This is a genomic window from Blautia ammoniilytica, from assembly GCF_025566965.1.
In the GTDB taxonomy this organism is placed as follows: Bacteria; Bacillota; Clostridia; order Lachnospirales; family Lachnospiraceae; genus Blautia_A; species Blautia_A ammoniilytica.
Genome location: NZ_JAOQJL010000020.1, coordinates 1 through 57,671, shown reverse-complemented (window position 1 = coordinate 57,671; position 57,671 = coordinate 1). Strand labels below are relative to the sequence as shown.

The 57,671-nt window shown below is 43.9% G+C and carries 51 protein-coding genes and 1 rRNA gene (1 of these 52 running past the window's edge); 6 read left to right on the top strand and 46 right to left on the bottom strand.

What is annotated here, in order from left to right; translation table 11 throughout:
• Positions 1–1,028 carry the 5' portion of a sensor histidine kinase gene (locus tag OCV61_RS11065; RefSeq protein WP_158421867.1) on the bottom strand. Its footprint begins 469 nt before the window's first position, so only the first 1,028 of its 1,497 coding nucleotides appear in the window; it begins with the start codon at positions 1,026–1,028; its stop codon lies off the left edge, out of view.
• Between the two features lie 21 nt (positions 1,029–1,049).
• Positions 1,050–2,060: a substrate-binding domain-containing protein gene (locus OCV61_RS11060; protein ID WP_262582820.1), complete on the bottom strand. Its 1,011-nt coding sequence runs from the start codon at positions 2,058–2,060 to the stop codon at positions 1,050–1,052.
• A gap of 248 nt (positions 2,061–2,308) precedes the next feature.
• Here OCV61_RS11060 and OCV61_RS11055 point away from each other — a divergent pair, with 248 nt between their 5' ends.
• Genes OCV61_RS11055 through OCV61_RS11045 form a run of 3 tightly spaced genes read left to right on the top strand, consistent with a single transcriptional unit; the run spans position 2,309 to position 4,464 of the window.
• Positions 2,309–3,001, top strand: a complete 693-nt coding sequence (locus OCV61_RS11055) for a YesL family protein (protein WP_158421866.1) — start codon at positions 2,309–2,311, stop codon at positions 2,999–3,001.
• Positions 2,998–3,927, top strand: a complete 930-nt coding sequence (gene mnmL / locus OCV61_RS11050; protein WP_158421865.1) for a tRNA modification radical SAM protein MnmL/YtqA — start codon at positions 2,998–3,000, stop codon at positions 3,925–3,927. The genes OCV61_RS11055 and mnmL overlap by 4 nt, the downstream gene beginning before the upstream one ends.
• A 24-nt stretch (positions 3,928–3,951) precedes the next feature.
• The gene (locus tag OCV61_RS11045; protein WP_158421864.1) at positions 3,952–4,464 is read left to right on the top strand and encodes a DUF4364 family protein; all 513 of its coding nucleotides are present in this window, start codon (positions 3,952–3,954) and stop codon (positions 4,462–4,464) included.
• 52 nt (positions 4,465–4,516) lie between these two features.
• Here the strand turns inward: OCV61_RS11045 and OCV61_RS11040 are convergent, their stop codons facing one another.
• The 12 genes from OCV61_RS11040 to thiC form a co-directional block, all read right to left on the bottom strand.
• Positions 4,517–5,836: a replication-associated recombination protein A gene (locus OCV61_RS11040; protein ID WP_158421863.1), complete on the bottom strand. Its 1,320-nt coding sequence runs from the start codon at positions 5,834–5,836 to the stop codon at positions 4,517–4,519.
• A 110-nt stretch (positions 5,837–5,946) separates the two neighbouring features.
• Positions 5,947–6,651, bottom strand: coding sequence for a polysaccharide deacetylase family protein (locus OCV61_RS11035; RefSeq protein ID WP_262582817.1), 705 nt, complete (start codon positions 6,649–6,651; stop codon positions 5,947–5,949).
• A gap of 151 nt (positions 6,652–6,802) precedes the next feature.
• Positions 6,803–7,432, bottom strand: coding sequence for a cytidylate kinase-like family protein (locus OCV61_RS11030; RefSeq protein ID WP_158421862.1), 630 nt, complete (start codon positions 7,430–7,432; stop codon positions 6,803–6,805).
• A gap of 11 nt (positions 7,433–7,443) precedes the next feature.
• Entirely contained in the window at positions 7,444–8,154 is a 711-nt protein-coding gene (locus OCV61_RS11025; protein ID WP_158421861.1) for an ABC transporter ATP-binding protein, read from the bottom strand.
• Between the two features lie 13 nt (positions 8,155–8,167).
• The gene (locus OCV61_RS11020; RefSeq protein ID WP_158421860.1) at positions 8,168–8,926 is read right to left on the bottom strand and encodes an ABC transporter ATP-binding protein; all 759 of its coding nucleotides are present in this window, start codon (positions 8,924–8,926) and stop codon (positions 8,168–8,170) included.
• A 2-nt stretch (positions 8,927–8,928) separates the two neighbouring features.
• Positions 8,929–10,002: a branched-chain amino acid ABC transporter permease gene (locus tag OCV61_RS11015; RefSeq protein ID WP_262582827.1), complete on the bottom strand. Its 1,074-nt coding sequence runs from the start codon at positions 10,000–10,002 to the stop codon at positions 8,929–8,931.
• Positions 10,003–10,012: 10 nt separating this feature from the next.
• Positions 10,013–10,897 (bottom strand): branched-chain amino acid ABC transporter permease, encoded by an 885-nt coding sequence (locus OCV61_RS11010; protein ID WP_158421858.1) that lies wholly within the window; start codon positions 10,895–10,897, stop codon positions 10,013–10,015.
• Positions 10,898–11,149: 252 nt separating this feature from the next.
• Positions 11,150–12,313 carry an ABC transporter substrate-binding protein gene (locus OCV61_RS11005; protein ID WP_158421857.1) on the bottom strand — a complete coding sequence of 388 codons (1,164 nt, stop codon included), beginning with the start codon at positions 12,311–12,313 and terminating at the stop codon, positions 11,150–11,152.
• A gap of 246 nt (positions 12,314–12,559) precedes the next feature.
• Entirely contained in the window at positions 12,560–12,916 is a 357-nt protein-coding gene (rplT, locus tag OCV61_RS11000) for a 50S ribosomal protein L20 (protein WP_158421856.1), read from the bottom strand.
• Between the two features lie 39 nt (positions 12,917–12,955).
• On the bottom strand, positions 12,956–13,153 hold the full coding sequence (gene rpmI / locus OCV61_RS10995; RefSeq protein ID WP_158421855.1) for a 50S ribosomal protein L35: 198 nt from the start codon (positions 13,151–13,153) through the stop codon (positions 12,956–12,958).
• A 60-nt stretch (positions 13,154–13,213) separates the two neighbouring features.
• Positions 13,214–13,708 carry a translation initiation factor IF-3 gene (gene infC, locus OCV61_RS10990; RefSeq protein WP_158421854.1) on the bottom strand — a complete coding sequence of 165 codons (495 nt, stop codon included), beginning with the start codon at positions 13,706–13,708 and terminating at the stop codon, positions 13,214–13,216.
• Positions 13,709–13,997: 289 nt separating this feature from the next.
• Complete coding sequence (gene thiC / locus OCV61_RS10985) at positions 13,998–15,308, bottom strand: phosphomethylpyrimidine synthase ThiC (protein ID WP_158421881.1); 1,311 nt, start codon at positions 15,306–15,308, stop codon at positions 13,998–14,000.
• 285 nt (positions 15,309–15,593) lie between these two features.
• Here thiC and OCV61_RS10980 point away from each other — a divergent pair, with 285 nt between their 5' ends.
• Positions 15,594–15,914, top strand: coding sequence for a DUF1540 domain-containing protein (locus tag OCV61_RS10980; RefSeq protein ID WP_158421853.1), 321 nt, complete (start codon positions 15,594–15,596; stop codon positions 15,912–15,914).
• 76 nt (positions 15,915–15,990) lie between these two features.
• On the opposite strand, the gene ftsZ is transcribed toward OCV61_RS10980, so the two are convergent.
• The 26 genes from ftsZ to OCV61_RS10850 all read right to left on the bottom strand — a co-directional run bounded on the left by ftsZ (position 15,991) and on the right by OCV61_RS10850 (position 47,848).
• Positions 15,991–17,139, bottom strand: a complete 1,149-nt coding sequence (gene ftsZ, locus OCV61_RS10975) for a cell division protein FtsZ (RefSeq protein ID WP_158421880.1) — start codon at positions 17,137–17,139, stop codon at positions 15,991–15,993.
• A 140-nt stretch (positions 17,140–17,279) separates the two neighbouring features.
• Entirely contained in the window at positions 17,280–18,386 is a 1,107-nt protein-coding gene (locus OCV61_RS10970) for a cell division protein FtsQ/DivIB (protein ID WP_262582815.1), read from the bottom strand.
• 10 nt (positions 18,387–18,396) lie between these two features.
• A complete protein-coding gene (murA, locus tag OCV61_RS10965) occupies positions 18,397–19,692 on the bottom strand; it encodes a UDP-N-acetylglucosamine 1-carboxyvinyltransferase (protein ID WP_158421851.1) in 1,296 nt (431 codons plus the stop codon).
• Between the two features lie 14 nt (positions 19,693–19,706).
• Complete coding sequence (locus OCV61_RS10960) at positions 19,707–20,822, bottom strand: FtsW/RodA/SpoVE family cell cycle protein (RefSeq protein ID WP_158421850.1); 1,116 nt, start codon at positions 20,820–20,822, stop codon at positions 19,707–19,709.
• A gap of 25 nt (positions 20,823–20,847) precedes the next feature.
• The gene (murD, locus tag OCV61_RS10955; RefSeq protein WP_158421849.1) at positions 20,848–22,203 is read right to left on the bottom strand and encodes a UDP-N-acetylmuramoyl-L-alanine--D-glutamate ligase; all 1,356 of its coding nucleotides are present in this window, start codon (positions 22,201–22,203) and stop codon (positions 20,848–20,850) included.
• A gap of 13 nt (positions 22,204–22,216) precedes the next feature.
• Positions 22,217–23,173 (bottom strand): phospho-N-acetylmuramoyl-pentapeptide-transferase, encoded by a 957-nt coding sequence (gene mraY, locus OCV61_RS10950; protein WP_158421848.1) that lies wholly within the window; start codon positions 23,171–23,173, stop codon positions 22,217–22,219.
• A gap of 60 nt (positions 23,174–23,233) precedes the next feature.
• Entirely contained in the window at positions 23,234–24,976 is a 1,743-nt protein-coding gene (locus OCV61_RS10945; RefSeq protein ID WP_262582813.1) for a peptidoglycan D,D-transpeptidase FtsI family protein, read from the bottom strand.
• Between the two features lie 117 nt (positions 24,977–25,093).
• Positions 25,094–27,202: a peptidoglycan D,D-transpeptidase FtsI family protein gene (locus OCV61_RS10940; RefSeq protein WP_262582826.1), complete on the bottom strand. Its 2,109-nt coding sequence runs from the start codon at positions 27,200–27,202 to the stop codon at positions 25,094–25,096.
• Positions 27,203–27,424: 222 nt separating this feature from the next.
• Positions 27,425–27,976: an FtsB/FtsL family cell division protein gene (locus OCV61_RS10935; RefSeq protein WP_158421846.1), complete on the bottom strand. Its 552-nt coding sequence runs from the start codon at positions 27,974–27,976 to the stop codon at positions 27,425–27,427.
• A 28-nt stretch (positions 27,977–28,004) separates the two neighbouring features.
• Positions 28,005–28,943, bottom strand: a complete 939-nt coding sequence (gene rsmH, locus OCV61_RS10930) for a 16S rRNA (cytosine(1402)-N(4))-methyltransferase RsmH (RefSeq protein WP_158421845.1) — start codon at positions 28,941–28,943, stop codon at positions 28,005–28,007.
• Between the two features lie 35 nt (positions 28,944–28,978).
• Positions 28,979–29,410 carry a division/cell wall cluster transcriptional repressor MraZ gene (gene mraZ, locus OCV61_RS10925; protein ID WP_158421844.1) on the bottom strand — a complete coding sequence of 144 codons (432 nt, stop codon included), beginning with the start codon at positions 29,408–29,410 and terminating at the stop codon, positions 28,979–28,981.
• A gap of 302 nt (positions 29,411–29,712) precedes the next feature.
• A complete protein-coding gene (gene lgt / locus OCV61_RS10920; RefSeq protein WP_262582812.1) occupies positions 29,713–30,786 on the bottom strand; it encodes a prolipoprotein diacylglyceryl transferase in 1,074 nt (357 codons plus the stop codon).
• A 17-nt stretch (positions 30,787–30,803) separates the two neighbouring features.
• Positions 30,804–31,901: a redox-regulated ATPase YchF gene (gene ychF, locus OCV61_RS10915; protein ID WP_158421842.1), complete on the bottom strand. Its 1,098-nt coding sequence runs from the start codon at positions 31,899–31,901 to the stop codon at positions 30,804–30,806.
• A gap of 208 nt (positions 31,902–32,109) precedes the next feature.
• Positions 32,110–32,814, bottom strand: coding sequence for a thiamine diphosphokinase (locus OCV61_RS10910; RefSeq protein ID WP_158421841.1), 705 nt, complete (start codon positions 32,812–32,814; stop codon positions 32,110–32,112).
• A gap of 8 nt (positions 32,815–32,822) precedes the next feature.
• Positions 32,823–33,494, bottom strand: a complete 672-nt coding sequence (rpe, locus tag OCV61_RS10905; protein WP_158421840.1) for a ribulose-phosphate 3-epimerase — start codon at positions 33,492–33,494, stop codon at positions 32,823–32,825.
• A 76-nt stretch (positions 33,495–33,570) separates the two neighbouring features.
• Positions 33,571–34,449: a ribosome small subunit-dependent GTPase A gene (gene rsgA / locus OCV61_RS10900; protein WP_158421839.1), complete on the bottom strand. Its 879-nt coding sequence runs from the start codon at positions 34,447–34,449 to the stop codon at positions 33,571–33,573.
• A gap of 3 nt (positions 34,450–34,452) precedes the next feature.
• A complete protein-coding gene (gene pknB, locus OCV61_RS10895) occupies positions 34,453–36,678 on the bottom strand; it encodes a Stk1 family PASTA domain-containing Ser/Thr kinase (protein ID WP_158421838.1) in 2,226 nt (741 codons plus the stop codon).
• Positions 36,672–37,418, bottom strand: a complete 747-nt coding sequence (locus tag OCV61_RS10890; protein WP_158421837.1) for a Stp1/IreP family PP2C-type Ser/Thr phosphatase — start codon at positions 37,416–37,418, stop codon at positions 36,672–36,674. The genes pknB and OCV61_RS10890 overlap by 7 nt, the downstream gene beginning before the upstream one ends.
• A gap of 1 nt (position 37,419) precedes the next feature.
• Positions 37,420–38,460 carry a dual-specificity RNA methyltransferase RlmN gene (gene rlmN / locus OCV61_RS10885; RefSeq protein WP_158421836.1) on the bottom strand — a complete coding sequence of 347 codons (1,041 nt, stop codon included), beginning with the start codon at positions 38,458–38,460 and terminating at the stop codon, positions 37,420–37,422.
• Between the two features lie 12 nt (positions 38,461–38,472).
• Positions 38,473–39,822, bottom strand: coding sequence for a 16S rRNA (cytosine(967)-C(5))-methyltransferase RsmB (rsmB, locus tag OCV61_RS10880; protein ID WP_158421835.1), 1,350 nt, complete (start codon positions 39,820–39,822; stop codon positions 38,473–38,475).
• Entirely contained in the window at positions 39,815–40,519 is a 705-nt protein-coding gene (locus OCV61_RS10875; RefSeq protein ID WP_158421834.1) for a zinc metallopeptidase, read from the bottom strand. Before OCV61_RS10875 ends, rsmB begins: the two co-directional genes overlap by 8 nt.
• A gap of 34 nt (positions 40,520–40,553) precedes the next feature.
• Positions 40,554–41,486, bottom strand: coding sequence for a methionyl-tRNA formyltransferase (gene fmt / locus OCV61_RS10870; RefSeq protein WP_158421833.1), 933 nt, complete (start codon positions 41,484–41,486; stop codon positions 40,554–40,556).
• 1 nt (position 41,487) lies between these two features.
• Entirely contained in the window at positions 41,488–41,964 is a 477-nt protein-coding gene (def, locus tag OCV61_RS10865) for a peptide deformylase (protein WP_158421832.1), read from the bottom strand.
• Positions 41,965–42,011: 47 nt separating this feature from the next.
• Positions 42,012–44,231: a replication restart helicase PriA gene (priA, locus tag OCV61_RS10860; RefSeq protein WP_158421831.1), complete on the bottom strand. Its 2,220-nt coding sequence runs from the start codon at positions 44,229–44,231 to the stop codon at positions 42,012–42,014.
• Between the two features lie 3 nt (positions 44,232–44,234).
• On the bottom strand, positions 44,235–45,707 hold the full coding sequence (locus tag OCV61_RS10855; protein WP_158421830.1) for a UDP-N-acetylmuramoyl-L-alanyl-D-glutamate--2,6-diaminopimelate ligase: 1,473 nt from the start codon (positions 45,705–45,707) through the stop codon (positions 44,235–44,237).
• Between the two features lie 140 nt (positions 45,708–45,847).
• Positions 45,848–47,848: a DUF7507 domain-containing protein gene (locus OCV61_RS10850; protein ID WP_262582808.1), complete on the bottom strand. Its 2,001-nt coding sequence runs from the start codon at positions 47,846–47,848 to the stop codon at positions 45,848–45,850.
• 991 nt (positions 47,849–48,839) lie between these two features.
• Here OCV61_RS10850 and arcC point away from each other — a divergent pair.
• Positions 48,840–49,772 carry a carbamate kinase gene (arcC, locus tag OCV61_RS10845; protein ID WP_158421828.1) on the top strand — a complete coding sequence of 311 codons (933 nt, stop codon included), beginning with the start codon at positions 48,840–48,842 and terminating at the stop codon, positions 49,770–49,772.
• Positions 49,773–49,911: 139 nt separating this feature from the next.
• On the opposite strand, the gene OCV61_RS10840 is transcribed toward arcC, so the two are convergent.
• Genes OCV61_RS10840 through argC form a run of 4 tightly spaced genes read right to left on the bottom strand, consistent with a single transcriptional unit; the run spans position 49,912 to position 54,289 of the window.
• On the bottom strand, positions 49,912–51,102 hold the full coding sequence (locus OCV61_RS10840; RefSeq protein WP_158421827.1) for an aspartate aminotransferase family protein: 1,191 nt from the start codon (positions 51,100–51,102) through the stop codon (positions 49,912–49,914).
• Positions 51,089–51,985, bottom strand: coding sequence for an acetylglutamate kinase (argB, locus tag OCV61_RS10835; protein ID WP_158421826.1), 897 nt, complete (start codon positions 51,983–51,985; stop codon positions 51,089–51,091). The genes OCV61_RS10840 and argB overlap by 14 nt, the downstream gene beginning before the upstream one ends.
• 17 nt (positions 51,986–52,002) lie before the next feature.
• Entirely contained in the window at positions 52,003–53,226 is a 1,224-nt protein-coding gene (gene argJ, locus OCV61_RS10830) for a bifunctional glutamate N-acetyltransferase/amino-acid acetyltransferase ArgJ (protein WP_158421825.1), read from the bottom strand.
• Between the two features lie 22 nt (positions 53,227–53,248).
• The gene (gene argC, locus OCV61_RS10825) at positions 53,249–54,289 is read right to left on the bottom strand and encodes an N-acetyl-gamma-glutamyl-phosphate reductase (RefSeq protein WP_158421824.1); all 1,041 of its coding nucleotides are present in this window, start codon (positions 54,287–54,289) and stop codon (positions 53,249–53,251) included.
• Positions 54,290–54,646: 357 nt separating this feature from the next.
• On the opposite strand from argC, the gene OCV61_RS10820 reads away from it, so the two are divergent.
• Positions 54,647–55,879, top strand: a complete 1,233-nt coding sequence (locus OCV61_RS10820; protein ID WP_158421823.1) for an argininosuccinate synthase — start codon at positions 54,647–54,649, stop codon at positions 55,877–55,879.
• Between the two features lie 125 nt (positions 55,880–56,004).
• On the opposite strand, the gene OCV61_RS10815 is transcribed toward OCV61_RS10820, so the two are convergent.
• Both OCV61_RS10815 and OCV61_RS10810 read right to left on the bottom strand, forming a co-directional pair.
• Complete coding sequence (locus tag OCV61_RS10815; RefSeq protein ID WP_158421878.1) at positions 56,005–57,156, bottom strand: AI-2E family transporter; 1,152 nt, start codon at positions 57,154–57,156, stop codon at positions 56,005–56,007.
• A 393-nt stretch (positions 57,157–57,549) separates the two neighbouring features.
• Positions 57,550–57,671, bottom strand: a 23S ribosomal RNA gene (locus OCV61_RS10810); the annotation flags it as partial.

The window sequence follows — 57,671 nt, the reverse complement described above, 5'->3', positions numbered from 1 at the left end:
TCTTCACTGCCTTTTTTTACATTGTAGCGAAAAAAATCTGCCATCTTCTCCACAAAAATACTGGTTTTCTCTGCATCCTCCATCATAGCCAGCTGCGCCCCTGCATTCAGGGAGTTGAAAAGAAAATGAGGATTGATCTGTGACTGCAGATACTTTAACTGAGCTTCCTTCAGGTGATTCGTCATAAGAAGTTCCCGCTCCATCATTTTCTGTTCTTTTACCATATTTTCCTTGGTAAGATTCACATATTCTTCCAGACTTGATACCATAGAATTAAAAGTTCTTGTCAGTACGCCAACCTCATCTCCTGCATCTGTGGAAGGCATTTTTACATTAAAATTGGCCTGTCCTACCAGCTTTACCGTAGCTGCCAGTCTTGTAAGGGGAGCAGATACACTTTTTACCATCAGATACAGCATCAGCATGCAGATCCCCATAACCATAATAAGAAGCACAGAACTTACGATCTCCAGATACCAAATAGCGCTTTGGAGAGCCTGGTAGCTTGAAGAGTTATTCAGAAACTGCTGTCCATTCAGTTCTCCGATGTAAGTATTCAGATAATGATATACCTGCAGGGCTTCCCCATAAGAGTCCTTATACTTCTCCACATTCCGCCCACGCTTTGCCTGTACTGTCTCTGCCGTATAAGCCAGATAGGTTTCTGACATATTCCGTATATTACGTTCCAGAAGCTTTACCGGGTTCTCCATTACCTGTTCATTCAGCTTCTCCAGAAGCTTCCTATAATTCTCCTCATAACGGTAATAATCCTCCAATGTATCTGAAGACTTCACTGTAAGATAATCGTACATGCCGATCTGGACCTTTTCCAGGGACTGGGCAAGCTCTGTAATATCCACATTACTGGCATATACAGCATCCAGTGTCTGCATGGTACGGTTCATCTGCCAATATAGAAGTGTGTTTGTACCAAAAAGAATCACAGCCACAATTATTACCTGTATCAAAACCTTTACTGCAAGGGAAAGATCCTTCCATCTTAGTTTTTTTCTTGTTTTATTCATTAATATTCCCCTGTCCTTAAGCTAGTACATCGTTTCGACCTTTGTACTGGCAATCACATCCAGATCCACATTATAATAGGCATTTGTTCTGCCTTCTTCCCAATATTCTGTGAGAGCTTCAATACTGTATTTTCCGATCTGCTCCACATTCATGCTAATGGTCACAGGGATCAGTCCTTTCTTAACAGCCTCCATAATACTTCTGGAGGTATAATATCCAATGATCTTCACATCTCCTACCATGTTGTAATCGATCATGGCCTGATACGCACATTTGGTCGTCACCTCATCCAGACAAAGCAGGATCTGGGGCGGTCCTTCCGGTGCCTGGAAAATACTGCGAATTTCTTCTTCCGTATCAAACCTACTATAAGACAAAATATTGCGGGTCTGTATTTTGATCCGCTGGTCATTGCCTGCCTTCTTCTCAATGGCACTGTAGATCTGAGCATAAATCTGATTCTGCCCAAGCTCCTGTTCCCGGTTCAAAAGAAGCATCACCCTGGAAGTGGAAGAATCTATCAGCTTTGCCACCTGTTCTCCATATACCTGCCCCAGCTGATAATCATTGATCCCTACAAAGGACTGTCTGGTACTCTTTGTGGCATCATTGGCAATGATCACCACAGGGATTCCCTTTTCCACTGCCTCATCGATCTTTTCCTGCATACCCTTTTCTCCATTGTACTCCAGGATGATCCCGTCTACCTGTGCGGCAATACTCATATCCATATAGTCCATTTTGGTATAATCACCGCCGTTCTCAGCACTTTTCAGTTCCAGCACTGCGCTGTTAGCCAGTGCTTCTTTTCTTGCATTATTGTATACGTCCTGCCAGAAGGTTTCATTTCGACTGTCAACGATCATTTCATACTGATATTTATAAATCTGATTCAGTTCTTCTGACATGGCTCCTGCATTTTCCATGATTTTATTATAATAAGAAGAGATAAAAAAAATGAAAAGAATAGCAACCAGTACTGCAGCCACCATCAGCCACACCTGTCTGCCTATCCTGTGTCTGTTTTCCATACGCAAAACTCCCCTCATCCACACCTGGCAAACCTTTTTTCATATTATACCAAAATTCTCCCATTCATCAAAGACATTTTTGACCTAAAACACATCCAATCTTCCAATTGCTTTTTACCCACAGATTCGTTATACTATGATTACAATGCGGAGTACAAAACACGAAACTATCCGTGTAATCATAATTTTTGTGTTTTGACACTGTCAATCATACTATACCATATTGATATTTTAGGAGGTTTGTTTATATGGGACGTTTTTTTGATATGGATAATAGGTTTTTTACTTTTATGAGCAGAGTCAGCGACCTGATCATCCTGAACCTGCTATGCATACTCTGCTGTCTCCCTATTGTCACAGCAGGTGCATCCATTACCGCTATGTTCTACGTTACCCTGAAGATGGTACGCAATGAAGAAGCCTACATTGCCAAAAGTTTCTTCAAGTCATTCAAACAGAATTTAAAACAGTCTATTATCATCAACCTGATCATGCTGGTAACAGGCGCACTTCTGTATTTTGACCTGACCATTGCAAAAAGCATGAGCGGCCTTCCTGGTAAGGCACTTTCTGTAATCTTCATGATGATCCTGCTGCTTTACGTAATGGTATTTATTTATATTTACCCAGTACTTGCCAAGTTTTACAACACCACTAAGAATACCTTTATCAACGCATTCCTGATGGCGATCCGTCATCTTCCATATACTCTTTTGATGCTTCTAATCACAGCACTGCCGGTTGCCATCCTGTATATTCCTACATTTAAGGTTCAATCCCTGGTGCTTATGCTTTTTGTTCTTATTGGTTTTGCCACTATTGCTTATATCAATTCACACTTTTTTGTGAAGATTTTTGATAACTATATTCCAAAGGAAAACACACTGGCAGAGGAAGGCCAACAGGAACAGGGAAATGACTCCCAGGTATCCGGTTCATGACCAGTTGGAACGGCAAGCCTTATCATTCCCTTGACTATATGCTTCGGCAGATGTTCGGAGAAAAGATATACAAGGTTACACTGAACGGCGGCATGACCTGTCCCAACCGTGACGGTAAGCTTGGAGAAAGAGGCTGTATTTTCTGCAGTGCAGGAGGCAGTGGTGATTTTGCTGCCAGTGCTTCCCTTTCCATTACGGAGCAGATCCGGCAACAGATCCAGATGTTGTCTGCCAAACGCCCGATTCATAAATACATTGCCTATTTTCAGGCTTACACCAATACCTATGCTCCTGTAGAATATTTGGAGAGAATATTCACCGAAGCCATCCAAAACCCGGATATCTGTGCCATATCCATCGGCACCAGACCGGACTGTCTGGAAGAGCCTGTGATTCGGCTGCTTTCCAGGCTGAATCAGATCAAGCCTGTGTGGGTAGAACTTGGTCTTCAGACCATCCACGAGCACACTGCCAGATATATCCGCAGAGGTTATCCTCTTTCCTGTTTTGACCAGGCCATGCAAAGCCTTCATCAGGCAGGCCTGGATGTGATCGTACATACCATTCTGGGACTTCCGGGGGAGACCTCCAGGGATGTGCTTGACACCATGAAGTACCTGAACGCTTGTCAGATCCAGGGGATCAAGCTTCAGCTTCTCCATGTACTTTCCGGTACAGATTTGGCTGCTGATTACCAGGCTGGGAAGTTTTCCGTACTGGACCGTGAAGAATACATTGATCTGGTGATCCGCTGTCTGGAACATCTGGATCCTTCCATAGTGATTCACAGAGTAACAGGAGATGGTCCCAAGGATCTGCTGATTGCTCCTTTGTGGGCTTCCAGGAAAAGGGAAGTGCTGAATCTTCTCCATCACCAGATGAAAGAGCAGGGCAGCTATCAGGGCAAAGCCTTTACCCAAGTATAAATACAATTTTAGGAGGTTGATCGTATGGAAACACCATTTACAGTATATAAGCTTATTATTTTGTACATGCTGTCCCATTCAGACACGGAACTTACCAATTCTCAGCTTTCTGAATTTATCCTTGACCGGGATTATACCAATTATTTTCATCTTCAGCAGGCTATCTCCGAGCTTGTGGAGGCAGGACTGATCTACAAGCGGGTAAAGTCCAATTCCTCTTATTACCAGATCACCTCTGATGGTGCAAGCACCCTTTCTTTTTTTGAATCTGACCTTTCACCTGAGATTCGTAAAGATGTATCCGAATTTCTAAAAACAGCCGGTTATGAAGTACAGAATTCCATTGTTACCCCTGCTGATTATTATATCACATCCCAGGGAAACTACTCTGTACGCTGTCAGCTTCTTGAGAAAAACGTATCCCTGATCGACCTGAATATTTCCGTTCCCACACTGGAAGCTGCGGAAGCGGTATGTAAGGCCTGGCCTTTAAAATATCAGAAAATCTATGATAAATTAATGGAGGAGCTGTTATAAGCCCCTCCACTTTTATATCTGTTTCTCTATACTCCGGCAGAATATGGTCTTCTTAAGCCTGCTCCCGGATCTTCTCCATATGTTCTTTCAGTTTTTTCTCATATCCCATATCACTTAATTCATAAAAAGTTTCCCCAAGGATCTCAGAAGGCAGATACTGCTGCTCCACATAATGATTGGGAAAATCGTGTGCATACTTATAGCCGATGCCATGGCCAAGCTTCTCATGACCGCCATAATGGGCATCCTGCAAATGGGCAGGCACTGTTGTGCGCTTATGTTTTACAGAATCCATAGCTGCAAAAATTGCATTCACTGCTGAATTACTTTTGGGGGCGCATGCCATGTAAGCTGCTGCCTGGGCCAGAATGATCTGTGACTCCGGCATGCCTACACGCTCCACAGCCTGGGCTGCTGCCACAGCTACCTGAATCGCCTGGGGATCTGCATTTCCAATATCCTCCGAAGCCAGGATCATAATCCTTCTTGCAATAAATTTCACATCTTCTCCTGCATACAGCATTTTTGCAAGATAATAAACGGCAGCATCTGGATCTGATCCCCGCATACTTTTAATGAAAGCAGAAATAATATCATAATGATTATCCCCGTTCTTGTCATAACGTACCACTCGCTTCTGGATGCACTCAGAAGCCACTTCAAGAGTAATATGGATCTTCCCATCCTCTCCCCTTGGTGTAGTAAGGATCCCCAATTCAATGGCGTTCAATGCACTTCTTGCATCTCCCCCTGCCATATCAGCCAGGAAATCCAGGGCATCCTCATCGATCATAGCCTGGTAGCTGCCCATTCCTCTTTCTGTATCCTGGACAGCCCTCAGGATCAGTTCCTTGATCTCCGGTATTTCCAAGGCCTTCAGTTCAAATACAATAGATCTGGATAAAAGAGCACCGTTCACCTCAAAATAGGGATTCTCTGTAGTGGCACCGATTAGGATCACTGTTCCATCCTCCACAAAAGGAAGCAGATAGTCCTGCTGACTTTTGTTAAAACGATGAATCTCGTCAATGAACAGGATCGTTTTCTTACCGTACATACCAAGAGTATCCTGTGCCTGCTTGACAACCTCTTCCATATCTTTCTTCCCTGCCACTGTGGCATTGATCTGTGTAAAGTTGGCACTTGTAGTATTGGCAATCACCTTTGCTAACGTGGTTTTACCTGTTCCCGGCGGTCCGTAGAATATAACTGAAGTCAGCTTGTCAGCCTTGATTGCCCGGTAAAGCAGCTTGTCCTTACCCACAATATGCTGCTGCCCCACCACCTCATCCAGAGTCCTTGGGCGAAGCCTAGACGCAAGCGGGGACTCTCTTTCCATTGTTTTTGATTTTGCATATTCAAATAAATCCATATATCTGTAACTCCCATCTGAAGAACTATGTCCTTGTTGTTCACATTTCATCTGCCTCATGATTGGAATTATAACAGAAAAATTAGTAAAAGTACATATGTTCCCAGTTTTTACATGATCAGCAGCTGATCCACAGTCACAAATTCATAGCCTCGCTCCAGCAGTTCATCCATGATCTGCACGGCTGCATCCACAGAAGTCTGGTAGCCGTCATGCATCAGGATGATTGAGCCGTCTTTTACCTGAGATCGTACCAGTCTCATAATGCAATCCACATTTTTACTTTTCCAGTCCAATGTGTCCACATCCCAAAGAACCGGGAACATAGTCACCAAAAGGTCAAAATTTTTCGGCCAGGCTCCAAAGGGAGGACGTACATATTGGGGATACACCCCAGTGATCTTGTATATCTCATTACTGGTTCTTTCTACCTCAGTTCTAGCCTGGGCAACAGGGATTTTATCCAGTTCTACATGATTATAAGTATGGTTTCCCAACAGATGTCCTTCCTTTTGCATCTGTTGCACCAGCTTTTCATTTCCCGGGATGTTTTTACCCATAAGAAAAAAAGAGGCATGGATTCCTCTTTTTCCTAATTCATTTAATAGAGCCGGTGTATACTTTTTGTTTGGACCGTCGTCAAAAGTAAGGGCAACTTTGGGCTTCTCTATCTGTATCACTTGGATGATCTGCCTTTTTTCCCGATTGAAAGCTCCAGCCCCCACTCCTACTGCTGCCAGGAACAGACTCCATGTAAGTGCAGCTGCTATCGTTCTGATCTTTTTGATCCGGTTCTTCCCCATTTTGAAATCCACTCCGCCTTTTCCTATACTATATGCAGATTTCTTCTGAATAGACTATTGGAAACACCGGTATATCTTCTCACAGCTGATATAAAACAACAGCGGGAACCCTGAAGTCCCCGCTGCCTGCATACCTTATTATTGTAATTTTGTGCTCACAGATTTAGTTAAGCTTCTCCCGAAGAAGTGCCAGCCTGTGTTCGATTTCCTCTACGCACTTATCGTAGCCAAGCTTGCTGCTGTCAAGACACAGATCGTAATTAGTAGCATCTGTCCACTCTTTGCCTGTAAATCTGCGGCAATATTCAAACTTGCGTTTATCATCCTTCTGAAGGAATTTCTCAATCTCCCTTGGTGTTTTGCTCAGCTTCTCTGCTGCCTTCTCCATACGGAATTCCCAGGATGCATGAATAAACACACTTAAAACATTGGGATAATCCTTCAGCACATAATTGGAACAACGTCCAATGATCACACAGGACTCCGTCTCTGCCAGATGGCGGATCGTTTTGGCCTGATAATTAAAAAGATTCTCATCGGATGTAAATTCTTTGCTGTGTGGTGGGATCAGATCTCCTGTATAAATGCTTTCTTTTTTGAAAAGAGGCGGCTTGGCACTACTGTACTCATCCACTCTTCCAAAAAGTGTTTCATGGATCCCACTGTCATCAGAAGCCATACGGATAATGTCCTTATCATAATAGGAAATCCCCAGCTTCTTGGAAAGCATCTCGCCTACTGTACGGCCGCCACTGCCATACTGTCTTGCAATGGTAATCACATAATTACTCATGTCGTCCCTCCTTATTCTCCCAGATATGCCTTCTGCACAGCCTTATCATTAAGCAGATCACTGGCTTTGCCGCTCATGCTGATTCTTCCAGTCTCCAGCACGTATGCACGGTCTGCAATGGTAAGGGCCTTTTTAGCATTCTGTTCTACAAGAAGAACGGTTGTACCGCTCTCACTTACTACACGTATAATATCGAAGATCTCATTAACAAAAATAGGTGAAAGACCCATAGATGGTTCATCCATGACGATCAGCTTTGGTTTGCTCATCAGTGCACGACCCATGGCAAGCATCTGCTGCTCACCACCTGATAAGGTACCTGCTCTTTGCCCTTTACGCTCTTCCAGTCTGGGGAAGCGCTTATAAATACCGGCAAGGCTTTCCTGGATCTCAGCCTTATCCTTTCTTGTGTAAGCTCCCATGATCAGATTCTCATAAACACTCAGATCAGAAAACACCCTTCGCCCTTCCGGTACATGGGCAATTCCAAGTTCCACGATCTTATGGGCTGGAATCTTTGTAATATCCTTGCCCTCAAAAGTGATGGATCCTTCTTTTGCGCTAAGAAGACCTGTCAATGTCTGAAGGGTGGTGGTTTTTCCTGCGCCATTGGCGCCGATCAGTGCAATAACCTCTCCCTGGTTTACTTCAAAGGAAATCCCCTTCAATGCATGGATCACACCATAATATACGTGCAAATCTTTTACTTCTAACATTGCCATTTTCGTTTCCTCCTTACTCTCCCAGATATGCTGTGATAACGGCCGGGTCTTTCAGCACCTGTGCTGTCTTGCCCTGGCAAAGGACCTGACCAAAGTTCAGAACAGTCAGTTCCTCACAGATACCGCCTACCAGCTTCATATCATGCTCGATCAGCAGGATCGTCATATTGAAATGGTCACGTACAAAACGGATCATATCCATCAGTTCCTGAGTCTCATTAGGGTTCATACCTGCTGCAGGCTCATCCAGCAGCAGCAGCTTAGGTTCTGTAGCAAGTGCTCTGGCAATCTCCAGCTTACGCTGTTCACCGTAAGGCAGGTTGCCTGCAAGATAATCTGCAAAAGCATCAAGGCCAAATACTTTCAGAAGCTCCATAGCTTTTTCATTCATCTGCTTCTCAACTTTAAAATATTTTGGAAGTCTGAATACACCTGTAAAGGTAGAATACTTATAATTGTTGTGCAGACCTGCTTTTACATTGTCCAGCACTGTCATATCCTTAAACAGACGGATATTCTGGAAAGTTCTTGCAACACCTGCTTTATTGATCTCTATAGGATTTTTACCTGTAATATCAACACCGTCCAGCTTGATGATCCCTTCAGTAGGCTTATATACACCGGTAAGAAGATTGAATACAGTTGTTTTTCCTGCTCCGTTAGGTCCGATCAGACCGTATAATTCCCCCTGGTTGATCTGAATATTAAAATTATCAACTGCATGAAGGCCGCCAAACTGAATGGACAGGTTTTTTACCTCTAAAATAGCCATGATCAAGCCGCCTCCTTTTCTTTTCCATGTTTTTTAAATTTATCAGCTACTCTGCTTCTGAAATCCCTTGCAGCAGGAGCCCAGTTAAACAGCATCATAACGATCATAATAATTGCATAGATCAGCATACGGTATGTGGAGAATCCACGAAGCAGCTCCGGAAGGGCATACAGGATAATAGTAGCAATGATGGAACCACGAAGATTACCAATACCGCCAAGGATCACGTAAACCAGGAATGTAATAGACAGGTTATAGTCAAAAACGGAAACCTTCAGCATGGAAAGGTTATGTGCATAAAGCACACCTGCCACACCTGCAATCGCTGCTGAAATGGTAAAAGCAAGCAATTTGTTCTTGGTTACATTGATGCCAATGGACTCTGCAGCAATACGATTATCCCTGGTAGCCGTAATGGCACGTCCGCTTCTGGAATTTACCAGGTTCTGTACAACAAACAGAGACACCAGTACCAGGATCACACCGATCAGGAAAAAGTAATCTTTAATGTCTTTATAAAGTGTAGCTGTCTTGGAAATACCAAGCGCCCCCTTAATGATCTGCTTTCCGCCCGGCTCCAGCTGAAGCGCACCGGAGCTTGTAGCAACATGAAGGCCTTTGCTGTCCACACCCACATACAAAATATTGATCAGATTCTTAATGATCTCGCCAAAAGCAAGTGTTACGATAGCAAGATAGTCCCCCCGAAGACGAAGTACCGGAATACCGATCAGGAAGCCAAGGAGTGCAGCTACTGCTGCCCCGATGAGAATCGCAATGATCAGTCTTGGTACAGAAGGGATCACATCGCTTGCAACATGAGAAAATACTGCACTTGCATATGCGCCCACGCACATAAAGCCTGCATGTCCAAGGCTCAATTCACCAGAATAACCTACAACCAGGTTCAGGGAAATGGCTGCAATTACATATACACAGATTGGAACAAGAAGACCTGTCAGAAGCCTGGACAGATTTCCTGTGGAAGAAAGCGTCTGTGCAACAGCAAAGATCACAAGCACCATGCCATATGTAATAAAATTGTTTTTTGATGTTTTGTTCATACCTTTCTTCATCTTGTCCACCTCACACTTTCTCCTGGATATTCTTACCGAATAATCCTGCCGGTTTTACAAGGAGTACAATAATCAGGACTCCAAACACAATAGCGTCTGCAACCTGAGAAGAAATATATGCTTTACTGAAGATCTCAATCACACCAAGGAGAAGTCCGCCGATCATCGCACCTGGAATGGATCCTATGCCTCCAAATACAGCAGCTACAAAAGCCTTGATACCAGGCATAGCACCTGTGTAAGGAGAAAGAGTTGGGTATGCAGAGCACATGAAAAGACCTGCAATCGCAGCCAGCCCAGAACCAATAGCAAAAGTAAGGGAGATGGTTGCATTTACATTAACACCCATCAGCTGTGCAGCATCCCGATCCTCGGAAACTGCCTGCATGGCACGTCCAGGCTTCGTCTTCTTAACAAAAAGCTGTAATCCAACCATGATCACAATGCATGCAACAATGGTCAGGATCGTCATCCCCTTGATCACCAGTTCTCCACCAAACAAAGACAGAGACGGAAGATCGATCACTGTAACAAAGCTCTTCGCATCAGCACCAAAAACCAAAAGGGCCAGGTTCTGCAGAAGATAGCTGACACCAATGGCAGTGATCAGAACTGCCAGATTAGATGATGCTTTACGGAGAGGACGATATGCAACTGCCTCGATCACAACACCCATCAATGTACAGATCACAACAGATAAAAGAATTGCCACTGCAGGTGACAGTCCGGCTTTTGTGATAGCGGTAAGGATCACAAAAGCACCAACCATGATTACATCGCCATGGGCAAAATTCAGCATCTTTGCAATTCCATACACCATAGTATAACCAAGTGCGATCATTGCGTAGATACTTCCAAGGTTTATCCCGTCTTTTAAATATACCAAAAAACTCATAACCCACCTCGTAATATGAATGATTTGTATTTTATGAGCGTGCTTGAAAATTCATTCCCGAATGTAAATAGTCTAAAGTCTTAGTCTTTTCGGAAGTAAATTTTCAGACACGCTCCAGGTCACTTTAAAGAAAATCACCAGGATCTTCTTAAATACAAGAGGGAGACGGCAATCATCTTAACCGTCTCCCCGTTTGCTTAACGGCCATTCCCTGTATATCCAGGAAAATGTCCCTGTATTTTGTTCAAAGGATTATTCATCCATGGATGCGTAAACACCATCTTTGATCACATATGCTTTTGGTGCTTTATCGCATTCGCCATCCTCTGTCCATTTTGCTTCTCCTGTAAGACCATCAATTGTGATGTTCAGCATGGACTCAGACATTGCTGCACTGATATCCTCATTGGACATATCCGGTGTGATACCTGCATCATCTGCTGCTGCCTTCATAGCATAGATCACATCATATGCATCAGCTGCGAACTGGTTCGGAACCTCACCGTTATTAGCATCACCATATGCTTTTACAAAGTTCTTGGTAGCCTCATCCTCACCTGTAGCAGCGAAAGGTGTCAGAAGCATAACGCCCTCTGCAAGGGATGTATCAAAGTTCTCAACATTCAGGATACCGTCCATACCGTCAACTCCGAAGAATTTGATATCAAGACCGATATCGCTTGCCTGCTGAAGGATCAGTGCATTGTCAGAGTAATAATTAGGAAGGAACAGAAGCTCTGCACCGCTCTTCTTAATGCTCTGAAGCTGTGCTGAGAAGTCCTGATTACTATCTGTGGTGTATTTCTGATCATCTACAAGCTCAAGACCGTATTCATCACAAGCTTCAACAAATGCATCGTGAACACCTACATTGTAATCTGCTGCTGAATCATACAGTGTAGCTACCTTTGTAGCAAGACCTTTCTCAGAAATGTACTCTGCTGATTTGGTACCCTGCATAGGATCGGTAAAGCACATACGGAATTCATTGTCGCCTCCCTCAATACTCTCTACTGCTGTAGCAGAAGGTGTAAACAGGAATGTGCTGTCAGCTGCTTCACTGGCAACAGCGATACAAGCACCGGATGTAACTGTTCCGCAAAGCATCTGCATACCCTTGTCAAGAAGATCATCATATGCATGGATGGCTTTATCAGGATCACCCTGATCATCACCTGCGTCCAGGATCTCTACCTTATATCCATTGAATCCACCATTCTCATTAATCTCATCCGCTGCGATCTTAGCTGCGTTGTAAACACCGTTACCATACTGTGCGTAATCACCGGTCATAGGTCCGATCACACCAATCTTAAAAGTCTCCTCGTCATCTGCAAATACAGATACAGGTGCAATGGATGTAACTGCCATCGCTGCGGCTGCTGTGATACTGAGTACTTTTTTCAGATTTCTCATAATAAAATCTCCTCCTTAGATTTTAAGGAAGAAGCCAGCGGGAAAACCGGATCATGTATATCTCATATATAGTCAAAAAGCCCACTGGTCCATCCAGCCGGCTTTGGCTCCCTAATGACTTTTCCTCTTTACTACTTCAATGCAGTAATTATAGCATCACATTATTTTGATTGCAAGTGATATTTTGTACAAAAATCAAAAGAATCCAGGGAAATTATTTTCCCTGGATTCCAGAATTGATAATACTTATGCAATTGCAGCTTTTGCAACTTCAGCTAATGCTTTGAAGCCTTCAGCATCATTAACAGCCAGATCTGCAAGCATCTTTCTGTTGATGTCAACATTAGCAACCTTCAGGCCATGCATCATCTTGCTGTAGGATAATCCGTTCATTCTTGCTGCAGCGTTGATACGAGCGATCCACAGACTTCTGAACTGACGTTTTTTCTGTTTTCTTCCTGCATAAGAGCTTGTAAGTGCTCTCATTACAGACTGTTTTGCAATTCTATACTGTTTGGAACGGGCTCCTCTGTAGCCTTTTGCCAGTTTTAATACACGGTTATGTTTCTTCTTTGCGTTTAATCCGCCTTTAATTCTTGCCATCTCTTATTTTCCTCCTGTTCGTCGTCTTCTATCTGTATCTTATAAATATGGTAATGCTTTCTTCATGCTCTTAACATTTGTAGAATCAACAACAGTAGATTTTCTCAGATTTCTTTTTCTCTTCTGAGATTTTTTGGTTAAGATATGACTCTTGTAAGCTTTATTTCTCATTAATTTTCCTGTACCTGTCTTTTTGAAGCGCTTTGCTGCTGCTCTACATGTTTTAATTTTTGGCATTATAGTTTCCTCCTTAATTTTCGTATTATGAACTGCCCTGCGGCATAAATGCTGCTGAATTTATTTTTTCTGAGCTAAGAACATGGTCATGCTTCTGCCTTCCACCTTAGGTGCTTTCTCCACATTAGCCACTTCTTTCAACATATCTGCGAAATCATCAAGCACATGCTTGCTGGCTGACATATGAGCCATCTCTCTTCCGCGAAATCTGAGAGTTACCTTCACCCTATCGCCCTTTGAAAGAAACTTCTTTGCTGCATTGACTTTTGTCATAAGGTCGTTTGTATCGATATTCGGTGAAAGCCGCACTTCTTTAACATCAATCGTTTTCTGTTTTTTCTTGGCTTCTTTTTCTTTTCTAGCAAGTTCGTAACGGTATTTACCGTAATCAATGATCTTGCATACCGGCGGTTTAGCCTGGGGGGCAATCTTTACCAGATCAAGCCCTGCCTCCTGAGCCTTGAACATTGCTTCCTTTGCGGACATAATACCGAGCTGTGCTCCGTCCGGGCCAATCAAGCGTACTTCTCTGTCCCTGATTTGTTCGTTAATCATTAAACTGCTAATTGTAGTGCACCTCCATACCTGATAGATAAATACTAAATCACCCGCCAGCTTCCCAATTTCTCTCCGGGAAACCTTCTGCCTTAAACATGAAAAAAGTGCGGACAGAATCCACACTTCACCTATTACACAAATCACATCTTTAAATATAAGCTGTGCAATATTAACCCAAGTCGCCTGACTGCGCTAAGGTGAGAGTGTAACTCTGCTTTGTTTTCTCACGTACCTAGATAAGATACCATGGTTTTCCTTAGAAGTCAAGGACTTTTTAATAATTATTTTATAATATATCAATATACTCCCCTGCCAGGGCCTTATTCATGCTGCGGACTGCACAGAATTTACCGCACATACTGCAGGTATCACTGTGGTCATCTTCCGGCTTACGACTGTCACGGATCTGCCTTGCAGTCTCAGGATCAAGGGCACATGCATACTGAGCTTCCCAATCAAGTTTCTGCCGTGCATCTGCCATACGGTCATCAATATCTCTTGCTCCCGGAATACCCTTGGCAATATCAGCTGCATGGGCTGCAATCTTGGAAGCAATGATCCCCTGCTTAACATCATCCACGTTAGGAAGAGCCAGATGCTCTGCAGGCGTTACGTAGCAAAGGAAAGCAGCTCCGCTCATAGCTGCCACTGCTCCGCCGATGGCTGCAGTAATATGGTCATATCCAGGTGCAATATCTGTTACAAGAGGCCCAAGTACATAGAAAGGTGCTCCCATACAAATGGTCTGCTGCACTTTCATATTGGCTGCTACCTGATCCAACGGCACATGTCCCGGTCCCTCTACCATAACCTGTACATTATGCGCCCATGCGCGTTTGGTCAATTCCCCAAGACGGACAAGTTCCTCAATCTGACATACGTCGGTTGCATCTGCCAGACATCCTGGACGACAAGCATCCCCAAGGGAAATGGTAACATCATATTCCTCACAGATATCAAGAATTTCATCAAAATACTCATAAAATGGATTCTCTTCTCCTGTCATGCTCATCCATGCAAAAACCAGGCTTCCGCCACGGCTTACAATATTCATTTTTCTTTTGTGATTCCGTATCTGATCAATGGTTTTCCTGGTGATCCCACAGTGCAGCGTTACAAAATCTACACCGTCCTGGGCATGAAGCCTTACAACGTCAATAAAATCCTTGGCTGTCAAAGTCGCCAGATCCCTTTGGTAATGGATCACGCTGTCATATACAGGAACCGTTCCGATCATAACAGGACATTCCTGGGTCAGCTTCTGACGGAAGGGCTGAGTATTACCATGGCTTGACAGATCCATAATCGCCTCTGCGCCCAACTTCACAGCACTCATGACCTTTTCCATCTCAATATCATAGTCTTTACAGTCGCGGGACACTCCCAGATTAACATTGATCTTTGTGCGAAGCATGCTGCCCACGCCTTCCGGATCAAGACATTTGTGATTCTTATTTGCACAGATTGCAACCTTGCCTTCCCCAACCAGCTTTCTTAATGCATCTGTTGTCATATGTTCTTTTTTTGCCACAATCTCCATTTCCTTTGTGACAATGCCTTTTCTTGCCGCATCCATCTGTGTGGTATAATTTCTCAATCTTTTTTCCTCCATAAAAAAAGCCTCTGCCATACTAAAAGCAGAGACTACTCATCCTCTTCCCTACGTTGGCATTATCCAAATCAGGTTACGGGTCAAAACGGAATCACGTTTCCTCTCAGCCGGTTTTCGCCAGCTCCCCTTTTTCATGCTCATATTATAGCGCAGCAAAGATAGCTTTGCAATATTTTTACTATAATTTTCCATACATATTACATAGCAAAACGCAGATACTATCCTTGTATATACAAAGATGCCCTGCATCTAATAAAAGGAGGAATGATCATGACGATTTTAAAATGTTCAGCTGCTAACTGTGTTTATAATGACGCCCGTCAGTGTTCCAGAGGTGAGATCAATGTTATGGGTGAAAGTGCCCACATTGCAGATGAAACCTGCTGTGGAAGCTTTCAGGAAAAATCTGATGCAGCAACAAATGGTATGGAGTGCCGCTGCGGCTGCGAAAAGATCCAGATTGAATGTAAAGCCCACAACTGTGCATACAATGACAATTGCAAATGTACAGCAGCAGCTGTTGATGTAGATGGTTCCAGGGCACAGTGCTGCCACGAAACCAAGTGTGGAACCTTTGCCTGTAAGTGCTAAAATGTAAAAAAAGCTGCGGCACAGTAGGAACTTACTCCCTGCTGTGTCACAGCCCTGATATTTCATAAAGAATTGATTAGCGGTTCTTAAGGAAATCCGGAATCTGGATATCCTTCTTCTGCACTGTACTGGAAGGTGTCTTCGCAGTAAATGGTGTTGCATTCATAGTAGGCATACTGAAGCTTGGCATCTTAAAAGAAGATGTTGTGCTTGTCTGTGCTGCCGGTCTTTTGGCATTAAAAGATGCATTGCTGCTTCTGTTGCCAAAAGGACTGGTATTCTGCGCTGCATCACTAAGGCCTGTAGCAATAACAGTGATCCTTGCATAATCAGCAACTGAATCATCATACATTGCACCAAAGATGATATTTGCATCCTCTCCTGTAAGCTCCTGTACATAGCTGGCTGCATCATTGGCATCCATAAGGGAAATATCACCGGAAATATTAATGATAACGTGTGTAGCACCTTTAATGGTAGTCTCAAGAAGCGGAGAAGAAACAGCCTGCTGAACAGCCTCCATAGCCTTGTCATCACCTCTGGCCTCACCAATACCGATGTGTGCAATACCCTTATCTGTCATAACGGTCTGTACATCTGCAAAGTCAAGATTGATCAGTGCCGGCAGATTAATCAGGTCTGTAATACCCTGAACTGCCTGCTGAAGTACTTCATCAGCCTTACGCAGTGCCTCCGGCATAGTAGTCCGGCGGTCAACGATCTCCAGTAATTTATCATTCGGGATCACGATCAGTGTATCCACTGCTTTCTTCAGATTCTCAATACCTGCAAGTGCATTGTTCATACGGGTCTTTGCTTCAAAGCGGAAAGGCTTTGTAACAACACCAACAGTAAGGATACCCATCTCCTTTGCTGCTGCTGCAATCACCGGAGCAGCTCCTGTACCGGTACCGCCACCCATACCGCAGGTAACGAAAACCATATCTGCACCTTCCATGATCTGCTTCACTTCTTCTATACTTTCCTCTGCTGCCTTCTGTCCAACCTCTGGCTGTGCACCCGCACCAAGTCCTTTGGTAATCTTTTCGCCAATCTGAAGTACAGTTGGAGCTTTGCACAGAGTTAAAGCCTGTTTATCGGTATTCACACCTACAAACTCTACCCCGCCAATGGCTTCTTCCACCATTCTGTTCACTGCATTATTACCAGCTCCACCTACGCCGATTACAATAATCTTCGCAGATGACTCTGCCTCATTTGACATAATCTCTAACAATGTACTTCCTCCTTTATTTCTATACCTGATATTCAAGTCAAGTTTATTTGTATCAAGCTACATATAGATATATCATATATTTTTTTTTTGAATTAATCAACTACTAATTTTGTTTTTTTATACTTTTTTCACGAATATTCGTCATTCCCTGCATTGGGATTAGGACCTACATAGTTGCCGTCATGGTCATATTCACCAGTTCCTGTATAACTTCCGTCTTCCAGATACCCACCATGCCAGTCTCCATTGGCTGCTATACTTTCTTCGGTAGGCTTAGGCCCCACATAATTCCAGTTGGCATCATACTCGCCCTCACCAGTATAATCTCCCTCTCCGTCATATCCGCCATGCCAGTTTTCAAGGGCATAATCCAGTTCACTTTTGGGCTTTGCCCCTACATACTTGCCATTTTCGTCATATTCCCCATCACCGGTATATTCTCCATTTTCATCATATCCACCGGTCCAGTTCTCAGCAGTTACCGGTTCTACCTCTGCTTCGAAGGTACAATTCTTTTCAGTCTCGGTAATATTCTCCATATGAAGGATCCCTTTTTGCCCGGAAAGCTTTGGCAGGATGGCAATCGCCCTTGTCATCTTGTCCTCTAGCAGCCTGTCCTCCCCAAGTATAACGGTAACATCCCCATAAATCAGACTGATCCTGGACTTATCATCAATCTGGATGTGATCCGGCACTGTGTCATTCTTCTGAAAAATAGTTGCAAGTGCTACAGCAGTATTCAGAATTGTTTTCCCTTTCAGTGGAAGCTTTTCATTCAAAACTACCTTATCTACCTGGATCCCATCAAAAAAAGGTACCTTCTCATCTCTGGTCTTCAGGCCTTCAACAAAGACTCCGTTTCTGTCAAAGTAAATATAATTATCCAGATAAGGGATGCAGCCTACTACTTTCTTTTCTTTTACACTGATACAGATGGTATCCCTGCCAGTCATAGAAACACTGTATCCTTCTACAAAAGGCATGTCGCTGACCTGCTCATTTTTATGAAAAAAAGAAGCCAGCACCGTATTGCTCATGAAGGAACCCTGCAGAGCCATCTCCTTTACCTGATCCTGGGTATAATGAGTACTGCCCATAACTTCAATGGTCCTGACCCGGAAAAAGGAAAAGAAAAAGATAATGCCTGTCAGCAGCACTGCCGCCAGGGTTCCCCATATTATTTTTTTTGTTTTTTTATCAAACACAGACGTTTCTCCGTTATCTCCAGTTCCCATAATCCATCCTTTAATATTCAAGAATGCCTCGGCTGTCTGTAGCTCTGCCCAGGCTGATCCTGGCACCTGCGCCAGCAAGATCCTGACAGATGTTCTCATAGCCTCTACTGATAAATGAATATCCACTGATCTTTGTGGTACCTTTGGCACACAAGGCGGCAATCACCAAAGCGGCACCGCCCCGAAGCTCCCTGGCAGTTACCTGCCTGCCATATAATGGATATCCACCTTCTATATAAGCTTCCCTGCCGCAGATGTTTATATGTGCTCCCATCTTCACCAGTTCTCCTGCAGCCTTATAACGATCCTCAAAAATCTGTTCCCGGATCAGGCTTTTCCCGGTCACTGTAGTCAGAACTGACATAACCTGTGATTGCAGGTCTGTAGGAAATCCAGGATAAACATCCGTCTTAAGAAGCTTTACCGGACAGTGGATGTTCTGTCCATTGACTATTAGTTTACCACTCTTCCCTTTATATTGTCCACCCATTTTGCAATATACATCCAGAAAGGCATCCAGCTCACCTTCCGGTACATTTTCCAGTGTGATCTCACTTCTTGTGGCTGCTGCGGCACAAATATAAGTTCCTGCAACGATCCGGTCCGGAGGAATCTTCATATATCCGGCTCCTAATTCATCCCTTCCCTCTATAAAAATACAGTCCGTTCCCTCTCCTTTGATCTGCGCTCCCATTGTTTTTAAATATCTGCAAAGCCAAAGAATTTCCGGTTCCCTGGCAGAATTTTTTATAATTGTATTTCCCTTTGCAAGCACAGCAGCCAGAATAGCCTGTTGTGTAGCACCCACACTTCTTTTTGGAAACAATATCTGATTTCCCCAAAGGCCTGACGGAGCAGTTCCCTGGATCACCTGATCTTTTTGGATCACAGCCCCAAGCTGTCTTAGTGCATAAAAATGCAGGTCTATAGGCCTGCTGCCAATTACGCAGCCTCCCGGATACCCAAGCGTACCTTTACCATTCCTGGCAAGCATGGCTCCAAGCAGAATAACCGATGACCGCATACGTCCTGTATACATTTCCGGTATTTCTTCTTTGTCTGCATTTGTGCAGTCCATATATAGATCATGATCCTCCCACCAGGTAGCTGCTCCCAATGCCTGAAGGATCTTCTCCATACAAAAAACATCTGCGATCCTGGGACATGTCTTAAGAACACTTACGCCTCTGTGCAGCAGGGACGCTGCCATCATGGGAAGCGCCGCATTCTTTGATCCCTGTACAGAAATGGTTCCTTTTAATGGCTTACCACCCACGATACAGATGTAATCATCCAAGCTTTTCACTCCTAAAGAGCCTCTTACCCTTTAGTATATGTAAAGAAATGCTGTTTGTGACTGCTCACGCTAAGAGCCAGCCCCATTTCTCCCATCAGAAAAACCACAGAGGTTCCTCCATAGCTGACAAAGGGCAGTGTAATGCCTGTGTTTGGAATGGTATTTGTTACTACAGCAATATTCAGGATCACCTGAATAGCCATATGGGCCATGATCCCGGTGCAGATCAAAGTTCCTGCCAGATCCGTACACCGAGTGGCGATCACACATAGTCTCCAGATCAGCAGTCCGAAAATCAAAATCAATATCAATGCCCCGGTAAGCCCCAGTTCTTCGCAAATAATAGAAAAAATCATATCATTCTGGGCTTCCGGCACAAATCCCAGTTTTTGTATACTGCTTCCCAGCCCTCTACCAAACAGTCCTCCGCTTCCAATAGCATACAGCCCCTGAATAGTCTGAAAACCTTTTTCGTATTTTTCCGGATCCCGCCAGATAGCCAGACGTTCCAGCCGATAGCTTTCTGCTGCCAGAAACAACACGGCAACTGCCACGCCTGCAGCACCTATACCAAGAAAGCAGGCATATCTGGAGTTTGACGCAAAAATCAGCGCCACTCCGATCCCAAGGATAATAATAGCTGTGCTCAGATTATTGGAGCCCACAAGTCCTATCACCGGAAGAAGTGATACAAGGGTCCGTCCCATAAACCACAAACCAGAAGTGCTGCTTTTGGTTTGCTGGATCTGCCAAACCAAAAAAAGGATCACTGCCACTTTTGCAAATTCTGAAGGCTGAAAAGACAATGGTCCCAGATTCAGCCACCGCTTGGAACCATTGATCTCTTGCCCCACCACCAGCACTGCTGCTGACAGACCTAAGGAAGCTGCATAGGCTGCCGGTGCCAGGCGGATAAAAAAGTGATAATCCATTCCTGCAACCAGATACATAGCCAGAAACCCCAGGGACATAGCAAATAACTGTTTCTTAAAATAATAGGCAGAGTCGCCGAAACGTACTCTGCCATTATATTCACTGGTTGAGAAAAGCATGGTCACTCCAAAGACCGCAAGGATCAGCACCAGCGTAAGTAAAATCCTGTCTGCTTCTGAATAGCCCTGTTTCTTTCCTGATGCCATAAAATCTCCCGGATCATTCTTTTATTTAAAGATATGAAACAAGCTCCTTAAATATGTCACCTCTCTGCTCATAATTATCAAACTGCCCCCAGCTTGCACAGGCAGGTGAAAGAAGCACTGCATCACCTGGCTCTGCCTTTTGCGCACATACCTGAACTGCTTCCTTCAGGTCTTCACACAGGATGATCTGATGGAAACCATTCTTCTTTGCAGCCTCTTTGATCTTCTCCTTTGTCTGTCCGATCAGCACCAGGTACTTCACTTTACCATCAAATGCCTGGATCCATTCGTCATAAGTAGAGCCTTTATCATAGCCGCCGCCGATCAGCAATGTAGGACGGTTCATAGCCTTGATCCCACGAATGGCAGCGTCCGGATTGGTTCCCTTGGAATCATTATAATATGCAACACCGTTTTTCTCAGTCACATATTCGATCCTGTGGGGAACTGCAGTAAACTCACACACACTCTTACGGATACTGTCCATATCTACGCCGTCATACCATGCCATGGCAACTGCTGCCATTACATTTTCAAAATTATGCTGTCCCAGAAGCTTCAGGTCTCCTGTCTTCACAACCGGGATCTCTTCTTTGTCTGTACGAAGTGTGATCATATCCCCATCCAGGTAGATACCCTTTGGAAGCTTTCTCACACTGGAGAAATAAACCACCTCCGGTACAATGTTTTCGCCAAACTTACGAAGGACCGGATCCTCATAATTCAGTACACATACATCCTTTGGTCCCTGATTCTTAGTGATCAGTTCCTTCACCCGGATATATTCTTCCATAGTGTGATGACGGTTCAGATGATCCTCAGTAATATTCAGGATCGCACTTACATGTGGGGCAAAATCCTGGATCGTCTCCAGCTGAAAGCTGCTGATCTCAGCTACAGTAATGCTTTCTTCCTTCATATTTGGTGCTTTTGATGTATAAGGTGTACCAATATTTCCAACAACAAAAACAGAAGGACGGGCATCTGCCATGATCTTGCCAAGAAGTGCGGTGGTAGTGGTCTTGCCATTCGTACCAGTAATTGCAAGAACCTGCCCTTTTCCTGTCTGGTACGCCAGTTCTACCTCGCCCCATACTGGCAGTCCCTGCGCATAAAAGCTTTTTACAAGGGGAAGGTCAGTAGGAACACCAGGACTAAGTACAGCCAGATCCAGACTCTTTTGTACTTCACCTGGCAGCTCTCCTGCATACACCTGCACTGGTGTATCTGTTCCGATTTTATGTACGATCTCTTCTTTGTCAATATCTGCTTTTCCGTCAAAAATAACTGGGAGAGCACCTGCTTTTACAAGAAGCTGTGCAGCTCCTATCCCGCTTTTTCCTGTACCGAAAACGAAAACTTTTTTTCCTTTTAAATCCACGACTTTCTCCTCCTTAAAGCGCCAGCAGTCCGATCAGGCACATAATTGCCGTAATAATTGAAAAAACTGCTACAACTCTTGTCTCAGACCATCCGCCAAGTTCAAAATGATGGTGGATCGGGGTCATCCTGAAGATTCTCTTCCCATGAGTTGCCTTAAAATAAGTAACCTGGATCATAACTGAAAGAACCTCTACCAGATAGATCAGGCCTACGATCAGAATAAACAAAGGCATCTGCATCATGTAAGCACAGCCTGCCACAAATCCGCCCAGTGCAAGGGAACCTGTATCTCCCATAAACACCTTCGCAGGATACACATTGTAAAGCAGAAATCCCATCAGACCACCCACTACCGCACAGGTAAAAGGCTCGATCCCGGACTTCAGCCCAATGGAAACCACAGTAAAAAACACTGCAACGATCAGTGTAACGCTGGAAGCCAGACCGTCAACACCGTCTGTAAAATTCACCCCGTTTACAGTACCGATCACAGCAAAGAACAGAAGTGGCACTGCCAGCCAGCCCAAATCCAGATAATGTCCGCTCCAGAACGGGATCCGCATAGTCAGTGAAATATCTGTATAATTTAAAATATAGAAGGTAAAAATCCCTGTAACAACCACCTGTAAAATCAGCTTCTGCCATGCCAGAAGTCCATCTGACCTGCGTAGCACAACCTTCAGATAATCGTCCAGAAATCCGATCAGTCCAAAGCCTAATGTAAGAAAAAGCACAGGAATGATCTTGGGATAATCCTTTACATAAAACAGAGCCGTGATCACTGTGGATACAAGAAACATCACGCCTCCCATGGTAGGTGTCCCTGCCTTCTTCAGATGGGACTGTACGCCTTCTACTCTTTCTGTCTGTCCCATTTTCAGCTTTTTAAGAAAAGGAATCACAACAGGGCCTAATAATGCACTGATTCCAAAGGAAATCAGCACGGGAATCACAACTTGAAAATCCATTTCACACCTCTTATTTCTTTCGTCTTTTTTAAAACATCTTATAGTATACGGCTTTTTCACCTATTTATCAAGACTGTAGCTGCATTCTATACCCAGATAGGGCAGAACATTCTCGAAAATCCGTCGGATCACAGGTGCGGCTATGGTGCCTCCGTAATACATTCCCTGGGGATTGTGAATAATACAAAGTCCCAGAACAATGGGCTCTTCTGCTGGTGCAAAGCCAAGAAAAGAAGAAATATATCGGTTAGCACTTCTGGGAAGAGTCTGTGAGGTAGCTGTTTTCCCTCCGATAGAATAGCCCTCAATCTTTGCATTTTTTCCGGAGCCTTCTGATACCACCTTTTCCAGAATGTTCCGTACCCGCCTGGAGGTTGCTTCTGACAGGATCCCCTGCTCCACCGGATAAGAAAGCTCTTTGATATTTCTCCCATCCGGACTTTGTACTGCCACTGCAAAATGAGGAGTCACCCTTTTCCCACCGTTGATGATCCCGCTTACCGTTGCTGCCAACTGGATGGGCGTGATCTGAAAAGACTGTCCAAAGGACACGGTAGCCAGTTCCACATTTCCCATTTTGTTTTTCTGATGCATGATGGTTCCTGCTTCACCAGGCAGATCGATCCCTGTTTTTTTCAAAAGACCAAACTGTTTGAAATATTTGTAATAATTATCCACTCCCAGCCGCAGGCCAACTTCAATAAAAACCGGGTTACAGGAATTTTCAGCTCCCTGAACAAAATTCTGTGAGCCATGCCCTCTACGGTTGGCACAGTGGATCCTTCGGTCATCTACCAGCTTATATCCTGGGCAATAAAAGGAATCTTCTTCTGTAACCACTCCTTCCTCCAGTCCGGCTGCCATTGTAATGATCTTAAAGGTAGAACCAGGTTCATAGGTATCATTCAGGCATGGATTTCTCCACATCTGGTTCAACAGATCCTGCTTTTCCTGCTGGCTAAGGTCAGATGTATCCTGTTCCGTATTCAGTTCAAATGGTTGGTTCAAATCAAATTCCGGCACATTTACACAGGCATAGATTTCACCGTTCTGAGGATTCATCAAAAGGATGGATACTCTGTCCGCCTGTTTTTCCTCCATCACCTTCTGTGCCGCCTGCTGCACATATTCCTGGATACTGGCATCCAGACTGATCCGAAGATCCTGCCCTGCCACCGGTTCCTTTCTTTTTTCTCCCTTATCTGTAAGTTCCACTCCCCTGGCATCTGTAACCGTCAGGATTTTTCCGTTTTCTCCCCTTAATACATCCTCATATTTTACTTCCAGCCCGATGATTCCCTGATTGTCCCCACCTGTAAAGCCAAGCACTTTGGAAGCCAGATCTCCATAGGGATACCACCGTTTGTAATCCTCATCCACCTTCACTCCCTCCAGCTGACACTCACGGATCTGATCCCCTGTTTCCTTGTCAACATTTGTACGGATCCTTTCTATAGAAGAAACCTTTTCCACTTGTTTCCGCACCTGAACAGGATCCATGGAAAGCTTTTCTGCCAGTACCCGGATCACCTTTTCCGGTTCTTTGATCTGACTGTGGATCACAGAAATGGTACACACTGTCCGGTTATCTGCCAGTACCTTTCCAGCTGCATCCAGAATTTTTCCCCTTTCTGCCTTAATATCCCGCTCCCTTTCATGAAGATCCTCTGCTTTCCTGTAATAATGATCTGACAAAAAGCCCATCAGACACACCAAACGTACCATCAGTCCAAGCAACAGAATACTGCAGATGGCAAGGACCAGCCACACTTTTTTCCTGTGAAAGGTCAGACTTTTTTTCACAAATATCCTTTCCGGGCTTTCTCTGTTCTATTGTAACCGCTATATCCGCACATAGAAAAGCCCTGCCAGAACTGTCATATTAATATATGAACCGTCCTGGCAGGGTTATCACTTTTCTTATTCCAGACCAGCCTCTTCGTTGGTCAGTCCTTCGCTTTCCATATCATTGTCCTGTGCAGTCTTAGAATCTCCGTCCAGAGGAGCCGGAATGCTTGTATCCGATACAGCTTCCTGCAAGCCACTGCCATCACCTGCTCCATCAAGATTATCTGACTTAATATATTCTCCATTCTCATCAATCTGATAGCTTCCATCTGCATTGAGAAGATAACCATTTTCATCAATACGGTTGCCATCCCAATCGATCAGATTGCCATTGCCGTCCACCAGATTGCCATTTTCATCCAGAGAACTTTCCGTATTATTTGAAAGATATCCCTGAAAGCCTTCCCACAGTTCTGTAACCGGCGTTTCTCCATCAGAAGCCTCGTCCGGTGCTACATTCAGATAAGGAAGCAGCTCGGAAAGGATTCCCTGTGCAATATACTGTGCATAGGTACTGGTTGCCTGATCCTCTGCGTTTGGCTCATCCACAACCACGTAGATCACAACAGCAGGATCATCTACAGGGGCAAATCCAATAAAGGAAACCAGATATTTCTTATTTCCACGGGGAAACTTCTCTGCTGTACCTGTCTTACCACCGGAACTGTAGCCCTGAACCCTTGATGTCTGACTGGTACCACGAAGCACACTCTGATGCATATAACTGCGGATATCTGTGGAAATATTAGAGGAAATGGTCTGTTTCATCAGAACCGGATTCACGGTTTTTACCACACTTCCATTGCTGTCCTTGATCTTAGTCACAAGATGAGGCTGATAATAATATCCACCATTCACAACGGAGCACATAGCATTGATCTCCTGAAGCATGGTACAGGTAAATCCTTGTCCGAATGCAGAGCAGGCAAGCTCTGTCTCGCCCATCGTATCTGTAGTATGGATAATACCTGTTCCTTCGTTTGGCAGGTCAATGCCTGTCCTGGAGCCAAAATTAAATACACTTTGTGCTTTGATAAACTGCTCACTGCCCATAGTTGCAGCGATCTGCATCATACCGTCATTACAGGAGTTTGCAATAACATCTGCCAGTGTCTCTGTACCGTGGGCATTCGGCCATACCGCACACTTAATAAAAGTATCTGTACCAAAGGCCTGGCCTCCATCACATACAAAAGTATCCGAAGTACTGATCTTACCTTTTTCCAGTGCTGAAGCCATAACTATAGGCTTTACAACAGAACCGGGCTCATAAGCATCTGTTACACAGAAATTACTCCACATGGCATTTAATGCCTCTACTGTCTCTTCATCATTCATTCCTTTGATCTCGTCCTTGGTATAAAGCTGGGAAAGATCTCTGGGTTCGTTCAGATCATACCGGTCTCCACCGTCCATGGCAATGATCTCTCCGTTGGAAGGATCTTCCACGATCACGCCTACATTCTTTGCTCCCATCCGTTCATTGAAAGCATTCACATATTTTTCCACGATCTGCTGTGCTCCCATGTCCAGACTAAGCTCCAAGCTGTTACCATTGGTAGGCTCAATAATGGTCTGTTCCACATCGGAGCTGCTATTGAAATAGCCATACTGACGGCCGTCTACCCCATTCAGGGTACTGTTATAGTAGCCCTCGATGCCGCTGTCTGCCACATCCCTTTCCAGGGTAAATCCAATGGTATCGCAGGCAGATTCATTGTATGGGTAAATTCTCAGATAGTCCTCTTCAAACCATACGCCCTGTACATTATTTTTTTCCTGGATCTGCTCTTTCGTAAGGTCACTGTCCTCAGGAATGGATTTATAGTCCTCAAAAGCCTTTTTATCATCCATGGAAATCTGCTTCTTGATGATCTGATACTGACTGTTCTTGGTACTTTCCGCCGTAAGACGGGTACGGATCTCTCCCTCTTCAATCCCAAGCACGCTGGTCAGTGCACGAACGGTGGGCTCCACATAATCCTCATTTTCATTTACTGCCTTGCAATCCAGGATCACATTGTAAACCTTATTGCTGGTAGCCAGGATATTCCCGTTCCGGTCGTAGATGTCTCCTCGCCGTGCAGGCATCACCCTGCTTTCATATTTTTGCTGTGCCTGGCTTAGTACCTGTTTTTTGTATTTGTTCCCGCTTGTTGCATTAATGTATGTGATTCTCATTGCCAATGCAAAAAAAGCTCCTATCACTATTGCAAACAGTAATATCAGCTTCTTCCGCATAACATAATTAATTTTTTTCTCTGGCCTTTTTTTCCTTCTTTTGTCCATGCTGCTCAATAGATCACCTGCCTTGCTTTCTAATCAGTTGGATACCAGTACAGTGAATATTAAGTAACCACCATATTGACTTGTCTTAATTTTCACTGTACTAGGAAGCGCCTGTTAAGGCACATCCTGATATTGCCGTACATAGCTTCCCCCCTCAACACTATAAGTCATCACCTGATCATCAGACGGATTTTTCATTCCAAGTCGTCCGATGGCAATCTTCTTGATCTTATCCAGGTCTACATTGGAAGTAACCTCACTGTAGTAAGCATCATTATCCTCTTTCAACTGAGCCAGTTCTGATTCCAGAGATGCCACCTGACTGATCTTCCTTGTATAATCTGACTTCAGTCTCAGATAATTGATACAGCAAAACAGGACTGCTGTGGATACAACCGCAATGAAAACAACAAACTTCCGGTTCATGCTCATTGCTTTTGCCCTGTTCTTCTTTGCCTCTTTACTAAGTGTACGCTGCCTTTCCTGAGTTCGGGGGCTTGCTGCCACTTTGGCAGGCTGCCTTGCAGGACGCTGTGCCGGAGGATAATATCTCCGCTCTGGCACTTCCTGAAGCTTGCGTGCTGCACTTCCGTCTATATATACCCCTCTGGGATTTCTGGCGCTATTCATATTTCTTCTTGCTGTAGTAGGTCTGTTTGCCGCCATTTTATTTCCCCTCTAACTTACTGTCTGACTAACTTCTGCTTCGCTCAAAAATCCGCAGCTTTGCACTTTTGGAACGTGGATTCTCTTCCATCTCTTCCTCACTTGGAAGAATAGGCTTTCTTGTGATCACTTGTCCCTTTGATTTTTTTCCACATACACATACCGGGAAATCCGGTGGACATGTACATGGATTTTCATTCTTTCTGAATATGGTCTTAACGATCCTGTCTTCCAGAGAATGGAAGGTGATAATGCAGATCCTTCCTCCATCATTCAGAAGATCGATCATACCATCCAGAGAATCTCTCAATACATCCAGTTCTTTATTCAGTTCTATACGAATCGCCTGGAAAGTACGCTTGGCAGGATGACCTCCTGTTGCCTGTATCTTCATGGGAATCGCTCCGCGGATAATCTCCGTCAGTTCCCCAGTTGTGGCGATAGGCTTCTTTTCCCTTGCTGCCACAATATGCTTTGCAATATTCTTTGCAAATTTATCTTCCCCGTAGTCTCTGATGATACGGTAAAGTTCTTTTTCTTCATAACCGTTGACGATGTCTGATGCGGTCTGGCTCTGCCTCTGATCCATTCTCATGTCCAGTGGAGCATCTACCCTGTAGGTAAATCCTCGCTCTTCATTGTCCAGCTGATAAGAGGATACTCCAAGATCCAGCAGGATTCCGTCTACCCCGTAAATTCCCCGGGCAGAAAGTTCCTGTCCCATGTAACAATAATTGCTGCGAATGATTGTCGCCTGTTTGTAGGCGCCCAGCCTTTCACTCGCAGCAATTATTGCATCTTGGTCTTGATCTATACCAATAAATCTCCCCTTGGCAGAAAGTTTTTCACATACCCTGCAGGCATGTCCCGCACCTCCTAAAGTCCCATCCACATAGGTTCCATCAGGCTTTACCCTTAAGCCGTCAACAGCCTCTTCCAGTAATACAGATTTGTGTTTGAATTCCATTTCCGTCTCCTGTTGGATTTGTCCTTAGAACTGCCTTATATAACGATTCCCATTTCCTGCATGCCTTCTGCAATGCTGTCCATGTCGTCATAATTGCAGTTTTCATTCCATTTTTCTTTGCTCCAGACTTCGATCCTGTTAAGATTTCCAGTCAGAACCACATCTTTATCCAGACCAGCAAACTCCCTTAAGGTCTGTGGTACAAGGATTCTCCCCTGCTTGTCCAGCTCACATGTGGTGGCTCCTGCCACAAAGAATCTTGAAAAGGTTCTTGCGTTCTTGTTCGTAAGTGGTAATGCTCTGAGTTTTGTTTCAAAGGCTTCCCATTCATCCATAGGATATATAGAAAGACAACCATCCAGTCCCTTGGTCAGAACAAACTCTTCCCCTAAGAGTTCTCTGAACTTAGAAGGGATAATCAGCCGCCCCTTCGCATCGATTGTGTGGTTGTATTCTCCCATGAACATATTTACTCACCTACTCTCGGGAAATACGAGTCTCCCCTTCGTATTTCCGGGATGCGGATGGAACTGTCTGCCACAATGCCCCCATTCGCCTCCACTATTCTCCACTTTCTACCACTTATGGGTTTATTCTAAACCATTTAGATGAAAAACGCAAGTAGGAATCCTTATTTTTTAGCTGGACCACCTGTAAAATATTTCCATGCAACAGAAAAAAAGTGGGTACTCTCCACATTCCTGTGAACAGTTACCCACTTTATGATCATTCTATTTCTTCAGCCAGCATGGCTGCATTCATGAACCTGTCAAGCTTCCGGCTCATTTCCAGATTCTTCAGCAGATCCTGACGGCACCGGATCTGTCTGTCCAGCTTCTTTTGCAGCTTCTGCATCCGGATTTTCAGGATTCTCTTTCGTATGCGTCTCAGATAAGAGGTCATCCGCTTCCAGGGAATCATGTCCTTCTGCTTCCCGGGCAGCTTTTTCTTCTGCTTCATAATCTTCCTCTCTTCTACGTTTTTTTACTTTTGCACGTTTTTTCGCCATTGTCCTGCGTACCATTCCCATGATCCCACATAATACAAACAGTATCACAGAGATCACCATGGAAACAGAAATACCTGTCCCTGGCATCACCAGCTTGTCTGTACGGATCCACTCCAGCAGAAATCTCCCCAGTCCGTAACCTGTAAGATATCTAAGAAAAATCTCCCCCTGGAAGCTTTTTCTCCTCTTCCACACAAGGAGAAGAAGGAACAACACCAGGCACCATGCGCTTTCGTAAAAAAAAGCAGGATGTACCTGAACAAAGGAAACTCCGTTTACAGTCACAAGATTTTCCCGCATAGCCGCACTGACCTGGCTGCTTCGTACTGAAGATAAAGGAAGCTGCATGGCAAGAACCGAATTGGTATATTCCCCAAAGGATTCCCTGTTAAAAAAATCTCCCCATCTTCCTATTATCTGTGCCACTACCAGTCCCATACAGGCAGTATCTGCCATTTTCATAAAGGAGAGCCTGCGTATTCCACAGTAAATAGCAGCCCCCAGCATGCCGCCTAACAAACCGCCGTAAAAAGCCATTCCTCCATTCCGGATATTAAAGATCTCCAGAATATTGTCTTTATAAAGATCCCAGGAAAATCCCACATAAAAAAGCCGGGCACCTATCAGGCCAAAGATCACAGCTGTGATCATCATTCCAACGTAAGCATCCTGATTTTCATTTCTGCGTTTTGCTTCAAGAACAATAAAAGCAAGTCCTGCAAGCATCCCCAATGCAAGGAGCATCCCTCCGAAGGTGATCTCAAAGCCGAATATCCGTACAGATCTGCCCACATATCCAAGTTCCACCCCAAGATTAGGAAAACGAATCATCATATCCATATATCACCGTTTTATACGTTGAACCTGAATAAGATCACATCTCCATCCTGCACAACGTAATCCTTTCCTTCCATGCGAACCAGGCCCTTTTCTCTGGCTCCTGCGTAAGATCCACAGTCCAGAAGATCCTGATAATTTACTACCTCTGCTTTAATAAATCCTCTTTCAAAATCAGAATGGATCTTTCCTGCTGCCTGAGGTGCCTTTGTACCGATCTTAATTGTCCATGCACGTGTTTCATCCTCTCCGGATGTAAGGAAACTCATCAGGCCAAGGAGATGATAGCTTGCACGGACAAGCTTCTCAAGTCCTGATTCTTTCAGCCCCAGATCTTCCAGGAACATTTTCTTCTCATCATCATCCAGTTCAGAAATCTCTTCCTCGATCTGTGCACAGATCACAAATACTCCACTGTTCTGTTCTTTTGCGTATTCACGCACCTCTGCCACATATTTATTGGACTCACCGTCATCTGCCAGATCATCCTCAGCCACGTTAGCAGCATAAATCACAGGCTTCCATGTAAGAAGGTTGTATGTACCCATCCATCCCTCTTCATCCTCATTGTCCAGCTCCATAGTGATGGCCATCTTGCCATCTTCCAGATGCTTCTTGATCTTCTGAAGGAAATCCAGTTCCTTAGCTGCTTCTTTATCCATACGTGCAGTCTTTGTAACCTTTGCGATCCTGCGCTCCAGGATCTCCAGATCAGAGAAGATCAGCTCCAGGTTGATGGTCTCAATGTCACGAAGCGGATCAATACTTCCATCTACGTGGATCACATTAGAGTCTTCAAAGCAGCGTACCACATGTACAATGGCATCTACTTCACGGATATTGGCAAGGAACTGGTTGCCAAGTCCCTCTCCTTTGGATGCTCCTTTTACAAGGCCTGCTATATCCACAAATTCGATCACTGCCGGTGTTACCTTCTTGGAATGATAAAAATCTCCTAAAAGCTTCAGTCTTTCATCCGGCACTGTTACAACTCCCACATTGGGGTCAATGGTGCAGAATGGGTAGTTAGCTGATTCTGCCCCTGCTTTTGTCAGGGAATTAAACAATGTACTTTTGCCTACATTGGGCAGGCCTACGATTCCTAATTTCATTTCTATGTATATCTCCTTTGAGTGTATTGATTTACAGTATTTTCAGATATCTTGTGTATATTCTTCTTTTGTTATAATCATGCTCATTTTCATGCAAAAGAGCTCTGACACGTATTGGATTATAACACACCAGAACTCTTTTGTATACCTTTATCCGATTTTGAGTCTACACGGTATTCACCTGCAAACCGCCACATTTAGCCCCAATTCAGTCTCTTGTCATTAACATCAGCAAATTGCCCCCGGAAAAGGTGATCCTAGCCTCCTGCTCCTTAATCTCATTGCTAACAGTAAGCCCGCTTTGGGCGAACCGCAGATGATGATCATGCAGCGGATATTTAAAGCCTTCCAGGGTAAGTCCGGTCACATCTCCTCCTACAGAGAAAAAAGATACATACTTCCCATACTGCCGGTCTTTGTGAAGAACTGTGCCATTATCCACAAGGGTGATAAAGTTATTCACGTCTGCTAGCCGGATATTCACACCCCGTTCTTTGCCTGACAAAAGCAGTCCCAGATTGGCCATCACATGATCCAGCCTGGTGCCTGTCCCTCCAAGGATCAGAATGTCCTTTGCTCCCTGAGAAATAGCCAGATTCACAGCTGACTGTGTATCAGAATCATCTTTTTCAGGCTTTAACCTGCTGATAGAAGTCTGTGGCAGTTTTTCCATGTATATCTTTCCCTCCGAGGAAAGGCTGTCAAAATCTCCCACTATCAGATCTGGCGTTATGCCTGCTGTTATGAAAAATTCCAGGCCTTTATCTGCTGCGATCAGCTGCAAAGCTTTACTATGGGAAGTGCTTGTCTGTGTTGATGTTTTTCTGTTTGTTTCTTTTTTCAGTTTTTTTAAAAAATCGAGGGCAAAATCAACCTGGATATTGCCCCCGCTCACTACTACTGTATCAATCATATGCTTCCTTATTCCAGTGTATCTGCTATTTCATGGATCTTATTCTGGATATTTCTTACATTCTTTGCAATATCATCCTTGAACACCCAGGAGCCTGCCACAAAAAGATTGGCTCCGGCCTTCATTACAGTTACAAGGGTATCCTCATTGATCCCGCCGTCTACCTGAATATCCACATCCAGCCCCTCATGGTCGATCAGTTCCCTAAGCTCCTGGATCTTCTCTGTACACTCATCTATATACTTTTGTCCCCCAAAGCCTGGCTGAACAGTCATAACAAGTACCATGTCAACATCCTCAAGCATATGGCTGATATCATTTACCGGAGTAGCCGGTTTGATAGATATGCCTGCCTTTACGCCTGCATCATGGATCAATTCAATGGTACGTTCCAAATCCTCACATGCCTCCGCATGCACAGTAATGGAATCAGCACCACAGTCTACAAAATCCTGAATATAACGACCAGGCTCTGTAACCATCAGATGCACATCAAAGAACATACCGGATTCCTTGCGGATAGATTTGATCACCGGCATTCCAAAGGAAATACTTGGCACAAAATCGCCGTCCATAACATCAATATGAAGCCATTTTACTCCCTCGTTTTCCAAGATTTTAATCTGTTCGCCCAGGCGGTTAAAATCCGCAGATAAAATAGACGGACACAACTGATACATAGTTTTAATAATCCTCCTTATATTCCGCTTAATATTTATATTTCATTTAGTATTTACGCTTATTTTTATATTTCATTTAATATTTACGTTTGTCTTTTAATTCCTGATATAATACCAAATAATCCTCATATCGCAGCTTGCTGATTTTATGATCCTCCAATGCCTGCTTCACCTGGCAGTCCGGCTCATGGATATGTCGGCATCCCTGAAAACGGCATTGCTGTGCATACCTGGTAAATTCCGGAAAATAATCCTTCAGCTGATCTTCTTCCATATCAGTCAGGTATAAAGAAGAAAATCCAGGTGTATCCACCAGGAAGGTATCCTTTCCTACAGGAATCACCTGGGAATGTCGGGTAGTATGACGTCCCCGTTTCAGCTTACGGCTAATCTCGCCAGTCTCCATACAAATCTCATCCTGAAGCCTGTTCGTCAGTGAAGACTTTCCAACTCCTGACGGCCCGGCCACAACAGTGGTCTTATCCTGCAGTACCTTACGGATCTGATCTACTCCGATACCATCTTTGATACTGGCAGGAATCACCTGATATCCACAATCCTCATAAATTCTGCACAGTCTTTGCTGTTCTTCTGGTTCTGCAAGATCTCCTTTGTTAAAACAGATCACAGAAGGAACATCCTGCTGCTCCATCATGATCAGAAATCTGTCAAGAAGAAGAAAATTGGGCTTAGGGCTTTCCATGGCAAATATCACCATTGCCTGATCCACATTGGCTACCGCCGGACGTATCAGCGAATTCTTCCTTGGAAGAATCGCTGTTATATTTCCGTTCTTTTCCTTAGGATCCAGAATGCTGATTTGTACATCATCCCCTACCAAAGGCTTCTGGTTATCTTTACGGAAAATTCCTTTAGCCTTGCACTCATAGGTTTCTCCGTCTTCTGCATAAATATAGTAAAAGCCTGCAATTCCTTTTATGATCTTTCCCTGCATGGATTATTCAGCCTTTTCAAAAGTGATGGGATAATGTCCCAGTTCCTGATAGCTTCCGTCCACTTCCTCGGACAGATAAAGCGTACCTTCACTCACACCAGGTGCACCTGTAATATCCAGCTGATATGGGAAAGTGATCTTCTGCCCCTCTACGATCACGGAAGCAGTAGGCACTCCTCCTACCTCCTGTACAAGTTCCAGACGGACAGAGCCGCCATTATAACCGGTAGGAGTATTCAGTCTCTGTGTACATTTCCATACTTCCCCTGCAGCTGCCGCCTGGCTGGCTGTATCATTGTTTGATGATGCAGTATCTGATGTACTGTTATCTGCAGAAGCTACACTGTCTGTAGATGTATCTGCCTGTGCGCCGGGTTCCTGGTCACCTGTACTGATGGTAATAGTCATTGGCTGATCCGGATCTGCTGCCTCACCGCCAACCGGATCCTGTGAAATAACTTCCCCGGCTGCCACATCTGTGCTCTTCTGCTCATTTATTGTAATATCGATAAACTTACCAAGAGTTGTAAGTGCATCATTCTTCTGCATGCCCACTACATACGGAACTTCTGCACTGTCACCAAAATCCAGTCCACGGCTCACATACAATGTCACACTGTCACCGGACTTAGCATCTGTGCCGGAAGAAGGCTCTGTATACATGGAATATCCAGGATCTACCTGAGGATAGCTTCCTGTGTCATCTGCTTCACTGTATACCTTCTGTACCTGCACTACCAGTCCCAGATCCTCTAGCTGCTGCTGTGCATCAATCCCTGTAGTACCGGATACATCCGGGATACTTACATCCTGTGTACCCTTGCTGATATAATATTTAATCGTTGTATTCTGGTCTACCATTGTTCCAGGATCAAGATCCTGTGAAGAGATCCGTCCCTTTTCCTGTGTAGATGCTTCTTCTCCCATAGATTGAAGGCCAAGATGCAGATCAGAAACAAGAGTCTTCGCCTCATCTTCTGTCTTGCCTTTCAGATCCGGAACTGCTACCTGCCCCTCATCTGCCGGTGCTTCCGTAACCTGTGCTTCCTGCTGTTGGTCTGTATTGTCGCTGCCGCCAATAAGCCCTGCTGCACGGCCAATGAAAATGATCAGAACTACAAGAAGGGCTGCGCCAAAAATCAGTGCCAGGATCGTAATGATCAGTCCGCTGTTTCTCTGTTTCTTCGTTCTTCGTGCCCTTTCGCGCTCCCGCTCCCTTTCTCTCTCCCGCTCTCTGCGGCTTACCGGTTCATCCGGCTCATCATAATCTGTTTCATTGATCTCTTTTTCCAGTTCTTCAATATCTGTCTTCTGCTTTGGTGTATGCTTGATCTCACCAAGCTCTTTGTCAGAAATCACAACGGTTTTGGCATCATTATCCACAGATGTAAGCTTCACAAAGTCCCCCTGTGGATCGATCAGGGAATGCTTCAGGTCTGCGATCACATCTTCCATTTTCTGGTAACGGCGGTCTACACTCTTCTGTGTGCATTTGAAGATGATCTGCTCTAGACTGTAGGGAAGATCCGGTGTATATACACTGGGTGGAACCATTTCCTCCTGAAGATGCTTGATAGCAATGGCAACTGTAGTGTCCCCGTCAAAAGGAACCCTGCCTGTAACCATTTCATACAAGGTAATACCAAGTGAATAAATATCACTTTTCTCATCACTGTATCCACCACGTACCTGCTCAGGAGAGCTGTAATGTACAGACCCCATCACATTGGAACTGATGGTATTGGAGGATGCAGCCCGTGCAATACCGAAATCCGTAACCTTTACCTTTCCATCTGTGGAAATCATAATATTCTGAGGCTTAACATCCCTGTGTACAACACCATGACTGTGTGCTGCCTCCAGTCCCATGGATACCTGAATAGCAATACTGGTAGCTTCCTTTACGGAAAGCTTGCCTTTCTTGGAAATATACTCTTTCAGAGTGATTCCCTCGATCAGTTCCATGACAATATAATATATCCCATCATCTTCCCCAACATCAAATACATTTACAATGTTAGGATGTGTAAGCCCTGCTGCTGCCTGAGCTTCACTTCTGAACTTTTTAACAAAGGTTGCATCTTCACGGAATTCCGGTTTCAGGACCTTCACTCCCACATAGCGGTTCAGCTTATGATCCTTTGCCTTATAGACATCCGCCATTCCGCCGGTACCGATTTTTCCTACTATCTCATAGCGTTCTGCTATAATCATACCTGTCTTTAACATGTTTCCACCTCATTCGTGAATGGTTCTATCAATATAACTGCAATATTATCCTTGCCGCCATTCTGGTTTGCTTCCCGTATCAGTGTATCCCCTTTCCAGGTAATATCCTTATCCGGGTTTGTTATAATCTCTTCCATCTTACGATCTTCAACCATATTGCTCAGACCATCGGAACACATCAGGATCGTGTTCCCCGGCTCCAGCTTCAGGTCAAAAAAATCAACATCTACAGTCTTTTCTGCACCAAGCGCCCTTGTGATAATATTCTTATCCGGATGGTTGCGTGCCTCTTCTGCATTGATCTCTCCAAGCCTTACCATCTCCTGTACAAGGGAATGGTCTCTTGTCACCTGACGAATCTGTCCCTGTACAACGTAAAGTCTGCTGTCTCCTACATTTGCCACATAAGCATAATTCCCTACAATGGTGGCAACTACCATGGTAGTCCCCATCCCACGAAGTCCTTCATCTCTCTGCGCCTGATCAATAATTTCTGTATTGGCAGCTTCAATCGCATGACGGATCACCTTAATGGGATTAAAATCCGCATCTGCCTGAATCTGGGACACCAGAGTCTGTACTGCATGTGCAGATGCATAATCTCCTGCATTGTGTCCGCCCATGCCATCGGCAACAGCAAAAAGATTAGGGAGATTTCCGACCGGCTCCTGGGAAACAAACACATAGTCCTGGTTCATCTTCCGCTTCTGCCCAACATCAGTCGCTGAATATATCCTCATTCTACTTCTCGCTTTCTGTTTTCTCCATATAGCTTTTTCTTAATTGCCCACAGGCACCGTCAATGTCGCTGCCCATTTCCCTTCTAATAGTAACATTAATTCCATATTTTTCAAGTTTTATTTTGAAATTCTCCACTGCCTGGTGGGTGGAACGCCGATAAGAACGTTCCTTAACCGGATTAACAGGAATCAGATTTACATGGCAGTTCATGTCCTTGATCCTGCCTGCCAGCTGAGCTGCATCTTCATCCCCATCGTTCACTCCGGCAACCAGACTGTACTCAAAGGTGATCCTTCGGCCTGTTTTTTCAAAATAATTCCTGCAGGCATCTAATACCTGTTCCATAGTATAGCGTTGGGCTATAGGCATGAGTTCCTGTCTTTTTTCATCATTCGGTGCATGAAGTGACAGGGCAAGAGTCATCTGCAGCTTTTCTTCTGCCAATTCATACATTCTGGGAACAATCCCACATGTGGAAACGGTAAGATTCCTCTGGCTGATATGAAGTCCACCTTCTTCTGTAAGAATATGGATAAATCTAAGTAGATTCTCATAATTATCCAGCGGTTCTCCAGTTCCCATCACTACCACATTGGAAACCCGCTCTCCTGTCACTGTCTGAATCCGGTAAATCTGGTCCAGCATCTCTGAAGGCAGAAGATTTCTGGTCCAGCCTCCTATGGTAGAAGCACAGAACCTGCACCCCATTTTGCAGCCCACCTGGGAACTGATGCATACTGAATTGCCATGCTTGTACTTCATCAACACACTCTCGATCACATTACCATCGGACAGTCTGAAAAGATATTTCCTGGTACCATCAATGGCCGAAATCTGCTGATCTACCATTTCCAAAACGGTTATGGGATAATCAGACAGTTTTTCTTTCAGGCTTTTCGGCAGATTTCCTGCCTCATCCCAGGACGTGATCAGATGCTCATGCAGCCAGCTGTAGATCTGCTTGGCCCGAAAAGGCTTCTCCTTTAGCTGCACCATCAGATCCTTTAACTCCTCTATGCTCATCGACTTAATGTCTGTCATACTCTTTTTCCTTTATTTTCTTCTGAATTTTGCAATAAAGAATCCATCTGTCTTATGTACTCCCGGTAAAAGCTGAAGATATCCAAGTGCTGTTGTCTCGGAATGCAGCTCCTCTGGCAGGCATGGATCCAGACTTTCCAGTTTAAACGGATAGTTTTGCAAAAACCACATCATATTTTCTTCATTTTCTTCTTTTGCAATGGTACAGGTACTAAAGATCAAAGTACCTCTGGGCTTCACATAATTAGCTGCCCGATCAAGGATGGTTCGTTGAAGAATCACGATCTCCTCCTGCTTCTGCGGTGTTACACGATATTTGATATCCGGCTTCTTCCCGATCACTCCATATCCTGAGCAGGGAACATCGGCAAGCACAATATCTGCAAGCAGCTCGGATTCCTGGTCGAAAATCGTAGCATCCTGCACCTTTGCCTGTACATTAATAGAATTGGTGCGTCGGATATTTTCTTCGATCAAATTCACCTTGTACTGACTCACATCCCTGGCATCAACAGTGCCAAAGCCTTCCATCTTATCTCCTACATGCAGGCTTTTTCCACCTGGTGCAGCACATACGTCAATCACATAATCCCCTTTTTGCGGATCAGCTGCTTCTGCAACCAGCATGGAACTTACATCCTGTACCAGGATCTTCCCGTTAATAAATGCATCCAATGCCAGGATATGGTCAAACCCTGAGATATGGCAGGCATAAGGCAGATAGGGGGCAGGTTCTACCTTTACTCCCTGATCAGTCAGGCTTTTCACAATAGCCTCCTGAGAATTCAAATATGTACGGCAGCGTACAGTCAAAGGCTTTTCTTCAAGAAAATCTTTAAGGATCTTCTCTGTGGTCTCCTCACCATAAGCCTCCAGCCAGCGTTCAACCAGCTGTTCTGGCATGGAATATTCAACAGACAGGCTTCTTACCAGATTCTCTTCCCTGGAAGGAAATTTCACCTGATCCATCTCTCTTGCAATGGTACGAAGCACTCCATTCACAAAAGGCTTCAAATTATAAAAGCCTTTTCTCTGGGTCAGCTTTACTGCTTCGTTGCATACTGCACTATCCGGAACACTGTCCATATACCGCAGCTGATATACGGCGCTGCGAAGGATTTCCCGGATAGGCGGTTTCATTTTGTCTACTGTTACTTTTGAAAAAGAATCCAGAATATAATCAATCTGGATCCTGTATTCCAAAGTTCCCTCGCAAACTCTTGTGATAAAGGCCCGTTCCTGTCTTGGCAGAAACTGATATTTGGAAAGGGCACTGCGAATAGCAATATGACTGTGCTCTCCTTCCTCGATCTGAAGCAGGATCTCCAGGATCATCTCTCTTGGGTTAATTCCATTAGTCACGATCTCTACCTCCGGCAAGAATAATCAATCTTAACAGCTGGAGAATGGATGAAGCCAATGCTGCCACATAAGTCAAAGCCGCTGCTGTCAGTACCCTTCTGGCTCCCAGATTCTCTTCTGTACTTAAAATCCCTGTGCTTTCCAACAGCCTAAGAGCCCTGGAGGATGCATTGAACTCTACAGGCAGGGTCACAAGCTGAAACAAAACTGCCAGCGAAAAAAGGACAATCCCCAGCATCAGCAGGGAACGCATAGAAAAGATCAGTCCTGCCAAGAAAATCGGCCATGAAAGGCTGGAACCTAGGTTTGCCACCGGAACAATCGCTGAACGGATATTCAGTGGTGCATAATTCACTGCATGCTGAATAGCATGCCCACATTCATGAGCCGCCACACATACAGATGCCACAGATGTCTGTCCATACACATCCTGTGATAAAGATACTGTCTTAGTCCTTGGATCATAATGATCTGTCAGACTGCCCTGGACAGGTACGATCTTCACATCATAAATCCCGGCTGCAGCCAGGATCCGCTCTGCAGTCTGTGCACCAGTAAGGCCAGAATCACTTCTCACACGACGATATTTTGAAAAAGTGCTTTTCATCCTTGTAGAAGCGATCAGCGAGATCACAAGTCCAATTATCAGTAAAATATACGTAGGGTCAAAATAAAATCCATAAGGATATCCGTACATAAGCCTTCAGCTCCTCTCATCAAGCACATCTGCTTTAACCTAACAGAGTTCCCTTTTCTATTTTATAGCCTCGAAGGAATGAAGCTGTATCCATCCGTTTCTTTCCTTCCAGCTGCACTTCTGTAAGTACCAGTGTACCTTCTCCACAGGCCACGAAAATACCGCCTTCCTGTGCCTGAAGTACAGTTCCCGGTGTTGCTCCCTGATTGTCATCTTCTGTTTTGCATTTCCAGATTTTCAATGTTTTTCCGTTTACAAAGGTATAAGCACTGGGCCATGGATTTAACCCGCGTACCAGCCTTTCCAGCTCTGTTGCAGATTTGTGGAAATCGATTCTCCCCATTTGTTTGGTGATCATCCCGGCATAAGGAGTTGGACTTTCTTCCGGTTGTTTCTCATAGACAGCTGTTCCATCCAGAATATGCGGCACAGTTCTGATCAAAAGATCTGCCCCCGCATCTGCCAGCTTATCAAAAAGGCTTCCTCCTGTATCCTCATCTGTAATAGGAACCACCACCTTTGCAATCATATCTCCTGTGTCCAATCCGGCTTCCATACGCATAATGGTAACACCGGACTCTTTCTCACCGTCAATAATTGCCTGCTGAATCGGTGCTGCCCCTCTGTATTTTGGGAGAAGGGATGCATGAATATTAATACATCCATATTGGGGCAGATCCAGGATACTCTTGGGAATGATCTGCCCGAAAGCAGCCACTACGATCATATCCGGTGCTATCTGCTGGAGAAGATCTACAAAACTCTGTTCCCTTACCTTTGCCGGCTGATATACTGTCAGCCCATGCTTTAGTGCTTCTTCTTTGACAGGTGTAGGAACCAGATTCTTGCTTCTTCCTTTAGCTTTATCCGGCTGTGTTACTACTGCTGCCACTTCATATCCGGCTTCTGCAAGTGCCCGTAAAGGCTTTACTGCAAAATCCGGAGTTCCCATATAAACAATCTTCATATCAATCCTCATCCTCATCATAAGTTGTACGGTGAAGCTCTCCTTCTACCAGACGGGTATACATCAGTCCATCCAGATGGTCGAGTTCATGGCAGAATGCTCTGGCAAGAAGTCCTTCCCCTTCATATTCTATCTCATTCAGTTCTTCGTCCTGGGCTTTCACTTTCACATATTCTGGTCTTGTAACCTGACCAGCCATACCAGGTACACTTAAGCAGCCCTCATCACCAGTCTGTTCGCCGGATGATTCAACAATCTCCGGGTTGATCAGCACAATAGGCCCCTCTCCTACATCGATTACTACGATTCTTTTCAGGATGCCCACCTGAGGTGCTGCCAGACCAACTCCCTGTGCATCATACATTGTGTCCAGCATATCCTCAATAAGCTCCAGAATTCTTGGTGTGATCTTGTCTACAGGTCTGCATTTCTTTGTTAAAACAGAATCTCCCTCTGTTCTGATTGTTCTAAGTGCCATTACTATTCTTCCTTTCCTGCTGATTATTATATCCCGAATCATTTCGGTTATGAAAAATCAAATTGTATATATATTTTTCTGAAACCGGAATTAATCTCCATGTATTGTTCCAGTTTTTCCCGAAGTGCAATCAGTACTCTGCTGTCCTGATGCTTCAAATAAATCACCTTTTTGTACATATCTTTGACTTTTCCCACAGACTGGGGAGCTGGTCCGATCATGTGAAGCTCTGCATCCGTACAAACTCTGCGTATAAAGAGTGCTGTATAATGCATGGCCTGGGTAAGTAATTCTTCCTGTTCACATGCGCCTAGCACTGCCATCATATGAGCAGCCGGCGGATAATCCAAAAGCATCCTGTAACCCATTTCTTCCTGGTAAAATGCAGGATAATCCTGAACAGCTGCTGCCTGTATACTGTAGTGATCCGGATTGTAGGTCTGGATCAGTGCAGTTCCTGGTTGAAGTCCTCTGCCGGAACGACCAACTGCCTGTGTAAGCAGTTGGAATGTCCGCTCACCGCACCGGTAATCTGAACCATTCAGTGACATGTCTGCAGCTAGCACTCCTACAAGCGTAACATCAGGAAAATCATGCCCCTTTACGATCATCTGAGTTCCCACCAGAATATCTGCCTTATGGGCTGAAAATGAAGCCAGGATCTGTTCATAGCTTCCCTTATTTCTTGTAGTATCATAATCCATCCGCAGTACAGATGCCTCTGGAAACTCCTTTTGGAGAATCTGCTGAATCTGCTGTGTACCAGCTTTAAATCCTCCAATATAAGGAGAGCCACACACCGGACAGACCTGAGGTTTTCTGATTTCATATCCACAGTAATGACAGATCAGTCTTTCTCCCTGATGCTCTGAAAGTGATACATCACAGTGTGGACATTTCATTACATGACCGCAGGATCTGCAGCTGACAAATCCGGCATATCCTCTGCGGTTTAAAAAAAGCATTGCCTGCTTATGCTCTTCCAGGCACTTTTCCAATGCCTGCTTCAGACTGCGGCTTAGGGCTGACCGGTTCCCTGCTTTCAGTTCTCCCCTCATATCTATAATGGATACCTTAGGCAGTGGTCTGTCCGCATACCTTTCATTTAAGGTGACCAGAAGATATTCTCCCTCCTGTGCTTTCTTATATGCTTCCAAAGAAGGAGTGGCAGAACCAAGGATCACATGGGCATTTTCCAGTTCCCCTCTTTTTACTGCTGCCTCCCTGGTATGATATCTGGGTGTATTCTCACTTTTGTAGGTAGGTTCATGCTCCTCGTCCATAATGATCAATCCTAAATTTGGAAAAGGTGTAAAAAGAGCTGATCTGGGTCCTACCATGATCTGAATCTCGCCTTTTTTGGCCCTTTTGAACTGATCATACCTCTCTCCCTGGGAAAGCCTGGAATTCAGGACAGAGACTTTATCTCCAAATATGGAGCAGAATCTGTGTACTGTCTGATAGGTAAGTGCAATCTCCGGGATCAGTACAATCGCCTGTTTTCCCTCCTCGATCATCTGTTGGATCAGTTCTATATATACAAGCGTTTTTCCACTGCCTGTTATTCCGTGGAGCAAAACAGTCCTTGAGTTGTCAGACTCCCACTCCCTGCGTATTTTACATACAGCCTGCTTCTGTGCATCCGTAAGCTGTGCTTTTCCAGTCAGGGGGATCTTCCTGATATCTACAGGCTTTCTCAGGATCTCCTCCTGTCGTATTTCAAGAATCTTATTTTCCTGAAAATATTTCAAAACTGAAGCAGATGCTCCCAGATCTTTTGCAGCCTCAGAAGCAGGTATCACTTTTCTTTCCAGCATCGCAGCAAGCAGTCGTGTTCTGGCCTTATATCTGGTGCATGAAAGCTGATCAAGAAGTTTTTTCCCTTCTTCTGCTTCGATGGTCAGTACCAGATATCTTTTTTCTTTTGCTTTTACTTTGTTCTGAATAGGCAATACTGTCCGCAGAGCCTGGATCATGGTAGAGCCATATCTCTGTCTCATCCAGGCTGCAAGTACGATCAAGCGACTTTCTGTTGTTTCTTCATCACTTAACAGTGCCTGGATCTCCTTGATCTTTCCCCCTTGAAAGTCAGCTTCTCCCGAAAGGCCTGTAACATATCCTTTTCGAAGCTTGTTTCCATTTCCAAAGGGAACAGAAACTACCATTCCTGCCTGTATCTGCCCTTCCATTTCTTCCGGCACACGATAAAGAAATGTCCGATCCAGCTTTTCATGGGAAATATCAATGATAACATCTGCATAAATCATATTCTATCTGTTTTTTTCCTTGTCTTCTTCAAGGATCTCCCGAATCAGAACCCTTTCGTCCATAGCATACTTTTTCCCTTTGATCTCCTGATAATCCTCATGACCTTTTCCTGCAAGGATCACAATATCTCCAGGCTCTCCATGATGAATGGCATAAGCAATGGCTTCCTTACGGTCAATAATCTCCACATACTTCCCATTGGTCTTGGAAATCCCTACCTTAATATCGTCAATGATTGCCTGGGGATCCTCATCTCTGGGATTGTCCGAAGTAATAATGGTAAGATCTGCCAGATTGCCGGACACTTCTCCCATTTCATAACGACGGAGTTTAGAACGATTACCACCGCATCCAAATAAGCAAACCAGTCTGTGGGGATGATATTCCCTCAAGGTTGTGAGAAGGCTCTCTAAAGCCATGGCATTATGTGCATAATCGATCATAAGGGTAAATTCATCGGACACCTTAACCATTTCGATCCTGCCTTTTACTTTTGCCACCTTCAGGGCTTTCAGGATATTCTCTTCTGATACATTAAAATGACGGCAGATCGCAATGGCTGTAAGTGAATTATAAATACTGAATTTGCCTGGAATATCAATCTCCACTGAAAAATCCAGAAGACCTGTCAGGTGATAGGAAATACCCAGGTATCCTTTCCCACCAATAAGCTTCGCATCTTCTGCACGAAGGTCTGCCTCTTTTGAGAATCCATAAGTTTCCAATTTACAGGTATGTCCTTCAACGATCCTGTCAAAATGCTCATCGTCCCTGTTTACGATTCCTACCACACACTGTTTCAAAAGCATGGCCTTGCATGCCAGATAATGGTCAAAGTCCTTATGTTCATTAGGTCCGATATGATCCGGCTCAATATTGGTAAATATACCGAAATCAAATACAAATCCCTGTGTCCGATGAAGCATCAGACCCTGGGAGGACACCTCCATCACCACGCAATCGCAGCCAGCTTCCACCATCTGATGGAAATAATCCTGGATTACATAAGATTCCGGAGTAGTATTGGCAGCTGGAATCACCTTATCTCCGATGATTGCTTCAATAGTACCGATCAAACCAACTTTGTAGCCTGCATTTTCAAGAATAGACTTTACCATATATGTAGTAGTAGTCTTTCCTTTAGTACCGGTAATCCCAATGGTCTTCAGTTTTCTGGCAGGATGTCCGAACCAGGCAGCTGATATAAATGCCATGGCATATCTTGTATTTTCTACCTGGATCACAGTAACACCGGCTGGTGCTTGTACTGGTTCTTCTGTGATAAGTGCAGCGGCTCCTTTTTCGCATACCTGTGGAACAAATCTATGTCCGTCTGCTACAGCTCCTTTTATGCAGATAAACAGTGCACCTTCTTTTACTTTGCGTGAATCATAGGTAACTTCTGAAATATCTTTATCCAGATCACCCTGGATACAGGTATATTCCAATTCTTCTAATAAGGATGATAATCGCATGATACATTCCTCCTTGTTTTCTATACTTGATGATATCTAACATCATCATATATAGAAAAATCAAAATTTACTCCACTATAGAATAGCACACCCAAGGTTGGTTTTCAATGGGAATGCCCAGGCGGTTTTTTAACTCTGGATTAAGGTCTTTTGCGTTTTTTGTAAAGCATGTGTACTCCAGCAGCAATAGAGATTCCAAAAGCAAGGAGCATCAAATGTTCATACTCCTCCTTAAACATAGGATCACCTGTTTTTGGCGAATCATGTTCTGTAATGTATGCTGTTTCATATGGTGGCTGGTTATCTTCCTGCCCTTCTACAGGTGTATGTGTAATTCCCTGCACAGTCACTGCTGCTTCAGACCGGATCTGCTTTTCTTTTGTTTCATCAGAAGACACTGTCACCTGGTTGATCAGCTCACTGCTCTCAATGTCTTCAGGAAGAACAACAACTGCTTTCAGACCTACTGATTCTCCTGGCAATATCTTCGGAATCAAAGCCTTAGTCCCAGACTTATTCAGCTGTACTCCCTCCATTTCCAAAAATCTGGCTTTTATCCTGGAATCCAGGAATTTCTCTGTACTCAGAACAGAATGTAAAGTTCGCTCGCCTGTATTTCGGATACATATCTGATAAGTAATTGTATCCCCCGGTCCTGCAAGAATACAGTCTGCTGTTTTTTCCACTGTAAAATCAGCTTTCAGAGGCTGGATCATTGTACTTATGACTCTTTCCTTTTTTACTGGCTCTGCTTCATTTTGGATATATGCCTGTACTTTTATTTCCATGACTCCTTCTTCAGATTCCCCAGATTGCAGCCAGAAGATCAGCTCCTGTGTCTGGCCTGCTGCAAGTTTTCCCAGCACTGCCTGACTGTTCTCGTCAATAATAAAGTGCTCCTGACTTTGCTGCCAATGAACAGAATAATCCTTCGCCTGTACCTGCAGGACCAGATTTTCTATTTCTCTTTCTCCGGTATTACACAAAAGGACATGATAATATACGATTTCCCCTGCTTTGGGATTTTCTTTTTCCTGGCTAAGTTCCATAGAAAAATCCAATTTTCCGGCCCGTGCCAAAAGCTCAGGACCTTTACTTTGTATCAGTAGTTTCCTGGATTCTTCTCCTGAAAACAGATTAGTTTCCACTTCCTCCACAACAGACGCATAAAGACCCGATGCCTGCTCACCATTTAAATTCACAGTAAGCGGGCTATCCTGAAATACGGGAAATAAGGTTTTTGTTTCTGCATACCTGTATTCTTCTCGCAGTGTAACAGGAATAGAAATAATTACATGATCCTGCTCCACATCTGCTTCTGTAAAGGTGTAATACAATTTTGAGATCGTAGTCTCAATACCTATCTGAGTGATCACTGGGATTTCTTCTGTATATATTCCATAAGGCAGACCACCCCCTGTCTGATCCAATATGAAATACTCTGAAAGATATGTAGAAAAGCACAGCGTCCTCTGCAATTCCTCGTTTTCATTTTGTAAGTTCTCGTTTCTGTCCTGGCTTGACATCTCATTACGATCTGTTTCCTCTGTATCTACGTAGTTTTCTTCTTCAATCCCTGTTCCAATAACATTTTCTCCTACTATTCCTCCTGTATTTTCTGTTCCCTCTATTATTTCTGTTTCCTCTGTAATTTCTGTTATCTCGTCATTTTCTTCTGCTATTTTCTCCGCAGCTTCTGTTACCGTATCATTTTCCTGTATTTCTGCACCATTTTCTTCAATAGGCTGCTCTTCCGTAACTTCCGTTCCTGTTTCACTGCACTGGCTCAAAAATATATCTGTATCCACCTTTGTCTGTACTTCTCTTTTTTGTATTTCTTCTTTCCATTGTGACAGGCCATTAAAATTAATCTCAATGATTCCTTTATAGTTTTCTTCATCTGTCCATACAGCCCTTTGTTCTATCCTTATAGTTTCTCTTTCATTTATATTAAATTCATTTTCACTGGCTGATACAAAAGCAGCCGACAGCAAAATTTCTCCCAGAATAGTACCAGCCAGAATAATCCCCACATTTTCATTTACAATCCTTCTGGACATTCTCCTGATGTAACTTTTATTAACGCTTTTCTTTTTTCTAAATTCTTTTGGCGTATACTTCTTCATGTTGATTTTCTTCATACTTTTCAAACCTCCTGTCTTTTCATGTTTATCCATGTATCACAGTTACAATGATTCTATAACGCATCCTTGCGGAGCGAAAAAAAACAGACAGATCCCTCCTCTCACATGGAATCCCCCTGTTCCCACAAAGTCAGCTCTTTGACCCATATTTTACGATGTACTAATACAGTGAATATTAAGTAACTGCCATATTGACTTGACTTAGTTTTCGCTGTACCTGCTTAAAACTGTATATGCTTACTGGATATCGCATCGACAGGATGCCTGAAGAAAAAAAGAAATGCAGCCTTATGATCGGCTGTCAAGATAGATTGTTCCTACTGTATCACAACCGATTTCCAAATACAAGAGGGTTTAAAAATTATAATCCTTCTTTAATTTTTCTTTATAAACTTTCGATTTCTTTTATAAATACGACACACTTTACACACAATTGCCATATATAATATGTCTTGGATAGATGAAATACCACTCTCTATCTCCCCCCTCAAAAAGTATAGGAAATGAGCCATCAGGTGTATCCTGATGGCTTTTCCTTATTCTAACATGTACAGTTACGGCTCCATAGTTCAAGTCGAGCAGCTGCGAGACTTGGCGCGTGATTCTGGTCAGCGTAAGCTGACATATTCTTTACAGAATCACTGCGCATCCTCGCGGAGCGTTTATCTCAGTGGGAGATTGGACTCCCACTGAGACGAACTTGCTGTTACTCACCACCTGAAAGAGGTGGGAGTCTTCTCGACTGAGATAAATGACTGTTACAGCCTTACGGCTTCCTGGCGAAATAGCTGTTTCTATGCTACTACTTCCCAGATAAATTTTGTTGCAATTACTCTCCATGTCTTTTATAATGTAAGATATTCGTAATTATTCCATTCAATACCAACATCGTTGCAGATTCAATTTATTGAGGTTTAGCAATATCACATGATTTGGGTGTTTTGACCCTGGATCATACCATATAATTAAAAAAAGCGAGGTATCTCCTATGAGTGAAAAAATCGTAGTTGTGGCATTAGGGCACAGAGCCCTGGGAACTACTCTTCCAGAACAGAAAATTGCCACTAAGATGGCAGCCAAAGCCATTGCAGACCTGACTGAAGATGGAGCACATGTGGTAATCTCCCACAGCAATGGCCCACAGGTAGGCATGATCCATACTGCCATGAATGAATTTGGTAAAGCACATCCGGACTATACCTTTGCACCTATGTCTGTCTGCTCTGCCATGAGCCAGGGTTATATCGGCTATGACCTGCAGAATGCCATTCGTGCAGAATTCATCAAAAGAGGCATCTATAAACCAGTCAGCACTATCCTTACCCAGACAGTAATTGATCCGTATGACGATGCATTTGCAGAACCAGAAAAGGTCATTGGCCGTGTGCTGAATGCAGATGAGGCAGAGGCAGAGGAAGAGAAGGGTAATTTCGTAACAGAGCTTCCGGAGGGTGGATTTCGCAGGATCCTTGCTTCTCCCAAGCCTCAGAAGATCATTGAGATTGAAGCAGTCCGTGCCTTGGTGAATGCAGATCAAGTGGTGATTGCAGCAGGCGGCGGCGGTATTCCGGTTATGGAGCAGGGGATCGACCTTCACGGTGCCAGTGCTATTATTGAGAAAGACCTTACAGCCGGACTTCTTGCGGAAGAACTTGGTGCTGATACACTGATGATCCTTACCAGCGTTGAAAAAGTAAGTCTGAATCTTGGAAAAGATGATGAGAAATATCTTGATGTCATCTCTGTGGATGAGGCACGTACATATATGGATGAGGATCAATTTGCTCCAGGATCCATGCTTCCTAAATTCCAGGCTGGTATCTCTTTTATTGAAAAAGGAGAAGGACGTCGTACCGTAATCACAGACCTTGCCCATGCCAAAGACGGCTATCGCGAGAAAACTGGCACCATCATTAAATAATTTTCAATTCTGAATTATATTTTCAGTTCTGTACTACAAAAAAAGACAGCCCCAGGTATCCGACCCGGGGCTGATTTCTTTTGTAAGAGAAAATTACTCTGTAACGTTCCTGTTACATAAAAATATCTTTTCTCATTATTTATTCCATACACTGATCAAGGATCTCATACATCTGATCCACATTTTCCTTTGTGATCACTAACGGAGGCACAATACGCAGTACATCACTTCCTGCTGAAATCACAAGAAGGCCTTTTTCCAAAGCTTTCTGCACCACTTCTCCGACCGGACGCCCTTTGATCACGATTCCCTGCATAAAGCCCATACCTCGACGGCATGCGGCACACTCATGCTTTGCAACAAGCGCATCCAGTTTTGATTCCAGATAAGGAGTCAGTTCCCGTACATGTGCAAGGATCAGATCTTTTTCAAAAATAGAAAACACCTTACTTACTGCTGCACACACGAAAGGATTTCCGCCATAAGTAGTGCCATGATCTCCTGGCTCAAGGCTGGCAGAAGCAGCCTTTTTGTTCAGTACAAAAGCACCTACCGGAACACCGCATCCAAGAGCCTTTGCACAGGTCATAATATCCGGCTGTACCCCATATGCCTGCCATGCAAAATAATAACCGGTTCTTCCCATTCCGCACTGGATCTCATCCAGGATCAGCAGAATATCCTTTTCATCGCAGATCCTGCGAAGGCCTTCCAGAAATTCCTTGTCAGCAGCATAAATACCGCCTTCACCCTGTACAGTTTCTGTAATAATAGCACAGGTTTTGTCTGTAATCTGCGCCTTAACACTTTCAAGATCATTAAAGTCTGCGAATTTCACGCCTCCCATTAAAGGCTCAAAGGGCTCTCTGTAATGAGCAGTCCCTGTTACGGAAAGTGCACCCACACTTCTTCCATGGAAAGAATGATTCATGGCAATGATCTCATGGTCTGCATGTCCGTCACGTACATAAGCATACTTTTTGGCAGCTTTTAGTGCGCCTTCTATAGCCTCTGTACCACTGTTTGTAAAAAACACCTTATCCATGTGGCTTGCAAGCACCAGCTTGGCACCAGCTTCGATCACCGGCTGGTTATAATACAGATTGGAAATATGGGTAAGCTTGCTGATCTGGTCTTTCAATGCTTCATCATACCCGGGATAATGATACCCCAGCGCATTTACTGCGATTCCGGCTGCAAAATCAAGATATTTTTTTCCCTGTGTATCATAAAGATGAACACCTTCACCTTTTTCAAATACTACTGGGAAACGGTTATATGTATGAAGAATACTAACTTCAGCTTCTTCGATCTGATCATTCATGTTCATTGTAATATTTTTCTCCGTCTTCTCTTAAAATGGCTGTTCCAATACCTTTATTGGTAAAGATTTCCAACAGCAGACTGTGTGGGATTCTTCCATCCAGGATATGTACACGGTTTACTCCTTTTTCAATGGCATCAATACAATTGCCCAGCTTAGGAATCATCCCGCCTCCTACAAAACCATCAGCGATCAGCTTCTGTGCTTCATGGACATGCAGTTCTGAAATCAGAGATGATGGATCATCTTTATCCCTGTAAACACCTTCAATATCCGAAAGAAACGCCAGTTTTTCTGCATGAACAGCTTTAGCGATGGCACATGCCGCATCATCTGCATTAATATTATAAGAATCATAATTCTTATCAAATCCTACCGGGAACACAATCGGCAGGAAATCTTTTTCCAGAAGATCATAAAGGATCCCCGGGTTTACATGGGTAATATCTCCTACATAACCTATATCCTCACCACCAGAAAGCTTTTTCTTGCATTCAAGAAGGCCGCCATCCTTGCCGCTGATACCAACTGCATTTACTCCAAGGGACTGCACATTGGTTACAAGTTCTTTATTTACCTTTGCCAGCACCATTTCAGCGATCTCCATGGTATCCTTATCTGTAACACGCAGACCGTTAATGAAATGCGGCTCCATTCCAACCTTACCTACCCAGCGGCTGATCTCCTTGCCGCCGCCATGCACGATAATCGGCTTAAAACCAACAAGTTTCAGAAGAACCACATCTTTGATCACATTTTTTTTCAGTTCCTCATCCAGCATAGCACTTCCGCCATACTTGATCACTACGATTTTTCTGTTAAAACGCTGAATATAAGGCAGCGCCTCGATCAGCACCTCTGCCTTGTCCAAATACATCTGATTTACCATCTGAAGTACTCCTCCTGTCAGGAACGATAATCTGCATTAATGTTTACATATTCATGAGTCAGGTCGCATCCCCATGCAGTGGCAGATGCACAGCCCATCTTCACATCTGCAATAGCTGTTACCTCACTCTGGGAAAGAATCTTTGTCGCCTCTTCTTCATTATATCCAGTAGAAACACCATTCTCAATGATCTTCAGCTTTCCTGCACTGCTTTCAAAATACAGATCTACCTTCTCAGGATCAAACTGTGCTCCGGAATATCCCATTGCGCAGAGAATACGTCCCCAGTTGGCATCATGTCCGTAAATTGCAGCTTTTGTAAGAGACGAAGTGATGACAGACTTGGCAAGTGTTACTGCCTGCTGCTTTGACTCTGCCCCGATGATCTTAACTTCAAAAAGAGCGGTTGCACCTTCTCCGTCACCTGCGATCTTCTTTGCAAGTGTGGTATTTACATAATTAAGTGCCTGGCAAAAAGCTTTGAAATCCTCGCCCTCTTCTGTGATCTTTGGATTGCCTGCCTGGCCGTTTGCCAACAGAAGAACTGTATCATTGGTAGAAGTATCTCCGTCTACAGAAACCATATTGTAGGTGTCCTTAATATCCTCACTAAGCGCCTTCTGCAGCATTTCCTTTGAAATACATGCATCCGTCGTAATAAAGGAAAGCATGGTACACATATTAGGATGGATCATACCGGAGCCTTTACACATACCGCCTACTGTCACAGTCTGGCCGCCGATCTGAACCTGTACTGCCACTTCCTTTTTCACAGTATCTGTAGTCATGATCGCTTTTGCAGCCTCAGTACCTGCTGCAATGCTGCCATCCAGTCCAGGTACAAGTGCTTTCACACCTGCAGTGATCCTGTCAATAGGGATCTGCATGCCGATCACACCTGTAGAAGCTACCAGCACGCTGTCCTCTGAAATCCCAAGAGCCTGTGACACTGCCTGTGCAGTCTCTTTACAATAACCATATCCTTTCTCACCAGTACATGCGTTGGCAATCCCACTGTTACATACCACTGCCTGAGCATGTGGATGATGATATACGATCTCCTGATCCCATTTCACAGGAGCTGCCTTGACTACATTCGTAGTGAATGTGCCAGCTGCCACACAGGGTGTCTGACTGTAGATCATTGCCATATCTGTACGTCCCTGATATTTGATCCCAGCAGCAGCTGCTGCTGCCTGAAACCCCTTCGCCGCTGTAACGCCGCCTTCTATTTCTTTCATAATACTATAATCCTCCTTGATTTTACGGATACATAGGCACCTGTAATAATCCTTCGTTTTCTTTAAATCCAAACATCAGATTCATGTTCTGTACAGCCTGTCCTGCCGCACCTTTTACCAGATTATCAATAGCCCCCATCATGATCACACGATTGGTCCTTGGATCCAGTTTAAAGTTCACATCTACATAATTGCTGCCCTCAACCCATTTCGTCTGTGGACACACATCTTTATCCAGAACACGTACAAACTGCTCATTATCATAGTATTTATCATATACAGCCTTTACTTCTTCATAAGAAACATCTTTGGTAAGGGATGCATACGCTGTTACAAGAATGCCTCTATTCATAGGCACAAGATGCGGGGTAAAGCTGATCACCACATCCTTGCCGCATGCATAGGAAAGCTGATCCTCGATCTCAGGGGTATGTCTATGTCCTGCTACGCCATAAGCCTTGATATTCTCATTTACTTCGCAGTAAAGATTATCAACCTTTGCCCCTCTTCCTGCACCGGTAGTACCTGATTTTGCATCAATAATAATAGTGTTTGGATCGATCATTCCTTCTTTTACCAATGGATAAATGGATAATGTAGAACAGGTAGGATAACACCCTGGATTGGCCACCAGTCTTGCATTTTTGATATCTTCCCTATTGATCTCACACAATCCGTACACAGCCTCTTCAACAAACTGTGGAGATTTGTGCTGTATGCCATACCATTTTTCATATTTGGCTACATCCTTGATCCTGAAATCTGCACTCAGGTCGATCACCTTTGCTTTAGAAAGTATCTCCTCATTTACAAGAGATGCACATAAACCCTGAGGTGTGGCTGTAAAAATCACATCAACCTGATCAGCCAGTGCTGCCATATTATCATCCATGCATTTTGCATCTACGATCTGGAAAAAATTCCTGTACACATCTGCATATTTCTTATCAATATAACTTCTGGAGCCATACCAGGCAATCTCAACATCTTTGTGTCCCAGAAGAAGTCTTACGATCTCGTTGCCGGCATATCCGGTCGCTCCTATAATACCTGCTTTTATCATCACTTCTACCTCCTGTGCCGTAGATTATACATCTTTTCTGCATATTATGCAATAGCCTTTTTTCCTTATTTTTCTCACCTTTTTTCTTTGTTTGTGCATATTTTCCCTTTATTTTCTATATTATGCTGCATTTTTATGCAAAAAAAATTTGACTTTTTCTTGATTTCCTATTGCATATTTATTTAAAATGTTGTATATTATTTTCCAGCAATGGGTCAAGTAGAAAATCAGGTGAGATGTGAGTGAATAAATATTCATATTTAATTACATATTATGCATATTTTTCACTCACCGCCCTTTGAATCCTTACTACTCGCTTTTGAATATTGAATATTAAAAATGTCAGGAGAAAAAATTATGAAAGAAAAAGTTGTTTTAGCATATTCCGGCGGTCTTGATACCACCACATTAATTCCTTGGCTGAAAGAAAATTTTGGTTATGATGTAATCTGCTGCTGTGTAAACTGCGGACAGGATAACGAACTGGATGGTCTTGATGAGAGAGCAAAGCTTTCCGGAGCTTCCAAATTATATATTGAAGACATTATTGATGAATTTTGTGATGAATATATTATGCCATGTGTAGAAGCCGGTGCAGTTTATGAGCACAAATATCTTCTTGGAACTTCCATGGCTCGTCCTGCGATTGCCAAAAAACTGGTTGAAATTGCACGTAAAGAAGGTGCTTCTGCTATCTGCCACGGTGCAACAGGAAAAGGAAATGACCAGATTCGTTTTGAACTTTCCATCAAAGCACTTGCTCCAGATCTGAAGATCATCGCTCCTTGGCGTATGACAGACGTATGGACCATGCAGTCCCGTGAAGATGAGATTGCTTACTGCCAGGCTCATGGCATTCATCTTCCTTTTGATGAAAGTCACAGCTACAGCCGTGACCGTAACCTGTGGCACATCAGTCATGAAGGTCTTGAGCTTGAGGATCCTTCCCAGGCACCACATTACGATAACATGCTTGTACTTGGCGTTACTCCACAACAGGCTCCTGACAAAGAAACAGAAGTGACTATGACATTTGAAGCCGGTGTTCCTAAAACATTAAATGGCAAAGCAATGAAAGTATCTGAAATTATTACAGAGCTGAACAGACTTGGCGGCGAGAATGGAATCGGTATTGTTGATATCGTTGAGAACCGTGTTGTTGGTATGAAGTCCCGTGGTGTATATGAGACTCCTGGCGGAACTATCCTTATGGAGGCTCATGATCAGCTGGAAGAACTGATTCTTGACCGTGAAACTATGGAAACCAAGAAAAAGCTTGGAAGCCAGCTGGCACAGGTAGTATATGAAGGAAAATGGTTCACCCCTCTTCGTGAAGCACTCCAGGCTTTTGTTGAGTCCACTCAGAAATATGTAACTGGTGAAGTGAAGTTCAAACTGTACAAGGGCAACATTATTAAGGCAGGCACAACTTCTCCTTACAGCCTTTACAACGAATCTCTTGCTTCCTTTACAACCGGTGATATGTATGATCATCATGATGCAGACGGTTTCATCACTCTCTTTGGTCTTCCGATGAAAGTTCGTGCAATGAAGCTTGCTGAAGTAAAGAAAAACACTCAGGGTGAATGATCTGCCCTTGGTAAATCTACATAACATAAAAAGCTCCCTTAAAGATACTGCGAGGGAGCTTTTTCCTGCTTAAATTAACGTACTTTTGTGAAATCCTGTTTTTGTCATTATTCTTAACAGCTTATTTAATTTACAGTGATTTTTTTCTGATCCAGTCTTTTATTTACCCATTCTTTAAACAATGCATAGAAAACAGAAACCAGCGGAATAAAAATCAGCATTCCTACGATTCCCATCAAGCTGCCGCCAACAGTCACCGCAGCCAGCACCCAGATTGCCGGAAGTCCTACAGATCCGCCTACCACATGTGGGTAGATTAAATTGCCTTCAATCTGTTGGAGCACAACAAACAGTACCAGAAAAGCCAAGGCCTTTACCGGACTTACCATCAGAATCAGGAAAAATCCAGTCCAACAGCCAATAATTCCGCCAAACATAGGAATCAGCGCTGTAAATGAAATCAGTACACCGATCAGCATTGCATAAGGGAAATTGCCAATGGTCATAGTAACAAAAAACATAGCCCCCAGGATCACCGCTTCTATACATTGTCCGGTAATGAAGCTGGAAAAGGTTTTGCTTGCAAGTCTGGCCACCCGAAGGATCCTTTCAACGATCCTCTTTGGAAAAATCGCATAAAATGCCTTTTTCATCTGCCGTGCCAATCGTTCTTTAGTCAGCAGGATATAGCATGCAAATACAAAACCAATACCTACATTCATAGCTGTACTAAAAATACCCTTTGTAAAGGAAATGGTAGAGGCCACAATATTATCAGCACCATTTTTAAGTGTATTCATTACAGAATTCAGAATCTTCTCAGGCTGAATATTGATGGAATCAGCCCATTTTACAATCTGGGAATCCTTTTGAAATGTACTTTCCAACCACTGCTGGATCTGTGGAACTCGCTCTTCCACACGCTTTGCAACACTGACCAGAGCATTACCGATCTGGGGAAGCACAACCAGTACAACAAGCATGATCAGTAGAATGATAAATACAATGGAAAGGAACAAGCTTACAGGTCTTGCCGCTTTCTCTGCACTTTTTTTATGGTTTTCTTTTGCCTTTCCAAAAAGATGACGTTCAATAAATGTCATTGGTACATTCAATACAAATGCCATGGCTGAACCTACAATAAAAGGGAGCAATAATCCCCAGCCCAGCCCCAATACATCAAGTACTACATGAATATTCTGAACTCCAAGATACAGGATAATGGCAAAAGTGATTAGATATCTGATCTTAGTCATATTTTCTTTATTCAGGTCCATGCATTTTCCTTCTTTCTCTTTTTCTCTTCCGTTAGTGATGCTTTTCATCCTGGATTTTTTTATTGTATCATTAATCTCTGGAATCTGCTACAGTTTCTTTTTCATATAGACTATAGCGAAATTGCAAAGCACGGAGCAATATTTTATTGCATAAAAAAAAGCAATGAACCAAGTCCACTGCTCAAATGTTTTTGTACCTTCAAAACCACATACATGCCGACATCCTTTGGAATCGTGAAATCCTGCAATTAACTATTCTCGAAAGCGGTCATCTCGCAACTACGTTGCTCGATGCCTTTTGCTTCGCAAATGCCCCTGCCACAGTCTCTGTGTCCATCACCAGGTAAACCTGCCTCTGTCCACATCCCTGTGCCATGGCCGCTTTCTCGCTTTTTGGTCAAGCCCTCGACCGATTAGTACTGGTCAACTCCGTACATTACTGCACTTCCATCTCCAGCCTATCTACCTCGTCGTCTTCAAGGGGTCTTACTTCTTTCGAATGGGATATCTCATCT

What these genes read in the sequence shown, in the direction of transcription:
- OCV61_RS10970 (WP_262582815.1), bottom strand. Translation starts at nt 18,386, where the DNA reads ATGGGAACTGGAGATAACGGAGAAACGTCTGTGTTTGATAAAAAAACA.
- OCV61_RS11060 (WP_262582820.1), bottom strand. Translation starts at nt 2,060, where the DNA reads ATGGAAAACAGACACAGGATAGGCAGACAGGTGTGGCTGATGGTGGCT.
- OCV61_RS11020 (WP_158421860.1), bottom strand. Translation starts at nt 8,926, where the DNA reads ATGGCTATTTTAGAGGTAAAAAACCTGTCCATTCAGTTTGGCGGCCTT.
- infC (WP_158421854.1), bottom strand. Translation starts at nt 13,708, where the DNA reads ATGATTAACGAACAAATCAGGGACAGAGAAGTACGCTTGATTGGCCCG.
- OCV61_RS10850 (WP_262582808.1), bottom strand. Translation starts at nt 47,848, where the DNA reads ATGAAGAAAATCAACATGAAGAAGTATACGCCAAAAGAATTTAGAAAA.
- OCV61_RS10840 (WP_158421827.1), bottom strand. Translation starts at nt 51,102, where the DNA reads ATGAACATGAATGATCAGATCGAAGAAGCTGAAGTTAGTATTCTTCAT.
- OCV61_RS10910 (WP_158421841.1), bottom strand. Translation starts at nt 32,814, where the DNA reads ATGATTGATACAGTAGTAGTGAGCGGGGGCAATATCCAGGTTGATTTT.
- argJ (WP_158421825.1), bottom strand. Translation starts at nt 53,226, where the DNA reads ATGAAAGAAATAGAAGGCGGCGTTACAGCGGCGAAGGGGTTTCAGGCA.
- OCV61_RS11010 (WP_158421858.1), bottom strand. Translation starts at nt 10,897, where the DNA reads ATGAGTTTTTTGGTATATTTAAAAGACGGGATAAACCTTGGAAGTATC.
- arcC (WP_158421828.1), top strand. Translation starts at nt 48,840, where the DNA reads ATGAGTGAAAAAATCGTAGTTGTGGCATTAGGGCACAGAGCCCTGGGA.
- def (WP_158421832.1), bottom strand. Translation starts at nt 41,964, where the DNA reads ATGGCACTTAGAACAATCAGAACAGAGGGAGATTCTGTTTTAACAAAG.
- OCV61_RS10890 (WP_158421837.1), bottom strand. Translation starts at nt 37,418, where the DNA reads ATGAGGATATATTCAGCGACTGATGTTGGGCAGAAGCGGAAGATGAAC.
- OCV61_RS10820 (WP_158421823.1), top strand. Translation starts at nt 54,647, where the DNA reads ATGAAAGAAAAAGTTGTTTTAGCATATTCCGGCGGTCTTGATACCACC.
- ftsZ (WP_158421880.1), bottom strand. Translation starts at nt 17,139, where the DNA reads ATGTCAAATGAGGCAGAGTCATCTGCGAAGATTATTGTAATCGGCGTA.
- rsmH (WP_158421845.1), bottom strand. Translation starts at nt 28,943, where the DNA reads ATGGAATTCAAACACAAATCTGTATTACTGGAAGAGGCTGTTGACGGC.
- rpmI (WP_158421855.1), bottom strand. Translation starts at nt 13,153, where the DNA reads ATGCCAAAAATTAAAACATGTAGAGCAGCAGCAAAGCGCTTCAAAAAG.
- mraY (WP_158421848.1), bottom strand. Translation starts at nt 23,173, where the DNA reads ATGGATTTTCAAGTTGTGATTCCCGTGCTGATTTCCTTTGGAATCAGT.
- OCV61_RS11045 (WP_158421864.1), top strand. Translation starts at nt 3,952, where the DNA reads ATGGAAACACCATTTACAGTATATAAGCTTATTATTTTGTACATGCTG.
- mnmL (WP_158421865.1), top strand. Translation starts at nt 2,998, where the DNA reads ATGACCAGTTGGAACGGCAAGCCTTATCATTCCCTTGACTATATGCTT.
- OCV61_RS11015 (WP_262582827.1), bottom strand. Translation starts at nt 10,002, where the DNA reads ATGAAGAAAGGTATGAACAAAACATCAAAAAACAATTTTATTACATAT.
- OCV61_RS10815 (WP_158421878.1), bottom strand. Translation starts at nt 57,156, where the DNA reads ATGGACCTGAATAAAGAAAATATGACTAAGATCAGATATCTAATCACT.
- OCV61_RS11040 (WP_158421863.1), bottom strand. Translation starts at nt 5,836, where the DNA reads ATGGATTTATTTGAATATGCAAAATCAAAAACAATGGAAAGAGAGTCC.
- OCV61_RS10960 (WP_158421850.1), bottom strand. Translation starts at nt 20,822, where the DNA reads ATGGCATCAGGAAAGAAACAGGGCTATTCAGAAGCAGACAGGATTTTA.
- OCV61_RS11005 (WP_158421857.1), bottom strand. Translation starts at nt 12,313, where the DNA reads ATGAGAAATCTGAAAAAAGTACTCAGTATCACAGCAGCCGCAGCGATG.
- lgt (WP_262582812.1), bottom strand. Translation starts at nt 30,786, where the DNA reads ATGATGATTCGTTTTCCTAATCTTGGGGTGGAACTTGGATATGTGGGC.
- rpe (WP_158421840.1), bottom strand. Translation starts at nt 33,494, where the DNA reads ATGTATCAGTTGTGTCCGTCTATTTTATCTGCGGATTTTAACCGCCTG.
- fmt (WP_158421833.1), bottom strand. Translation starts at nt 41,486, where the DNA reads ATGAAGATTGTTTATATGGGAACTCCGGATTTTGCAGTAAAGCCTTTA.
- priA (WP_158421831.1), bottom strand. Translation starts at nt 44,231, where the DNA reads ATGATTTATGCAGATGTTATCATTGATATTTCCCATGAAAAGCTGGAT.
- OCV61_RS10935 (WP_158421846.1), bottom strand. Translation starts at nt 27,976, where the DNA reads ATGGCGGCAAACAGACCTACTACAGCAAGAAGAAATATGAATAGCGCC.
- OCV61_RS10855 (WP_158421830.1), bottom strand. Translation starts at nt 45,707, where the DNA reads ATGCGATTATCATCCTTATTAGAAGAATTGGAATATACCTGTATCCAG.
- OCV61_RS10980 (WP_158421853.1), top strand. Translation starts at nt 15,594, where the DNA reads ATGACGATTTTAAAATGTTCAGCTGCTAACTGTGTTTATAATGACGCC.
- OCV61_RS11030 (WP_158421862.1), bottom strand. Translation starts at nt 7,432, where the DNA reads ATGAGTAATTATGTGATTACCATTGCAAGACAGTATGGCAGTGGCGGC.
- argC (WP_158421824.1), bottom strand. Translation starts at nt 54,289, where the DNA reads ATGATAAAAGCAGGTATTATAGGAGCGACCGGATATGCCGGCAACGAG.
- rplT (WP_158421856.1), bottom strand. Translation starts at nt 12,916, where the DNA reads ATGGCAAGAATTAAAGGCGGATTAAACGCAAAGAAGAAACATAACCGT.
- mraZ (WP_158421844.1), bottom strand. Translation starts at nt 29,410, where the DNA reads ATGTTCATGGGAGAATACAACCACACAATCGATGCGAAGGGGCGGCTG.
- ychF (WP_158421842.1), bottom strand. Translation starts at nt 31,901, where the DNA reads ATGAAATTAGGAATCGTAGGCCTGCCCAATGTAGGCAAAAGTACATTG.
- argB (WP_158421826.1), bottom strand. Translation starts at nt 51,985, where the DNA reads ATGGTAAATCAGATGTATTTGGACAAGGCAGAGGTGCTGATCGAGGCG.
- OCV61_RS10875 (WP_158421834.1), bottom strand. Translation starts at nt 40,519, where the DNA reads ATGTACGGATATCCTTATGGATTTTATTTTGACCCTACGTATATTTTA.
- OCV61_RS11055 (WP_158421866.1), top strand. Translation starts at nt 2,309, where the DNA reads ATGGGACGTTTTTTTGATATGGATAATAGGTTTTTTACTTTTATGAGC.
- OCV61_RS11025 (WP_158421861.1), bottom strand. Translation starts at nt 8,154, where the DNA reads ATGGCAATGTTAGAAGTAAAAGATTTGCACGTATATTATGGTGTGATC.
- OCV61_RS10940 (WP_262582826.1), bottom strand. Translation starts at nt 27,202, where the DNA reads ATGAGAATCACATACATTAATGCAACAAGCGGGAACAAATACAAAAAA.
- rsgA (WP_158421839.1), bottom strand. Translation starts at nt 34,449, where the DNA reads ATGCAGGGAAAGATCATAAAAGGAATTGCAGGCTTTTACTATATTTAT.
- rlmN (WP_158421836.1), bottom strand. Translation starts at nt 38,460, where the DNA reads ATGACAGACATTAAGTCGATGAGCATAGAGGAGTTAAAGGATCTGATG.
- pknB (WP_158421838.1), bottom strand. Translation starts at nt 36,678, where the DNA reads ATGTTAAAGACAGGTATGATTATAGCAGAACGCTATGAGATAGTAGGA.